Below are 49042 nucleotides of genomic sequence, written 5' to 3' on the forward strand. Positions count from 1 at the left end.
AGACGCTGTTTGAACTTGTCCACGCGGCCGCCAGTTTCTGCATCTCTTTGTTTACCTGTATAGAACGGGTGCGATGCGGAACTTGCGTCCACACGAATCACCGGATACGTGTTGCCATCTTCCCATTCCATTGTTTCACCGGATGACTTAGTAGAAGCGCTCAGGAATTTAAAGCCTACGCTGGCATCCAGAAAGATAACCTGGTTGTATTTCGGGTGTATGCCTTCTCTCATTGCAATAACCTCCTTCCCGGGTAAATAATGCTCTATGGTAACATGAAGCCATCTCTAGGTCTATTTAAGCAAAGATACTTAGACGAAGGGAAATGCGTAATTTCTACGATCAAATTACGCCACTCCATCATACGCGATCCCGCTCCCGGAGTCAACCTTTGTCCCGTTTTTATTCCTATTCTCTTCCGGTAAATGGCATTCTATTCCTTCCGTTTCTACGGATTCTACAGCGACTTTACCATGCCGCCGTCAACCAGAAGACATTGTCCGGTAATGTAAGTATTCGCGAAGGACCCCAGGAATACGGCGGCCTTTGCGAACTCCTCCGGAGTGCCTGTTCTCCCAAGCGGAATCTGGCTAAGGGCCTCCTGCTGAACTTGCTCCAGCGGGACAGCCCGGGCTTCGGCGCGTTTGCCGTCAAGCTGCATGATCCGGTCAGTTCCGATGCGCCCAGGTGCAACTGAGTTAATCAGAATCCCCTCCGGGGCAAGCTCGGTCGCCAGACTTTTGGTCAGCGCGTTTACACCAGCCCTGAACACATTGGACAAAATCAGCCCCTGGATCGGTTGTTTAATTGAAACGGAACTTATGCCAACGATACGTCCGCCACCCGCTGCGCGCAAATATGGCAGTGCTTCCCGGATCAGGCGCACCGTACTCATCAGCGTAAGCTCAAAGCCGCTGTTCCAGTCGGCATCCGCCATATCAGCAAACCCTCCACCAGGCGGCCCCCCGGCGTTGGTGACAAGCACATCAAGGCCCCCGGCCTCCTCAGCCGCAGCCTGAACCGCCCGCCGGATATCCTCCGGGCTCGTCACATCCATTTCCAGTATAGCAACCTGCTGACCGGTCGCCTCCTCAATTTTGTCCCGGGCCGCAAGAAGCTGCTGGCGGTTTCGGCTGGAAATGGTCACCTTTGCTCCCTCACGCGCAAATTCCAGAGCAGTTGCCAGTCCCAGTCCCTTGCTCGCCGCCGCCACAAATACCGATTTTCCGTTCAGACCCAAATCCATGCTTCTTCCTCCCTACAATATAGATTGAATTTAAGATTTCTCCATTTAGGCGAGGACGTAACTACGGTGAATATTTGGACTATTATTAGCTTGTCCTGGATTTCCATATTAAACGTCATATTCGAGCTGCTTCTTGGCCTGAACAATGAAATCAAACGGATTCTCGATGGTTTCGGCCTCATATTCCACAGCACCAATCTTCAATCCCAGATTTACCTTGTATTTGGTGGAGAACTCCGTATCGTTTAATTCCTGAAGCTTAAATTTGATCCGTTCAATGACAATCTTAGCGCCTTCCCGGTCGGTAAACAACAGCAGCCCCCAGGTAGCATCGTCCTTATCCAGTAAATACAGCGCATCATTGGTACGGATGCTGGACTGGCTGAGCTGGGATACATCATAGATGGCCTCGGACAATTGGTCATCCGGAATCAGCCGGCGGATCTCGCTCCAATATTTCACCTTGATCACAAGCAGCGTAAGCGGGATCTTGTAACGGGTGGAGATGCCTGTAAAGAGGCTGGCATCCTTCTGGAAAGACACGCTGTTCCGCAAATCGGTATTCTCGTCAACCGTGGCCAAATTGGCGGATTTCTTCATCAGCCGCTCGTTCTCTGCCTGCAGCTCGCGGCTGCTTGTAGTGAACACCCATAACACTACGGTAAGCAGCGGTGTCATGATCAGCCAGAAATAGGTGTCTACACCGATCGTTTCCCCCTGCGATACCGTCTGGTAGACGATAAAGAAACCATAGCCGAAGATAAAGGCGAGATTCAGCGTGAGCCCGGCGGTTACCGTGGTGAAATAGGTGACCAGCGCCAGCAGAAACGCAAGATTCAGAATGATGATATTCTGGATATAGTGATCCGGCGAACCGGAGATAAATACAATACATATGAATATCAGTACCAGAAAGGCCAGAAAGCCCAGGTCGGATACCAGTCCGCTGCGGTTACGTCTCACGCTGATCACCACGTTTCTTGAAATGTTTGCGAAGCAGCAGAAGCAGCGCCACAAGCACCAATGTGACCACAAGCACGACTGCCACCACAAAGCCCAGCACATCGCTGCGGGCTGTAATTTGCTTTAACACCGAATCCTTGGCCGCACCGGTAATCGTCTTGAAGCGGTAAGCGCCGACGTTGCCGTCCTTATCAAGGAGGACCCCGTCGCCATACACCTTCCACTTATCCTTCTCGGTAGAAATCAGCTTGGAGGCCAGGTAATAATCCTCTGAGTTAACCCCGGTTACTGCCAGCAGCCCGCGCCCATTCTCATATGGGGAGTCGACAAGCTGCAAGGTTCCGATTTCTGCACCATACTTCTCTTCAATACTCATCTTCTCATTCGAGAGGAGCGTTGAACCGTCCGTGTTGTAGCGGAAATAGAGCTTGTCGTTATTGTCCCGGATAACCTTATTATTCTTGTAGGATCCTATGGCAATGATATTGTTATTCTTCAGATTATCGGCACTTACATCATCCCTATAGTAGTGGATATCTCCTGTATTGCCGCCGGCATACCGCCCAAGCAGATTGAAGACATTGCCCAGACTTTGATAGGAGTAATCATCCATCTCAGCAGGCAGCACAACGGCAACATGGTTATAAATTTCATCGCGCAGGAATGGATACGGATAGTTATTGAACAGCAGTTCCGTGCGGTCCTTTGTATTTAAATGCATCGCTGATTCCTTGCCGATATAGGCCCAAGGCATTTGCTCCGTATTCGGCGTACAGACGGCACTTGCCATTTCCAGATCAAAAGCGACCGTGACAGAGAAGTTTCCGGAAATATTCAGGCTTTGCGGCACCGATACATTCAGCGTATCGCCGTTAGCCAGCTCCTTCGTCAGCTTCTTGCTGCCAATTGGCGTATTATTAATGCTCACTGTAACCAGGGACCGCTCAAAATCAAGATTCTGGGCATAGCGGAAATCCAGACTGATTTTACCGGAATCGGCAATGGAACGGTTAGAGGGCAAGGAAACAAAATAAGTCCGTTCCTGATGATTAGGTCCGGTCAGCTTGTCCCCCGCTTCGGCAAAGGTTACATTCGAACTGATGGAATAGGCCGGATCGGCAACTTCGGTGGCAGCATCAACTGCCTTCACATCACTGCTGATCTGGCTGAGCAGCTCCTGGCTTGCGAGCAGCCGTCCGGCTTTGATCAGCAGGCTTTCGTCCTTCGAGGTTACCACCAGCGTTGGCCGGGTATCCTTCTGGACCAGCTGAATCAGGGCATGGGTGCTGAGATCCTCAGTGGAGCTTAAGAGCTTCTTCAGTCCGGCGGGAACATGGTCGTACATCGCCACCACGACCACGAAGCCCTTATCCTTGATTGTATCCTCCCGGTAGGGCAGCAGCGGAATCGTCCGGTCTTCCAGCATGTTCCCCTTTACCAATCCCGACAAAGCATAGGTGGCAGACTCCAACTCGGAGCCGCTGGCATTCTCCGGTATGGCAATAAGACTCTTATTGCTGTTTAACGTATCAATCCCGGAGAACCTTTCCGTGAAGTCACTAATGCCTCCGGTTAGTGCTTTCGGGGTGTACACCACTGCAATACTGGAGGTGTTGAACAGATGCAGCCAGCTGCCCTGCTTGTTGTCAACATAGCATATTTGGTCATCTGCTGTCGTAGTCCGCAGATTCCCTTGAATGCTCAGTACGTTGCTGCCCTCTCTCAGGAACCCTTTAGGTGCACTAAGGCTTAGTCTCTGCTCCCCGTTATTCTGCAGTGACGGCCTGAACGAGTAGAATGGACTGCCGTTAAGCGACAGGGTGACACTTGAAATCTGCTCCTCTGTAATTTGCGAAACTTGAAAATGCAGATTGATCTTAAGCTCATCTACATTCCAATAATCCATTATTGTGAAGTTCTGCTGCATGGAGCTGGATCCCGAAAGGGCAGTATCCGTTGCGGTAAAGGATGTCTCATAAGTCAGCCTGCCATCTCCGGGAAGTGCCGGCGCGGCAGAAGCCGCAGGGAGCTGAATCAGGAGCAGGGAGAAGCAGAGCACCCATAACAACATCTGTTTTTTTATCATATTCCGTATCTCCTGTGCATCTTATTTCTCTTGCTCCGGCGCTTTAATAGCGTTCGGTTTTGTACCATTTGGCTTCCCGTTTGAAAATGACGTCCTTAAGATAGTTGTATAAACCGTAAGCGGCGACAACCATCCAGAGCTGGCAGTACGAAACATACATCAGCAGAATGATCCATAGATTAGACAGGCTCATCTCGCCCTTCTCCGTCGTCAGCGTGATGAAGATTCCGACCACGAACAGGATGATGGCAAGCAGCCACAAGAAACTGCTGAGTCCGGCAATCGTAGTGTGAACATAACCCATCGCATGGAGAACCAGCAAGATATCCGATGTCACAAGCGAGATCAGGAGCAGGAAGTAGATCGACAAGTAATACAGGATATCGAAGCGTATTTTGGCAGCCGACTTATTGAAGAGCAGCGGAATGTTCTTGACGATTACATAGATGTTGCCTTTCGCCCAGCGTGTCCGCTGCTTGAACCAGACCTTCACCGTCTGCGGCTCCTGCTCCCAGGTCACCGATTTCGGCTGAAACTTGATCCGGTAGCCCATCATGTAAATCCGGAAGCTGATCTCGGTATCCTCAGCGATTGCTTTGACATCCCAGCCGCCGATGCTCTCCACAATAGACCTGCGCATAATAAAGTTGGTGCCGGGAATAGTGCAAAGCTTGAACAGCTTCCACCGTCCCGCCTGGGCCATCCACTGAAAAGACAACGTCTCAATATTAATAAACCGGGTGAGCAGGCTCGCATCACGGTTGCGGGTTCTGAATTTTCCGATTACCGCACCAAGTGTGGAGTCGTTAATAATCTCCGCCACCAGATAACGCAGCGCCGTCCTTTCCGGTGTATTGTCAGCATCATAAATGGCGATCAATTCGCCCTTGCTGCGGGCAAAGCCTATATTTAGCGCATTGGATTTGCCTTTACCTCCCGTGACCGCATCCGTATTAATGATCATCAGATTGCGCTGCGGATGTCTTTTCTGAATGTTCCCCAGCAGCAATGCACTATTATCCGAGGAGTTATCATTAATGACGATAATCTCGTAACGGTCATGCGGGTAATCGAGGGCCAGGAGCGACTCTACGGTCTTGCTGATGACCACTCCCTCATTGTGTGCAGGAACCATGATGCTGACAAAGGGATACTCGCCCTTAATCTCGGGGACATCTTCGTTTTCCGTTGTGATGTAATATAAATATCCCGCGATGATTAAAGCCACATTCACAAGCAGCAGCGACCAGATGCAGATCACCGCGATCACCATCAGCACATCCGATATCGTCATATTGTTCTCCTACTATTGATAAATTTTCTTTATTTCAAATATTTTCTCCGGTACATCCTGTAACCGATTATCAACAGGCTGCCGAACACGAGCAGAGAGATGATGATGACCACAATAAAAAACTGATTTTGCGCACTGAACAGCCGGGTGAAGCTTTTGACCTGCTCCTTCTGATACTGGTAATCGCTGTCCACCACTTCCGGGGCATACCCGACATTAAGTGCCTTGCCGCCCATTCTGATGACCCCGTCTACGGAGGCAATAGTGTTCGTATCGGTAACTACCTTATGGGCTCCCTGCTTATAATCGGCAAAAGAGATCCAGCTCTGCTCCACCGTATGCAGCATGGATTCCAGTCCTTCGTTGTCCTCCGGAAGATCGACAACAACTGCGGTATCCAGCGGTAACTGGGGCATAGCCTTTCCGGTATGCCGCAAACTCAGGAGGAACTCCGGCGTCACACTGTACAGGCTGGAGGCAAAAACCGCCGAGGTGTCGGTCTGCTCCATATACCGGGCTTCTTCATCCGGATACAGCACAGCTGAGTCGAAAAAGCCCATTCCTGCCCCCGCATACTCTTTGTCGTAGGTCCAGTATCCTTCCGCTCCAATGCCCAGCGGTGCTATACCGCCCGCCACCAGCACATTGATGAACCCGTTCATCTTGCCCTTCAGTGAGCGGTCGCTCAAGCTGATAGGCGGTCTTACCGCAGGCGCATTCACCACAATACTGCCGTTGCGGGATTGCACAATTCTCAGCGCCTCCAAATAACGCTCCATCGCCGGGAAGTCGGTGTTGCCGAACACCGGCCGGACACTGGCAATGAACGGAATTCCGTTCTGATAGAGCCGGTCTGCTGTCTTCTCCAGCAGCTCAAAATCCGAGAACGGGTAAATCTCCTTCAGTACCAGATAGGTTTGAGGTGCTGCTGAAGACGGAAGCCAATCCTTCAGTACATAAGCCATTGCGACAGTACTGAAATTGCCTTTCTCCAAATAGGGTACATAAGTGTATTGTCCCCGGCTCACGGCATAAGGCGCCTGCAGACTGCCGCCCTGAAATGAAAAACTGCCGTAGGCGTGTGTTGCCTTGCTCGCCGCAATATAGGGCATGTCAGGCACATTCAGGCTGACTCCGGAGAACTCTCCAATAGAAAGGCTGGCATATTGCCCGTGAAATACAGCCGTGGATAGCTGCAGCGACTGCTTCATCTTCACTGGGATGTTATAACCAACATGCAGAACCTTCCCCGGATAATTATCCGCATCTTCTAAGTACGCCTTATTCGTAATGGCAAGATCTTCACTGTTTATGACTGTTATCACGCTGGAGTACGATGCCAGTGTGCCTTGCTTGTATTCATCCAGACTCAGTAGTGTAACTTTGGTGCTGTAGGCGGCCAGCAGCCGCTGAAGCTCCGTGATATTGCCATCCCGGGGCGTTCCTTTCGCCAAGCTGTCGTACAGCAGCAGGGTCTGCTGCGGAGCGGGAGCGGAATGTACGGGAACCGGAGCCGGAAGCAGCAGTGCGAATATAACCAGCAGCAAGCCTATGATCCTCTTGCGGTTCAAGCACTCACACCCTTTTCGGCTACGGGATATTCGCCTGCAGGGGCGGCAGGGCTCGCGGGAGTCGCGGTTGAGATTTTCTTTTTCAAGAAGAGCCCCCGTCCAATGACACTTGATACGGTAAAGAAGGTCACCAAGTCAAACGACAACGTAAACAGGAATTCATGCTTGGCAATGTCGGCATCGCCCGCTCCGATAATAGATACAAAGATACCGGACAGCCCCACCAGCATCGTCGCTATAATCAGCAGCAGTCTCTGCAGGCCTCTGAAATTCCCGGCTTTCGCTGCCGTCACAAAGGACGGCGTAAAAATCCCTATAATAACCGCCATCCATAAGAGAATAAAGGCGAAGGTTCGCGGGGCCAGCTTTTCTTTAAGCATACTGTAAAGGGTGAAGAAATGGCTTTGCGCGCGAAATTCCTTACCTACTGATTTCTCGTAGTTGCCCATCGCCGCAGGCTTGATGGTATAGGCGCTTTTCGCGGCAGTATCCAGTATAGAGCCCATCTGGGCAGGATTGGCCAGATAATATTTCAGGACCGAGACAAAGCCGTACTGGCTGTAGAAGTCCTTCTCCAGAATGTCCGATTTCACATCAACTGTGCCGTATTGGTCGTAATACGTATTTTCCCTCAGAATCGCGTATTGCTCGTTGATGCCAAAGGACTTCAGAGCCGTTTCCGGATTGTCGGATTGCATCATCACCCCGCGGGTCATGGCATGATATTGGTTAATATTCACGAACTCCTTGGAGATGTTCAAATAGGTTGCAACACCCGTGATCATCATCAGCGCCGCAGCAGCAATAGTAAGCCAGCGGAAGAGTCGTTCCTTCCGAATCCAGATAAGCGAAAGCGCGAACAGGGAAATCACCATGCCCACCGGAGCATTCTGCTGCTTGGAGGTCGTCAGGATCAGCGTACTGATCAGAAACACCGCCAGCATGGCATAATCATTATATCTTCCGCGGTAGAGAAGCAGCCATGACGCGAACATGAACAGCATAGTAATCATCACAATGCTCTCGCCAAAGAAGGAATTGAAATACGCCGTATAGCCGGTATCTCCGAAGATAACAATCGCAATGACCGCGGTGATCATCCCCCGTCTGCGGGACATGCGGCAAGTAACAGCCTCTATTAACAGATAAACAGCTGCGACATAAAGAATCAGATAAATGGCCGCCTGAAAGCGGATATCAAAGACCTCTTTGCTGAAGAACAGCTTATTGACGCCGATCGCCAGCTTAATAAAGAGGGATTGGGAGGAGACCAGCATGGAGCTGTTCTCATTATAATATTGATAGATTCCGAACTGTTTAACAAAATAGCCAAAATACTGGCTGTCATAATCCGGCAAGTTGAAATAGAGGCCGTTGCTGTAGATGATGCGGAAAAAGTCGCCGTTATCGGCCATCCCCACATAGGGAGCCGTAAACAAGGCGAAGACTGTAATGAACAGTACGCCAATGGCCGCTGTCAAAGCAGGGGTTACCGTTAAATTAACAGGGATTAAACCTCTGCGCAAAGGTATTTTCATTGTGTTGTCATCCATGCGGGTTCACCTTCGTTACTATTAGATTAAATTAGTAGGAATAAGCGAGTAAGGCCATAAGATTGTCAAAAGAATAGGCTTGTCCCGTCTCAGGATTTCCGAACCCGCCGTATAGGACACTCCCTGTATCCGTAACTCTAAATTCGTTCATTCTTTCTATACTTCTGCTATAAAGAGAGTCGTCGCCGATCTCCGCGCCAATCATTGCCGTAAGGGCATAAATTGCCGTGGAGCGGATATCATTGGCCGGCTGGCCGTCCCTGGTGTATTGCCCGTACAGCGTTCCCGCCTCAACCTGCTCCTTGATATAGCGGATACTCTGTGGTTTCTGCCGGTCCACCTCAGCCAAATTCAGAATACTCAGCAGCGATTCCACCGTATTGATCTTTTCCGAGCTATAGTTACCTGTCTTATAATTAAATCTCGTTTCATAGAACGGGAACTCATCTGACAGATACCCGTCCTCGAGAATTGTGTTCATGTTGTGTAATAAAATTCCGCGAATTTCGTCATTTATCGACAAATTTTGCAAGACATCCAGATTAATATAACATAAAGTAACAAAGTCATTGGTCACCCGGAAATCATTGTCATAGAAATCATACATATATCCATCTTTTACATTATTGCGGTAAAAAGTCTTAGAATATTCGGCTGCTTCGTTCGTGTATTCCTTGTTGTCAAAGGTGTCTCCTGCTGCATATAGCGCGCCGATCAAGCGTAAATCATCAACGGCGGCATTAAGGGGGTAGTGTTTTTGGAGTTTCGGACTATAACGATAGCTGAAACCGCCCTCTGTACTGAACGTTTGCTTCGCCTTTGCCCATTCTGAGGAGAACATCTCCTTATTGCCGCTCAGTACGGCGATCCTCATCATGAGTGAAGCAGACTCGCTTAGTACTTCGTGGCCAGTGGCTGCTTCTGCCGTCTGGTCGGTGTCCTGCAAATTTGTATAGACGCCATAAGGACCCGTAAGCTGTTTTGCAATGAATGTGTACAACTCCTGTTCTTCTTTATCTATATGGACGGCTGGTTGGCTCTTCAAGGGAGTAGGGGATGAAGGTAAAGAACCCGCGCTAGTCTCCGGGGAAGATATCGGCTGCTCCCCATTGCTCTTGCAGGAGGCCAATAAACATAGAGACAGCATAATAGCCGCAACTTGAATGCTTTTATTTCCCAATCTATCACTTCCTTTAGAGATAGCATTAAGGTTTCGATACTATTATAACGGTAATATAAGTCACCAAATGTAGATTAATGTTGATCATTATGTGTCAAACCAATAAAAAATATCTAAATATTTACATTTTATGCGCCGAATAGACAAAAGCCGCCCTACAGGGCATTTACCGGCCCGGGCAGCTTCATTTTTATGCATATAATGGCTCTATCCTTTAATTCTCCGGTACGTCTCCTCATCCGACACAATATATAATCTGGCATCTTGCGGAATGGGCTGATTAAGCTTGCGGTTGATGCTTAGGTCGCTGTGGTCGGACAACAGGGTTGCCCCCCGCGAAAGCAGATCCTGAAAGGCATCTCCATAGGTTTGCCAAGCGGGATTCCGCGGGATCTCATAAATGTCGTCGCCATGCTGGCGGCTGAGCAGCTGGGTGATGACTTCCGAATTCCCCTCCTGCAGGGCGGAACGCACAGCCAATCTGGAGATGGCATCATGCGACAGCACGAACTCATTCACCTGAACATGCCGGAAATTCTGAATATTCTTCTCCTGCATAATCTCTACAGTAGTATGTACCTGCGGCGCGAGCCGCTCAATGCTCGAAGCGATCAGCAGCGACTTGCCGTCAATCAGCGAAGCTTCGTCGATCCGGTTGTCACCGAACACAATGGCTGCCCTTGCTTCATGAATGTTAGCCTTCTGCAGAATTTCATCACTGGATGCATCGCCGCTGATAAAATGAACCTGTTCCATATGCTCCAGCGGATGACGCCCCGATTCGTCAATAATGACGATCTTGCATTTCGGTGTGTAGCATAGGATCTCTTCGACGGCTGCCTGCGTTTTGCGGCTCCAATTAATCAATACAATATGATCTGCGGCGTGAAAGCTCAAGGTTCCCGCTCCTCTCCTTCTCTGCACCTCTCCCATGGCCTCAACAATCTTTCCGATGACCAAGCTGAGCAGGCCTATGCCGAACACGTACAAAAATATGGTGAACAGCTTCCCCATTACCGAAGTCGCAAAAAAGTCGCCGTATCCAACGGTGGCCATCGTAGTCATGACCCAATAGAAGGCGTTGAACCAGTTATGAAACGTACCCGGCTCCAGAACAAACGCGATGGTTGCGCTCAGAACAATAAAAAAAAGGATTATCAGCCCAATCGACTTCTTCTTTAGACGCATCAGCTTTCCGGATATTCTGAGTAAAAAATGCACCCTTCCGCCCCGCTTCCGATGTTAAATAGGGCTGCCGCACCGTGACCCGGCACGCGCAGCCTTAGTCTGCCGGCCCCTGGAGGGAGCCTGCTGAATTAAATGATCAGACTGCTGACGGCAAAGGCAGTTCCGATGAATACCAGGCAGAGCATTGTGCCTACGGCCACATTCCCTTGCTCCAGCTGTTCGGAAATCCTGAAATTGGGAGTGAACAGTTCAAAGATCCAGTAAGCGGCGATCAGGCAGACGTAACCTACCGCAAACCATAACATCATGTGCCAGATAGAAGTATTCGTATATGCCGCTACGCCCAGTACGATCGCTGTGGCCAGAAATTTGCCTCCCAGCGCCAGAGCTACAGCCACATTGCCTTTCTTTAATTCCTCCATATCCTTGAACGGAGTCATCAAGCCGAATACAACCATGCCAAGCACCTGAAGCAGAATGATAGTCAGAACGCTGACTATCAAATTAATAACAATCGTCAATTGGCCCACCCCCGAAATTTCGCATAAGCCGAATCATAATCGGCAAAATCATGCACTTCCTCCAGCACCACGGAGGCTGTCTTCTCTTTCTCCAGCGCTGTATAACGCTTGTCGTCAATCGGCTGCTTGATCCGGTTGCCGGAAGGCAGCTCAAGCACGGCGAAGTTTCTTGTCTTCTCCTTGAACTTGGTCTTATAGACTCCGACAAGATCCACATCGGTGGTAATGGATACCTTTAGATTCTTCAGATCCTCTGCAGCCGTCTTCTGGTCTCCATACGATTTAAGCGTGGACCAGGCGGACAGGCGGATCTCATTCTTCTGGTCAGCATCCGTAACCAGCTCGGCATCCATGAACTGCAATGTCCAGATCTTATCCCCGGTGGCATAGTTGCCATCGTTCGGGAGCAGCTCGTTATCCGGCAAAACCGTCATGTCGCTGCCGATCAAATCCCCCACTGTGCTCTCCACTACCCGGTAATCCCACGGTACACGGGATACACTGTCCGTTGTTTCCGCTGCAGGAGTACCTGCATGAAACACACTGTCCTCATTGCTTGAGCATGCGCTCAGCAGCACCGACAACAGCAGTATTCCAAGGACCGCGCCCAGCCGAATTACCCCGAAGCGCCCGGTCCGCACCTTTCTACTCTTACTCATCTCCAAGTTCCCTCACTCCTAGCGCGATAAAATGACTGGCATTGCCTGTAATCGGTCCGCCTGCCCGCCCGAGCAGGCCACAAGGTTTCCCGTTAATGACGAACATGCCGGTGAGCAGATGAAACTCCCCTTCCGCTGTCTGAATCCGGGCCAATTCGGCTCTTTTTTGATAGACGGTGGGGAATAGTGTACTGCTGTCAAAGCCTTCCTCGTCCTGCAGCTCAAGTGTCCCGTTGTCATCGAAGAGACGTACAGAACCACCTTCACGGCCGAATACAGACTTCGAGACAAAGCTCCCGGAGAATACCGGCTTATTGTAGGTCGGCAAAATATAGCGGGAGATCGCCTCGCGCTCTTCCTCACTAAACAGCAGTCCCAGCTCATACATCCCCCATACCGCCGCAATCAATCCCTTGGACTGCAGCAGGATGCTGTGCGGTCCGTTGAATAACTCCAGCTGTCCACTCTCTACGGCGTAGGCGAGCGCATCGCCGCCTTCGTCTACCGCCATCCATTCCTTGGGATAGAGGGCGAACATCCGCTGAATAACCCGGTCCTCTCCATCCCGTACAGTCCCTTCATCAATCCATAGTTCAAGACAATCCACGCACTTGATATCCAGGCCGCTGTGCTTCACAAGGGCCTCAATCGTGCCGGAGTCTTCCTGATGGGAACCGTAGGCGACACAAGCTGCCGTGTCCGGCCGTTCTGTGCCCCAAGCCGCCGCAAGAAGTCCCTTCATCGCTCCATTGGGGCTGGCGATTCCCGCCTGCTCGCAGATCCAGGGTGTAGCGATGGAGGCCTCCACATAACCGGTAGGCGTATCGGCATTCAATTCAAGCAGCTTAATCGCCCCGTTGTCCGCCACGGCGAAATCGAACCGGGCATAGAGGCTGATGCGGCCCGGCTCCGGCAGCGGGCATTCATCAAGCATCTGCCACAGGACGGGGGGAATGCCGAGCAAATCATATAGATCATGTCTACGGTGGACATAGCGGACTGTTTTGTCCAGTATAGCCCACAGCTTGACCGAGGCTTCTTCAAGTTCCTGGTAAGTCTCGCCGCGCATCACCGCAACGGCATCAAGCCAATATTCTTCATCCTCCAGATCTGCCCAGGTGAAGCCAAGCTCATGCAGCTTCTCCACTCTTGGCGCCCGTTCCAGACCCGATTGATCCACAAATTGAAAGACACTCTCTGCAGAACTCATCCGCCGAAACCGCTCTTGCTGCTGGAGCTTCTGCCGGCGCTTGATTTTGACGATGAGGAGCTTGATTTACTGCTGGAGCTTGAACCGCTGGAGCCTAAACCGCTGGATGTGCCCCCAATGCCGCCTTTCTTCGAGGATGTCCCTCTTCTCGTGATGGAGCCGGTGGAGGAAGTAGAGGTTTTCGGTTTTGCCACAGATCCGGCTACCTTTTTGTTCTGGAAGCTGCCACTGCTGTAGGTCGGCGGCTTGTAGGTAGTCCGGGTTCCTCCGTAATAGGTCGGCCGGTCATTGTACCAGCCTCTGGAGGAGTAGAACGAGCCGCTGTTAAACAGCATGTGGTACAGCAGCATATCATCCCAGCCGAAACCCGAGCTGTAGCCGCCGTAATTGTTAATGACGGTTGTCCCGCCGGAGGTTACTACCCCGCTGCCCTCCTGCACGGTCTCTTCCACATTTTCTTCCGGGTACGGAATATTCCAGTCTACATTTTTATCAAAATAAGCTTTAACCTCTTCGGTGGACCAGGAGACAAGCTTCGGCTCTTCGCCCGGGCTGCCGCTGGCACCCGCCCCGCCCGGTACAAACAGTGCATTGGCCAGCAGCGCAATCCCTAGCGAGGTGGACAATACACGCAGCGGCTTGCCTTCTGCATTGAACAATTTGGACACGGCGGGTTCTTTAGTATTTTCATCTTTTCCCAACATGGGCCCCTCCTTTCCTGACAATTTATCCTTCAGCACGCATCGGAACCAGCAAAAGCTCCAGCTTTCCCTCGTCCACGTTCAGCCGTCCTTCCACTGCCTCATACTCCCGGCTGCCCACAACAATATAATTGACATGTTCCAGGGCAGTAATCATATTCATGCTCCAGGTACGTTCCTCGATGACACGCAGATCGCCTTCCGGCATTTTTTCAAACAGGATGACCTTCATTCCATTATCCACTTATTACCCTTCTTTCCTGATAACTGTTATGCTTCTGATACGCTGTAAGCACAATTTCGTTTCATGAGCCGCAGTCCATCCCTATCTATTTTATCTGTTACGGTCCAAGTAAATTCTAGGGTATTGGAATAATCTTGGCAATCGGAAATACGTTAATGGAAGTCTGTTCACAATATGTTCCGAACCCGGCTATTCATTGGCTTTCCGGATGAATGCTATTTTGCTCTGTCTATGGATGGATTTCCTCTGGGAATGGTGTAAGAGATCGTAGTCCCCCTGCCCGGCGTACTCACAATCATCAGACCGGTTCCGTATATTTTGAGCAGCCGCCTCTGGATATTCCTCAGGCCGATGCCTCCTTCGGAGTGTGTTTCGGACAACACTTGTTCAATCCGTTCCGGAGTGATGCCTACCCCATTGTCAGATACTGCAACAACGAGCTGCCCGGACAGCAGCTTAACGGACAGATTGACGGTTCCTCCGGCCATTTTCCGCATCAGGCCGTGGTTGATCGCATTCTCCACCAGCGGCTGGATGCTGAGCGGAGGGACCAGTTCGCGCAGGCCTTCCGGCACATCCAACTCGATATTCAGCCGCTCATCGAATCTCGCCTTCTCCAGCGCAAGATAGGACCTCACCAGCTCCAGTTCCTTTCCGATCGGCACCGTTTGCCCGCGGTTCTGGAAATCAAAGCTGCTGCGCAAGTATTGGCTGAGATCAAGCAGCAGATCGGTCGCCTTATCCGGATCATCGGAACAAACTGAGATAATGGCATTAAGCGCATTATACAGAAAATGAGGTTTGATCTGGGCCTGCAGGAAAGCAATTTCCGTCTGTACCGACGTACGGATGGACTTACGCATATCCAGCAGCGTCTTCACGCGTGCCCTGAATTCCCGCAGCTCTACCGGCTTGCTTAAGTAATCATTGGCCCCCGCCTCAAAAACAGCCTGAATATCTTCCGGGCGGCTGCTGCCTGTCAGTACTAGGATCGGCAGTTCAGATAAAACAAACCGCTCGCGAATCGCCTTGCATAACACCAGCCCCGGCATTTCAGGCATTACCCAATCCATAATGATCAAGTCCAGTTCGGGATGATTCTGCATTTGTATAATCGCATCAGGTCCGCTGCCTGCGGTAATCACTTTATGCTGCTCCAGCTGCAGCGCATTGGCCAGCACCTGGAGATTGACAGGATCATTGTCGACAACAAGGATGTAGCAGCATTCCCCTTCAAGGGGAAGCGCAGGCTCTTCTCCTGGAGACTCCAAAGCCGCTGCCGACTCCCAGCCGGTAATCTCCAGATAGTCCTGATCCAGAAACGCTGTTCGTTTCTGCAGTATCGGCATCGTGAAGCGGAATACCGAGCCTTGACCCGGTTCAGACTCGGCTTCGATTCTCCCTCCGTTCAACTCTACCAGCTTTTGGGTGATGCTGAGGCCAAGGCCGTTTTCCCGGTAGGTTTTTTGGGCGTCCGCCCCTTGCGGATCGTACGCGTCAAAAATGGTACGCAGGCGCTCCGGAGCGACCCCTAAGCCAGTATCCGCTACAAGGATAGCAACATACTCTTCTTTAACCTCAGCAGACAGGGTTATCACACCCTGAGGGGTATTATTCACAGCATTTGACAACAGGTTGAATAAGATTTGCGACAGCCGCTGCTCATCTGTTTCTAGCAGCGGGAGAGACTCCGGCAGGTTCAGTTTGAAGACCAGACGGGAATTGCCCGATACATGGCGGGTAACCTCCATTACGGAAGAAGCTACTCTCCGCAGGTCCACCGCCTGCCGCCGCAGAAAGAAATCCCCGTGATTCAGCCTGGCGAAATCCGACATATCATTAATTAATGCAGACAGCCGCCTGCCCGTAGAGACTATCATGGACAATTGACCGGTTTGCTCAGGAGTTAAAGCTCCGGCTGCACCCTCGGCCAGCGTCTGTGCAATGTTTACAATGCCCTGCAGCGGCTTCCGCAGCTCCTGCGAGGTATCTGCCATAAAGTCGTCCTTCAGCCCGTCGAGCGTCAGCAGCCTGCGTGACAGCTGCTCCACTTCCAGGAAGGAGGCAGCGTATTTGCGGGTCATTAGCGCAGCTTGAAAGAATCCGAACAGAATGATCTCGTAGGAGGTAATAACATAGCTGAGGGCAAGGCCGGTAAACGTAAGCAGGTAGCATAAAATGACGATGCTTAAGCTCTCAATACTGACCATCATGAAGAACATGTTTTGCGTGTTTTGTTTCGTACCTTTAACCATGGAATAGAGGACAAAGCTCAAGCTTATGGAGCCCCAGGTCAAGAGCAGCCCCTCAAGATAGCTGAACCAGTAAGCAGGCACAAATATAGCGATAAGCAGCAGGGCGACAGTGATCATCTTAGAGGTCTTGATGACCGCCGGAGGCATTGGATAGTTTACCGAGTGGGCAACATATCTGAGCAGATAAAAATAAACCAGCGTGGATGAAGCCAGCTGCAGCTTGAGTACAATATCATAAGGCAGGCCCGGAAGCGCGAAGGAGATCAGCTTCTCCCCGTGGGTCAGTACATAGACAAAGGCCGCTGTGCAAAATAATCCCAAATTTAAAGTGATGCCCCGGCTTTCCTTTACTCTGGAGAACATCAGCAGAAATAAGGAGAGGGCAAAAAAACCGAACAGCGTTGCACCATCCACAAAAAGAGCGAATTCCCGGTGCTTCAGAATGTCGGCCTGATAGCCAATCACGATCGGCAGAACAATTCCGCCGGAAGAGTAGCTGTAATTGGCCACCTGGACAATAATCTCCAGCTTGTCGCCGGACACGGCAGCGAATCCCATGTAGGGGTAGTTTTCTTGCCGCCCCTCAGAAGAGGAGGCAGACGGACTTCCACTGCTGCCGATCTCCTGTCCGTTCACAAACACCTTGCTTGCCGTGCGTATATTAGCCGTCCGAAGGCCGTAAATAACATCCTCTCCATAGGGAATCATGGCCTGCAGCCGATAGGTGGCATAACCTCTGGCTTCTGGGCTGCCGGTATCCGACAGATAACGGTTCCATTTATCCGGCACCTCGATTATGGTAGAAGCCGGCACTCCCTCCCCGCCCGGATCAGCTTGGCTGAAATCCCCCGGCGTTAGCAGCGCATCGCGGTATAATTCCCATTCCCCGTTCAGCTTCACCACGCCGTCATGGCGGAAATCCCAAGCCCGAAGATCCATGACCCCCTGGCGGGAGACCGGCATATCTTGCTGGCCCGTAAAAAGATGAAGGACCGAAAGCAGCGGCAATAGGGATACCAGCAGCAGACTCCCGAGAATACGCTGCCAATATTTCAGCATATTTCCTCCCCCTTTCTAAAAAAAGCCGATTCCATTTATTTCGGAACCGGCGGTAATTCTTATTAGAGGTGCATATTGGAATTACTGTGCATCCTGCACGGCGGCAGGAGCTGTATTATCCTGTGTTTTGGATAAGAACAGATTCAGAATGATCGCAGTGAGCGACCCGGAAACAATACCATTCTGCAGCAGCATTCTGGCAAACTCCGGCAGTTGGTCGAACATGGAGGGCAATACCGCCGAGCCCAGGCCGACAGCGATGCTGCAGGCGGCAATCAGCAGGTTGCCATCCTTGCGCAGATCGACCTCGGAGAGGATCGACATTCCGGAAGCCGCGACCGAACCGAACATTACGATCATTGCCCCGCCGAGTACCGCATTCGGCACGATTGTGGTTAACGCAGCCAATTTAGGCAGCAATCCCAGCACAACCATGATACCGCCGGCGGCAAAAATCACATTCCGCGTCTTGACACGGGTCAGTGACAGCAGTCCGACGTTCTGTGAGAATGCGGTATACGGGAAGGCATTAAACAGCCCTCCAAGCATTATGGCGAGACCTTCAGAGCGGAGGCCGTTGACAATCTGCTTCTGCTCGACCTTCTGGTCTGTAGCCTTGCCTACGGCAAAGTATACGCCGGTCGATTCCACCATGGATACGATATTTACGATAATCATCGTGAAAATGGCCGTAACGTTAAACTCGGGCCAGCCAAAGTAGAACGGCTGGGCCACGCTGATCCAAGAGGCAGAACCGACAGTGGAGAAATGTACAATGCCCATAAAATAGCCGATAGCCGTCCCGACAACCAGACCTACCAGTACGGAAACGGAACGCAGGAACCCGGTTGTCAGCCGGTTCACAGCGAGAATCACCAGCAGTGTAATCAAGGCCAGCAGCAAATTGCGGGGTTCTCCGAAATCAGGTTGTCCCTGCCCGCCGGCCACATTATTCATAGCAACCGGAATGAGCGACAGCCCGATGATGGTCACCACGGAGCCGGTTACCACGGTCGGGAAGAACTTCAGCAGCTTCCCATAGATCGGGGCGGCAAACACAACGAACAATCCCGATATAATAATCGCACCATAGGCTGTTGCCAGATTGGAATCCAAGGCAATGGCAATAATGGGACTGACCGCAGTGAAGGTGCAGCCCAGCACCACCGGCAGGCCGCTGCCGAAATATTTACTGCCCATGACCTGCAGCAGCGTGGCCAGTCCGCAAGTGAACAAATCCGCAGCAATGAGGTAGGCCATTTGTGTTCCATTCAGGTTCAGCGCCCCTCCGACAACAAGTGGCACAATGACCGCGCCGGCATACATGGCCAGCACATGCTGGAGTCCTAATGCGAAGACCTTTTGTTTGCTTAACATCCTGCACTCTCCTTGATCATTTCTTTAATATCAGCAGTATTGTCTATAAAATGAACTTCTCCCGGCGCCATGGAAGCGATTCGTGCCAAGGCATGCACGGGGATTCCTCTTTTCTCCAGCAAACTGCGTCCTTCCTGAAAGCTCTTCTCGATCACGCAGCCCACACCTAGCAGCTCTGCGCCGGATTCCTCCACGATATCAGCCAGTCCCACCAAAGCAGCGCCCGTAGCCAGGAAATCATCGACGATCAGCACTTTGTCGCCCGGGCCCAGATATTTCTGCGAGATGCTGATCCGGTAATGCTCTTGACGGGTAAAGGAATGTACCGGGGCCGAATAGACGTCCTCCGACTGCGTGATGGCTTTCTTCTTCTTGGCATAGATGAATGGCACCTTTAAGGCAATGCCTGCCGCCATCGCAAACTGAATTCCGCTGGCCTCAACCGTCAACACCTTCGTAACCGGCAGATGCCCGAAGATCGTCTTGAATTCCTGCCCGATCTGCAGCGCAAGCTCCGTATCCACCTGATGGTTCAGAAACGAGTCCACTTTCAGCACCGTATCCGACAGAATCAAGCCCTCTTCTCTGATGCGTTCCTCTAATATTTTCATTACTGCGGGTGATCGCTCCTTTGATATGATCTGATGAATTCTTTAAATCGTGACAAGTGGAAACGATAAATTCTTATCTTTAAATAAAAAAGACAGACCCCCTTGAGTGTTTCTCAAGTGAATCTGTCCCTCTGGGTTTTTGTCCCTAAGTGGTGTAACACATAATCAGTGTCCGCATCGCTTGGACCAGTCTTTCTTATGCCGATGCACAAGAAACGGAACCCTAGATGCGCTATTTCACTCATAGTCGGATAATTACAGTGGTTATCCGGTAGAAACTTATGGGCCATATTCCCAAGATTATATGAGTTGTTTATGAAAAGTCGTAGTAAATACCTTGTATATCTTACACGCTCTGTCCGAACCTTACAAGCAAAATTTTAAGCATTATTTCATCCATTTATGACATATTTTCATGAAATACATATGTTTTCAATCGGCCTATTAGGCAAGCGTTTGTTTCTAAGCACACTCCGCCCGTATTGCTCACGATTTCCGCCCCCATGCATTTATGATAAGGAAAACTACTCAGAGAGGAACGATACGGGTGGCCAAACAAAAGGACCGGATTGTCGTTATTATTCAAAAAGGAAAACGGCGGATTGTTACACGGACGCCGCTGGCGGGAGTAGACCGGCTCGTATTTGTCATCAATAATCAATACACCAACGCAGCCAATACCACCCAAATTGCCAGCGGTGCGGGACGAAGCAGCGCAGCCGGAAGCAATGCGGCCATTGCTTCCCCTTATACACGCCAGCAGCAGAGCGTCGGCGCCGGAGGAGATGCCGCTAACCTGGGGAGCAAAGGACGAAACGGAGGCAAACATCCTCTCCCTTTGATCTGTCCGCGCGGCAAGGAGATCGTCGTTGTCATCAACAACCAGACGGTCAAGCTCCCTAAAGGCAGCATGAGTTCATCGGCGACACAGGTAGGCAGCGGCGGCGGAACATACAGTACAGGCGGAACCAACTCTGCCATCGACAGCCCCTATACACGCCAGCAGCAGGCGGTCGGCGGTGGCGCAGGAGGCCATGCCTTGAACAGAGGTTCAGCCAAGCACCGCCAGAGAAGAAGACGGTCCCGTTAACTTTTGTCCGCAATTCATAGAGTAATCTGAGAATAACGCCAGTAAATCCTGTTTTTTTGCGGATTTGCCGGCGTTTTCTCTCGCCTTCCCCTATCGCCTCCTCTCTATTAAAAGTATAATTAAAGGTGATTCGTGATACTAACTAGACAAAGGACGGGCGAGCATGACAATAAAACAACGGGTTTGGTTAGCATCATCTGCCTTTATCCTTTTTCTCAGCAGCATGATTGCTGTATCTATAATTTATCTTGAAGGAGTTCCTCTACTCCTGTCTTTAGCATTCGGTGCAGCCGGCATTATTCTTGGAAGTGGACTCATGATGAGTATCCAGCGGAACATCCGCCGCGGTCTGGATAGAATTATGAAGATATCCGGAGATATTGCGCAAGGCACCCTCGATTCCTCCGCAATCAGCCCTGAAACTGGAGATGATTTCGGGGAGTTGGTATATTCCTTTCACGCTTTAGCCGTTAATCTGGAGCACAAAAGTACAGAAGAACGCAGCCTGCGGCTTCAAGCCGAAGAGCAGGCCTGGATTAATACCCAAGTTACAGAAATGGCCCTGATGCTTCAGGGATCGGTACATTTAGAGACCGCAGCCCGGGTTTTTATCGGCAAGCTGAGCGGCGCTGTCGGCGGAACCTACGGAGCGGTCTATCTGAAGCAAGGGGACAAGCTGCACTTCACCGCCGGTTATGCCTTCGATGAAGCCGCTAGCCGCCGCGAACCCTTTGCGCTTGGCAGCGGGCTGGTTGGACAATGCGCACTGGATCAGAAGATGGTCGTGCTGCATGATCTGCCGGAGCATTACATCCGCGTGCAATCCGGACTGGGTGAAGCTGCCCCCACTACGCTGATCCTGGTTCCTGTCATTTATGAGCAGGATGTTGTCGCTGTGGTCGAGCTGGCTACCCTGAACACATTGGCTGACAAAGAATACGAATTGATTAAACGGACCGGCCAGAACATGGGCGTGCTGATCAATACTTTGGCAGACGTGGCCAGAATCGAAGAGTTGCTGGGTGAAACCCAGCTGCAGAAGGAAGAGCTGGAAGCCCAGACGGAGGAACTGCAGGCCCAGACGCAGGAGCTCGAAGCGCAAACCGAAGAGCTCCTGGCACAGACCGATGAGCTGCGTTCACAGACCGAGCAATTGCAGGCGCAGGGAGAAGAACTGCAGATGCAGGCAGACAGCCTGCTGACCTCGAATGAGCAGCTGCAGCGGCAGATGGAATTGACGGAAGAGCAAAAATCCGAAATTGAAGCCCAAGCCGATGAATTAAAGCTGCAGACGGAAGAACTTTTTGCCTCTAACCAGGATTTGCAGAAGCAGATGGAGATTTCTGAACAGCAAAAGGAAGAAATACAGGCACAAGCCGACGAGCTGCTGGCTCAAACCGAAGAACTTCAAGCGCAGACAGAAGAGCTTCAGGCGCAGACAGAAGAGATCTCTGCCGCAAATATTCACCTGCAGCAGCAAATCGAACTGACCGAGCAGCAAAAAGAGGAAATCAAAACCCAGGCGGAAGAAATCTTCATGGCCGCCCAGTACAAATCAGAATTTCTGGCCAATGTATCGCATGAGCTGCGCACTCCGCTGAACAGCCTGCTGATTCTGTCGCAGATTCTTGCCGAGAACAAAGAAGGCAATCTTGGCCCTAAGCAGCTTGAATATGTGCATACCATTTTCTCGGCAGGCAAAGATCTGCTGCAGCTGATCGACGAAATTCTCGATTTGGCCAAGCTTGAGGTAGGCAAGATGACCGCTGTCCTTGAACCGGTATCCTTGCATGATCTAAGCAACCACCTGTTCCGCCACTTTGAGCAGCAGGCCAAGAAAAAGAATATCCGCTTTGATGTCCATTGTGACAGCAGGCTGCCTGATCATCTTATGACCGACAGCCACAGGCTGCAGCAAATCATCAACAACCTGTTATCGAATGCCGTTAAATTCACTCCGGAGCAGGGCTCCGTCTCTCTATCTATCCGCATGAGCGGAAATGAGGCGGTCTTCTCCGTCAGCGATACCGGTATCGGGATTCCCGAATCCAAGCTGGAGAGCATCTTTGAGGCCTTTCAGCAGGCGGACGGCACAACCAGCCGCAAATATGGGGGAACCGGTCTTGGCCTGACCATCTGCCGCGAGCTTTCCACCATGCTGGGTGGAAGAATTGAGGTTGAATCCACAGAAGGCAAAGGCAGCACCTTCTCCCTGGCTATTCCTGCTGTTGAGCCGGAGGGTGACGCTCTTGCGCAGGCAGCTGCAACGTTCGCAGCTGCCGCCAGCAGTGAGCTTCTCAATCCGGACACCAGCAGCCGGGAGAATACCGCCTTCCGTGAATCCTTCGTGCCCGATATTTCCATATCCAATCCGAAGCTGCTGCAGTTCGCAGAAATGGAGGATGACCGGGGAAATCTGCTCAGCGATGACACGCTGCTCCTGATCATTGAAGAAGATGCCGAGTTCGCGGCCATTCTGCTGCAGCTCGCTCGCAGCAGAGGCTTCAAGGCGATCGTCGCCTTTCAGGGCGATCAGGGCCTGGCTCTGGCACATGCCTACAAGCCGGATGCCATCCTGCTCGACCTGCATCTTCCCGTCCTTGACGGCTGGTCAATCATCAGCCGCCTGAAGAGCCGGCCGGAGCTGCGTCATATTCCGGTGCATGTGATCTCGACCGCGGAAGAGAATCAGCAGAGCCTGGCCATGGGCGCACTCTCCTTCTGGAAGAAACCCAGTGATCAGGCCGAGCTGGAGGCTGCCTTCCTGCAGATTGAAACCTATATCAGAAGGCCGGTAAAAAGCCTGCTAATTGTCGAGGACAACAAGGATCTGCGCAGCAGCCTTGTAGAGTTCATCGGGCATCCCGATGTACGCATTGTCGCAGTGGGGACAGGACGGGAAGCATTGGAGCAGCTGGTGAGCCATCATTTTGACTGCATGGTCCTTGATCTGGGCCTGTCGGATATCAGCGGCTTCGATTTACTGGAGCAGGTCAAAACCAACCGCAAACTGCAAACCCTGCCGGTTATCATCTATACGGGCAAGGACCTCAGCAAGGGCGATGAACAACGTCTGAAGCATTATGCCGAGAGCATTGTCATCAAGAACGTGCGCTCCATGGAGCGGCTGTACGACGAAACCGCGCTGTACCTGCACCGCAAGCATGCCGATCTGCCGCCGGACAAGCAGCGCCTGATCGAGAAGCTGCATAATCCGGAAGCGGCTTTTGCCGGGAAGAGCATCCTGCTCGTGGATGATGATATGCGCAATATCTTTGCGTTATCAAGTGTCCTGGAAGGTTATAATATGGATATCAGTTTTGCGCAGAACGGCAAAGAGGCGTTACAGCATCTGGAGCAGCATCCCGAGACCCAGCTTGTATTTATGGATATTATGATGCCGGAGATGGACGGGTACGAGACGATGAAGCATATCCGTGCCATGCCGGAGTATGACCAGCTTGTGATTATTGCCCTGACCGCCCGGGCTCTGGAAGAAGACAGGCTTAAATGTCTGCAGGCCGGCGCTTCTGATTATATTTCTAAACCGATTAATACCACCCAGCTGGTTACTGTACTGAAGGTGTGGTTAATTCAATAATTACCAGACAGACTTCACATTTTAGAAATTTTAACTCGCTGTGGGAGGAAATATGGATTATCCTGTGAATATTTTACTTGTTGATGACCGTCCGGATGAATTTCTGTCCGTTCAGGCGCTGCTTGCAGACACTCCTTATCGCCTGATTGGCGCCAGCTCCGGTATGGATGCCTTGAAATGCCTGCTGGAGCAGGAATTCGCCCTGATAATTATGGATGTGCTGATGCCGGACATGGATGGTTTCGAAACGGCGAAGCGGATTAAAATGCGCCAGAAATCGCGGGATATCCCCATTATATTTCTAACCGCACTAACCTCCGAGCTGGAGAATTATATGATGGCGTACACGGCGGGAGCGATTGATTTTCTGACCAAGCCCTTCCATCCCATTGTCCTGAAAAGCAAAATAGACGGTTTTGTCCGCCTGTATCAGACCCATAAGGAACTGCAGATCAAATCGCAGGAGCTGGAAGCGGCAAATGTCGTCCTTACTGAACTGAAGGAGACTGCCGAGGTTGCCCTGAGGATCAAGAGCGGGTTTCTGGCCATGATGAGCCATGAAATCCGCACCCCCTTGAATGGAATTATCGCAATGTCGGATGTGCTCAGAACTTCAGAGCTGGAGACAGACGATCTGGAAATGGCAGAAATCATTCATACCAGCGGTCACGCACTCCTGTCCGTAATTAATCACATTCTCGATTTTACAAAGATTGAATCGGGCAAAATGGAGCTGGACTACGAGCTGTTCAACCTGCATGCCTGCCTGAAAGAAACGATGGATCTGTTCAGGGCACTTGCCAAAGAACGCAATTTAAGTATGGAAATGGATATCGACCCGGCGATTCCCGCGCTGCTGGTTGGTGATCCGAACCGTCTTAGACAGGTCCTGAACAATCTGATTGGCAATGCCATCAAGTTCACGGCAAGCGGCGGTGTAAAGGTACATACCCGTCTCAGACAATCGCTGGATGGGGTCCTGCAGCTGGAGTTTGTGGTTGAAGATACGGGCATCGGCATTCCGGCGGATAAAATGGGTTATTTATTTCAGCCCTTCACACAGATCGGCGCGACCATCAACCGCAAGTTCGGCGGAACCGGCCTCGGGCTGTCCATCTGCAAAATGCTGGTTGAACTCATGGGCGGCACTATCTACGCCAAACCGGGCAGCGAACAGGGCGCCGTATTCATTTTCACCATTCAGGTTACCGAAGGCCAGCCGGATTAGTCTGCTTATGGGAACACACAAAAAACCGCAATCGCTCCATTCCTTGGAGGCTTGCGGTTTTTTTGTGTCAGTCTGGCAGGCTCTATGGTTGTAAAAGAGAGTGCGATCCCGTTATCCTGCGCTTACTTATTCACCGTATCCACCGGCAGGAGCCGGATGGGCAGCGATATATTCCAGGGCATTGTAGATCAGCTCCGCTGCTTCTGCGCGGGTAATCTCCTTGGCCGGATGGAATTTGCCCGCGGTGTCCAGACTGGCGATTCCAAGGGTAAGCGCCCGCTGAATGGAGCCGTCGTAACCGCTTGTAAAATCAGCTTCGTCGGCAATATCCACCGGCATGAGCTTGATCATCGGAAGGTTGCTGTGCTTCTCAATCGCCAGCATCAGCTGATGGGTGAATTCTTCCCGCGTCCAGTTCTCCGCAGGGTCCAAATCTGCCGGCAGGCCAATATTGTTATTGGCAGCGATAATCAGCGCATCCGCATACCAGGCTGTATTGCTGGCATTCGGGAAATAGTCCGTCGCCTGCGGGGCTTTGATGAAGCGAACCATGTCGATATTCAGATCCAGGGCGTTGACGATTAGTTGAATGCCTTGGGCAGCGGTAACCGGAGCATTCGGCAGGAATTTACTATCAGTGACCCCGTGAATGATCCCCTTTTGCTGCAGCTCTTCAATTTTTGCTTTAGCCGGGATACCGGCCAGATCCTGAAAAGAAGCGGCGGCGGCAAAGCTCTGCCCGGCAAAAGTCAACGTCAGCACTGCCGCTGCGGACAGCACAAGCTGTTTGAATGTATGATTATTCATGTCTACTCACCTCGCGGTAGTTTTACTTGCTTGATTGTGCCTTCTTTCTACCAGACGAAGCCGATTATTAAAAGTTGCAGTTCATCCGCTGCTATTGGAACGTAGGAAAGCCCCGGCACAATGCGTCATTTCCGCACAGAGCCGGGGCTGTTCAGTCTGCCTTTTTGTGGTTCAGCACATTGTCCTCCAGAACGGCAAATTTATCGCCATATTCCCTGATGATATGCTGTTCCCCCCAAGCGCAGAGGGAATCCAGAATCGACCGCAGCGACAAGCCGTATTCACTGAGCTCATATTCCACTTTAGGCGGCACCTGGTTGTAGCTGATCCGGTTGACGATGCCGTCCTGCTCCAGCTCCCGGAGCTGCTGGGTAAGCATTTTCTGTGTAATATTCGGCATATGGCGCTTCAAATCACTTGTCCGCATCTTGCCGTGGGTCAGGTGGCAGAGAATAACGCATTTCCACTTGCCGCCGATCACCTCCAGCGTCGCTTCCACAGATATATTATATTTTTTAGCCATGAGGATTCCTCCTGAAAAGTTTGGTGGGCTTTGTCTTCAAACACTCCTGCGGGTACTTTTTAGTACCTATAGCACTAAAAAGTACGTACTATCATTTAACGTCCTGGTAATCCATAATAGCACTTACCGGCCGGTGATTACCATACTGTAGGAGTGGAAAACATGTCCTTAGATAAAAGAAGAAGCACCCTGGCGCTGCTGGCTTTGGCGATCAGCGCCTTTGCGATAGGAACAACCGAGTTTGTCAGTGTCGGCCTGCTGCCGCTAATTGCTGATGACCTGCATATATCCGTAACCACAGCGGGATTGACTGTCACTCTATATGCGCTGGGCGTTACCTTCGGCGCACCTGTGTTAACGTCGCTGACCACGGCGGTCTCGCGCAAAACCCTGCTGCTGGCGCTGATGGTTCTGTTCATCGCCGGCAACAGTCTGGCCGCTGCCGCTGACGGAATTGCCATGCTGCTGACTGCACGGGTCATTTCGGCCCTCTCACATGGCCTGTTTATGTCCATTGCCTCAACCATTGCTGCCGATCTCGTGCCCGAGGACCGCAGGGCCAGCGCCATTTCGGTGATGTTCACCGGACTTACGGTTGCTACCGTAACCGGAGTGCCGCTCGGTACATTCCTCGGGCAGCAGCTTGGCTGGCGGGCTGCCTTTATCGCCATAGTCATTACCGGCATCATAGCGCTGATCGGGAACCTGGTTCTCGTTCCCTCCGGTCTGCGAAAAGGCACGAAGACGCTTTTGCGCGACCAGGTCAAGCTGGTGACGAATGGCCGCTTGCTGCTCGCTTTTGCAATTACAGCTTTGGGATACGGCGGCACCTTTGTCGTCTTCACCTATTTATCGCCTCTGCTGCATGATATCAGCGGCTTCAAGGAAAAGACGGTTGCCGTCATTCTGCTGGTGTACGGCATCGCCATCGCTATCGGCAATGTGATTGGCGGCAAGGCAGCCAACCGCAAGCCGATGAACGCCTTGTTCTATATGTTCGCCCTGCAGGCTGTCGTTCTGCTGGTCTTGGCCTTCACGGCACCCTTTAAGGCCGCAGCACTGGTCACCATCTTCTTCATGGGGCTGCTCGCATTCATGAACGTACCGGGCCTGCAGGTTTTTGTCGTAATGCTCGCCGACCGGTATGCGCCAAGCGCCAGAGATATCGCCTCTGCTGTCAATATTGCCGCCTTTAACGCCGGCATTGCCATCGGAGCATACCTTGGAGGGCTTGTCACCGATCATATGGGACTGATTCATACCACATGGGTAGGATCAATCATGGTATTCGGGGCTGTAATCCTTACCGCCTGGAGCCGTGCGCTGGAACGAAAAGATGAGCTTACACTTCAGACTGAAGCCGCCTGATCACCTGCCGCTCCATTCAATCCTGTTTCGAATACACAAAGTACAAACTGCAAATCACTAATCACATTACATTCTGGAGGTTATTATATGATGGCACAGCATTTACAGGATACAACTACACTGCAGAACGGCGTGAAGATGCCCTGGCTAGGATTGGGAGTCTTTAAGGTCGCCGACGGGGAGGAACTGGTACTGTCCGTGAAGCAGGCCATTGCCCATGGCTACCGCAGCATTGATACCGCTGCTGCTTATCAGAACGAACGGGGCGTTGGCCAGGCGATAGCCGAGGCTATGAAGGATAACGGACTGAACCGTGAAGATCTGTTCATCACCTCCAAGGTCTGGAACGCTGATCTCGGCTACGATGCGACACTTGCCGGCTATGAGGCCAGTCTGGAGAAGCTGGGCCTGGAATATCTGGATTTGTATCTCATCCATTGGCCGGTAGAGGGCAAATACAAAGAGTCCTGGCGGGCGCTGGAAACGTTGTACACAGCGGGCCGGGTCAAAGCGATCGGCGTCAGCAACTTCCAGATTCATCATCTGGAGGATGTGATGAAGGATGCCGTAATAAAGCCGATGGTCAATCAGGTGGAGCTGCATCCTTACTTGTCCCAGCAGCCCCTGAGAACCTTCAGCAAGGAGCAGGGCATCCAGATCGAAGCCTGGTCGCCACTCATGCAGGGACAGCTGCTGGAGCAGCCTGTGCTGAAGGAAATCGCTGCCGCATACGGCAAATCCGTAGCACAGGTTATCCTGCGCTGGGATCTGCAGCATGGCATTATCACGATTCCGAAGTCAACGAAGGAACAGCGGATTATCGAGAATGCCGCTTTGTTCGACTTCCAGCTCAGCGATGAAGACATGAGCCGGATTGACGGGCTGAACCGCGATGAGCGGGTCGGTCCGGATCCCGATAACTTTGATTTCTAAGCAGACACCACGCTAGAATCACTACAATAAAATAACGACGGCAGCCATGGACAAGAATAAAGTCCTAGACTGCCGTCGTTTTATATTTCTCCTTCAGATACCGGAAATAATCCGCCAAATAATGTCTAACGAATGGGGGCGGACCATGAAGCATTTACCCGTCTTTTCAGGCAACTGGAATCAAAAAACCCGGGTCATGAGGTATTCATCGGCAGGGTTTCACTGGAGGAATTTCACTTTCATAAACAATTGACAAAAATTCGGATATTAGTTATATTTAATTTCGTAATATTATATTTTGCAAAATATAATTTAGATAACTACTAATTAAAATGGAATGGAGAGATTGTAATGATGATTTTGAGTACGATACTCGTAGCACTGGTTGCGCTTGAGCATGTATATATTTTGGTTTTGGAAATGTTTATGTGGACTACTCCAAGAGCGCAGAAAGCGTTTGGAACCAGCAAGCAGTTTGCGCAGGATACAAAGTCACTAGCCGCTAACCAAGGACTGTATAATGGCTTCCTGGCCGCTGGTTTATTATGGGGATTGCTTCATCCGAATGAAACGACCGGATTTCAGCTTCAACTATTTTTTCTGATCTGTGTCGGTGTGGCAGCGATTTATGGCGGCGTCACTGCCAAGAAGTCGATTTTATGGGTTCAGGGCCTCCCGGCCTTTCTGGCTATTCTGGCTGTTCTTGTAGCGAATCTGTAGGTCAATTTCCCCATAGTGAGCCATCCTTTGTGGATGGCTCTTTTTGTGCCCTCTTCTCCAGAACATTAACCGGCATCAGACTTAAGCGCACTAAAGTCCAAATTCTTAAGCCGTTCTGTTTCTATAAATATCATCAAATTGTCGCCATCATGCCAACACCATTCAAGATCATCATCGGAGGCAATGGTTAACAGAGAGATCCACCCTGCTCCAGGCGATGGATCATATGCCAGTGTACAATGAGAAGGATAACCTAGAAGGTAGTCTGAGCTTTTATGCAAAGAATCTCGTATTTCAGTGTATATGTCGTTCTCTTCTTCCCCGAAAGGCCAATCCTTCACCTGGTATTCGTCATAAGGAATATCCATCGCCGGGATAAATTCAATCACAGTGGTCTTGCCATTATCGGAATTGGGCGGCGATATCTCCTCCAGATCTATGGATTCAGGAATATATACAGCATGAACATACCCGTCCTCAAAAGCCTCCAGGCAACCCTCACCCTCGGGATCATCCGCTACAAAAAGACTTAGGAGTCCTGTGGATGGCAAGTCTGCTCCAGTTAATGAGATTTCCGCAAAATTGATTTGGCCCAGGAAACGATATGGATTGCCTTCATATGTAGGCCATTCGCTGCCAACTGGTAAATCAGGCGCTCCTCCAAAACGGCTACAGCCCAATCGTGGTTCAACATCGTTATTCTTAACTATATCAATTGCTGGTCTCACAACTTGGAGCAGATACTCTTTATGGCGTGCTATCTCTGACTGTTCTATCGTCTCTAAAAATTGGTTTTTATTCATTTGCATCTCCTTCTCCTTGAAAAACTTTACGATTTCAAGCGGCAAGTTTTGTTTAATATGTTCTCTGCATAGATTATAAAAAAATCTCATGATACCTTATTTCATATAACGACGGAGGAGGTCATAACATGAAGATTACGTTAAGAAGGTATAGATTACTTTCCGATTTCGAAAGAGTCTCTCAGTTCATGAGATTAAACTTCAAGAAGTATCAGTTGGGTGGTAATGTCCCGCAGCCTTTTTGGGAGTATGCGCATACACACCCTTATTTTAATCATTCTCTAACACATCGATTCGGTATTTGGGAGGAGAACGAAGAAGTTGTAGGTGTAGCTTGCTATGAAATGGACGTTGGCGAATGCTACTTTTCAACCAAAGAAGGATATGATTTTTTAAAACATGAAATGGTTGAATATGCAGAGACAGAGCTGTCTAAGAGATCAGCTGACCAATACAGCCTCGATATTAGGGTATACGATTATGAAGAACATCTTATGAAATTACTTGTCCAAAAAGGATATCACAAGGTATACAGTGAGCCAATCCGAGTTTACAATTACGTTTCGGGTTTTTCCACGCGCACATTACCCGAGGGATTCACTTTCATAACTTTAGAAAATGAAAATGACCTGCGTAAAATTAACGATGTATTGTGGCGGGGATTCAACCATGGAGACGAGCCTGACGATGACCTTGATTCCAGATTGCTCATGCAGAGTGGTCCACATTTCAGAAAGGACCTTACCGCAATAATAAAAGCCCCCAATGGAGAGTACGCCTGTTTTGCCGGAATGTGGGTTGATGGTGTGAACGATTTTGCATATCTTGAACCACTCGCTACAGATCCGCGATATCGCAGTTTAGGGCTTGCAACTGTAGCAGTAACCGAGCTAATGAAACGCACTGAACAACTGGGGGCTACATATTGTTTCGGAGGTGCCCCCGACTTTTATCCCAAAATTGGGTTTGAAACCGCCTGCCACCGGGAAATGTGGTCAAAAGCATGGTAACCAAACGGCAGACAGAAGCGGATATTATCTGACCCTATTCCCGCTTCTGTCTGCCGGAATTAACCGTTAACTTCTCATCTAGACTCATCAAGTCCTTTTACTTCTATTACCTTTTTACTAAACTGATACGCTACAGTAACATTTTCTATAATCGCAGTATCCTGATATGCAAGAGAGCCCTCAAACTCTAAAGTATCATTGTCTTTCCACACTATTTTATCTGCATAGCTATAATTCTCATAATCTGTGCGAATCCATGTATCTAATTCTTTTTGTGCACCATATTTGACTCTTGCAGATTCTACTAACTCTGGACTTGTCATTCCCTCTTCAATATTAATAATTTGAACGAATTCACTTTTATTAGAGCATGTCACTATCGCAACTAACTTCTTATTGGGTGAAGGAATAATATCTGTAATATACATAGACGGTGCAGAAAAACTTGAATATTCTTTAAGCACATTGTCTTTTATCCTCCAGAGGACATTTTGACTCCCATAATCCGAATAATTATTAAATAATGTAAACAATATACTTCCGTCTGCCAACTTAAAAACATAAGGGCTCCGGTAACTTTTTGACAAAATATCTATAGCGAAAGCAGCCGAATCGGCGATTTTTTGATTATCATTTTCTAAAAATGGCTGGAGTTCCTTTAACGCTTTTTCTCTCAACTTTTGATTATTAAAGCATTCTACTAGCCTATTAATAGCAATATATACATGTTCCTCATTATCACTTTTTAAAGCGTGCAGAAATTTTTCCGCATCATATTGAGTAGCAGGTGCTAACTCCATGTCTTCAGCTCTTAAGTAACGTATATAAGGCTCTGAATTTTGATTTTTATAATATTCTGTTGCCAATAGAGCTGAAGCGGTTGAACTATAAAGGATAAGACAGGCAACCAAAACAACCCACTTTTTAGAAATACTTTTTTTCCTTTTCTCTGTTCCACTGTGCTCTGCCGCTTCAATTAAGTTTTCATCAATTAATCCAATCTCTCTATATAACTCTTCTCTTTTCATAGGTTAACCCCCTCTTTCTCCAGATGAACTTTAAGTTTATTTCTTAACCTAAATAAAATGGACTTTACTTTACTACCACTCATATTAAATCTCATAGAAAGATCCTTTATTGAATAGGAGTACCAGTACCTCCCAATAAATAAATTTCTTGCTTGCTCATCTAAGTCATATAAAAATTGATTGATTAAATTGGCTATCTCACCTGCTTCATACTCTGTTTCTACAGTCTCAGGGGAAGCTAAACATTCTTCTAATTCAGTTAAAATAACTTCAAACTCACGATTACGCTTTTTCGCTGTATTATAACCATGTTTATCAAGAGCAATATTACGTGTGATCCTCCCTAGAAATACAGGGAACTTCCTAGGCATATTAGGGGGTATTGCATTCCATGCTCCTAAGTATGTATCGTTCTCACACTCTTCAATATCCGAATAACTGGAAAGTGTGTTTCTTGCAATCACTCTGCAGTATGCCCCATATTTATTCTTAGTCTCTATAATGGCTTGCTGCGAACGCTGTAAGTACAGGCGAACTATTCCCTGATCTTCCATCCGGTATTCTCCTTTACAAATCTTATCCCTCTTATCTATATAGTAGAAAGTTCGTAGGATTGGTTGCACTTTTCTCGACTCTTTCCTATTAATTAGAGCGTGTCCTCAAACTGGAAGAGCTCTGGGGAAGCAGGGTTTAGTATTGAATGAAGATAGGGTCCCTAAAAGCACACAGCGGATTCGTTCACTCGGACTCAGGAGACGCTATCGAGAGTAAAACCCCTGTTTATTCTCTTTTGCGGACCCAGATGCACTTATCTGCTCTGGATTCTATCTAAAAACGGTCTTCAGGGAGAAATAACTGCGCTGGAGTCCGTTTCCTTACTGTAACAGGCTAAAAGCCCCAAATAGGTGCAACTCGGTCCGTTTGTGCTCAGAGCCAGGAATACACTTTCCGGACGCACACGCCCTTGTTCAAAAATGTTTTTTTATTATTCCTTATTCTCGTCCAAACAGCAAGAAAGGCCCCTCCCTTTCAGGACGACCTTTTCCTTGAGAGATTGAACCAATGTTCTCTTCGCGCCAAGCCTCTCTATTTCGATATGGATTACGATTCTCACAATTCGTCTTTGTCGAAGTAATCATCTGGAAAATGCAGTTCCCGCAAACAACCGATAAATTTCTCTCTGTAATTCGGATTGCTTTTATACTCCGGCCATACCGCCTTATAGTAAGGCAGCAACCTCTCATGTGGAATAATGCCCCAGTATAAAATCGAGTTATTCAGAACCTGCGGGCCGCCCCCCATCAACATCTGTTCAATGATCTGCCAGCTTCCCTGCTTGTTCTCGCAACTGCGCGCGGCATAGATGGCAGTGGTTTGCATCTTCGGGTCGGCGTGACACAAGAAAGGCGCAAAGTTCAGGAGAGTAATCGCACCGTAATCTTCCAGGATATACCCTGCATAACGCAACGTTTCCGGGTCGTGAATCCTGTCAAACCTTTGCAAGATCACTGGAATAAATTCCGTTAAATCCACAGTTTTACTGGAAGCATGCAGAATCTCTAAAGCTTGCAGAAAACCCTCATGCCTATCCGATTGCAACAGCTCCAGAAGATATTTCCTACCCGCATCAAAAGAAGTTTTGCAGATTAGCCAAATTGCTGTGGTCCGATTTTTTGGGCTTTGCTCCGCAATATTTTTCAAAAAACCAAGGGTTGGCTGAGAGATTTTCTTAAACTTGAACATTCCATCAAGCGCTTTTGCCTGGATTTCTTCGTTTGGAGCGCTCTGATAAATCTGGATCAGCGCATTCTCATCACCCGGCATACGACTGCCAAACCACCCGTTATCATAATCCAGAATAATTTCATCCAGCCAACGCTCATACCAGTCCAGAAAGTTGTCTTCATAGACAAAGAAAAAGGGATGATCGGGATGAAAATCAGAGGTGTACACAATTCTCCCCCTGTGTTTCCCTTCAAGCACGAGATACATATCGTATTCGCAGCCTTGGGTGCCTATGCACAACATGCCACCCAGCACCTTATTACGGGCGTCGTCGTATTCCTCATCGGGGATGTCCTCGTCGTTGGTCAAGGTCTCCGTCAGATGGTTCCATTCCTCTTTGGTCATCCCGGGATGCAGAACGGATTCTGCAAGGAGTGCCTGGCGCTCGGTATAGGAAGCTGCCTTTTCGATCGAATAAATTCCATAATAGGGTCCGGCGCCTCCGTTGCCGACCTTCGTTAAAAACTGCGCGAAAGGCTCAGGAAGTGTGACTTGATTGTGGGCTTGCCAGTCCGCCAGCTCTTTTGCTGTAAGCTTCCCATTAACCCTGTATTGATGTGAGGATGATCCAAACTCCGAGAAAGCCGTGTCTTTGCGCATGGCTTGATTCAATTTGTTTTTAATTCGATCCAGTTGCGTTTCTTTCTTCCCAAACCACATATTTGAACCCTCCTGTTGACTATAGCCAGGTTTTCTTTGTTTGCCACAACGATAGTATGTATATAATTTATATCCGTAAGGTACAACAGTTCCTGTATGCAAGGCAGTTTTGAAAAGGGCCACCCTTCACAGGATGACCCTTTCTTTTGTAGATCAAGCTTCCGCCTGACGGGTGCTCATTTAATCACTCATAATTATACGTTTATACGATAAGGGCAACAATCTTTCACTTCAACTTTTACACCGGATAATACCGCTCCTCTCCCAAAATGGTTCCGATCGCATTCTGCCGCCCGCTGCCGTGTTGGTTACAGTGCCTTTTGGTGGTACCCTTGATTACTCTTTCTGCATGCCTGGCCAATTCAATTGCCGGGACCATCGCGGAGAATAGTAACCGCTTTCATTTTCTTTCAAACGGAGTTACGCTTTACTATAATCTTTGTTCAAAAAGAAAGGAGCGGGGTAAGCCCACTCTCCAGGGATAAAATTGTACTGTTCTAACGGATACCAGCCATTACTCTGTAGCACAAATAAAACTCTCAGAAGTCTGTTTAGCACCGTTCCGACTAGAGTGTTACCCACCCTGCTCCTTTGGTCCGCATGATGCTAATACTGGCTCCTGCGAGCTTTTCTTCAAAAAACTTGCCCCTACTTGTGATAAGGTTCACCGCGCTGTCTGTAACGGCAAGTATCTTATATATAATGAAGACCGCCATAATGGCGGCCTAAACTTAAATTACGACTTTCTTCTAACCGGGATCCATACTTCGCAAATCGATTCGGTGTGATCATCATTTGCCCAATAGTACTTCTCCATACATGGTCCTTCAACTTGTTCAAAATTCGAGGATGGGAACCACTCCGAATAAATTCGTTTCCAGACGTTTAGGATTTCTAACCCGATCTCCATGTCGTCTGGAATCGATTCTCGACTATCGAACACCGCGTAGCTTTGATTAGGAATCTGAAGGATGTTCAGCCCATCCGGTACTCCTCTTCCTTCTGGCAACTCGACACCCGTCATATAGCTCTTAGTACCATCCTCGCTGAAATCAAAGTAATATCCGTTTAACAGAGAACCTGCAGGCCTGCCAACAGTCTCGTTAATCTGGTCATGCGTGCCATTCTTCCAAATTACCTCTACGAAAGCCGGTATCTCCGTGAAAGGGTCTTTCTTGATGATGACGACCTTGCCGATTGCTGTTGAAGCCTTTTCCTCGACAATACGATAGTTCATTTCTGTTTCTCCTTTAATCTGAATTTGAAAGGAGATTCGAGAAAACGCTTTGAGCTTCACATTCTTTTTCTTTGCCGCAAGTGGTGTTACGCCATGCATCCGTTGAAATGCTTTGGCAAATGCTTCAGGACTCTCGTAACCATATTTCAGCGCAATATCAATGACCTTACTATCCGATCCTGCCAGATCTTCCGCCGCAAGCGTGAGCCTTCGGTTACGCATATACTCGGTCACCGTAAAGCCCGTCAAGGCATGGAATATCCGCTGAAAATGGTACTTCGAAGACATCGCGGACCTTGCGATATCGTCGATCTCAATATTCGATTGCAAATTCTCTTCTACGTAATCAATCGCCTGCCGAAGCAACCGAAGCGTTTCCACTCGCTCTCATCTCCTTTCATTATTCAGTCTAGAAGAACGGCTGAAAGAATTCCTGTTCGAAAGTGCTTCGTTTTGTCTGAAAAACTTGCCCCTACTTGTGATACGGTTCACCGCGATTGTGAAACATCCTTATCTTTTTTGCAAAAAGATCCACCATTGCCGGTCAAAACCGGGAATAAAAATCTCTTCGCAACCCTGAATCCCGTTCAGCCAGCGTCTGGTCAGGGGGATGATATTCTCAAACAAATCTAATGGGTAGCCCCAGTCAAGGTCTAATTGGAACATATAATGATTCATAGCGATAATGCCATCTGTTCGCAAAAAAATCAATAAAGTGTGGATCAAGGTGATAAAAGGCTGCATGGCATGAACTTCGAGTGTACCTGAGGCAACCTCCTGCTGAAGAAGTTTGATCATGGCCGGCAGAGTTTCCATCCAATCTGTATGTATGGTGTCGATTCCAGCCTGTCCACACAATATCGCCTGGATGATATCATTGACCGCATGCTGAAAAACGATAAGATCCACTGACCCGGAAGACAGATGTTGTTCGAGATAAGCTGCATCGTCCTCTATGACTTTCATATGCAGGGGAAGGCCCAGCGTTTTCTGAAGCAAACTGGTGGTGAGGCTTTTATTCATATTGGCCGTTATGTATGTACTGTTCGGATGGGTTCGTGCCATGACCTGGGGAACCATATCTGCATCGCCGGAAGCCACCTCCAATAATGTCAGTTCATCTCCCAACTGCAGTGCTTCAAAAACCTCCGCCCAACGTGCTCTGAAGTAGACTTCATTTACAACGGTAAATTGGGCAATCGGACTTTCCAGCAATAGTTTAAGCTGGTGTTCCACCTCGTTTTGCGGGAGGGAGAGATATTGTTTCAGTTCTTGCTCACTCAAAAAACGTTGTGCCCGCTCATTTATTAATGGGTAGCATTTGTCTACGTCATCTAATGGAATCATTTAAGCTTCCCCTTCCTGGCTATAACTATATTTGCTACTATTATATTTATTAATGGATTTTCCAACAATCGGAATTATTAAAGATATATAGGTTAAAATAAAGTTTTTTGGGAATCCATAGTTACTCCAATTATAGAATCGGCTTTCATGTACCTTATCTAGCTAAATATATACAAATCAATGTAGCAAAGGAGCGGCAGAAGCGCAGGCTCGTTACACGCCGCCGACCACCACAATAAGCACCGGCAGCACCAGGAAAGAAGCCAGCGTTGTCCATACAATGCAGCGGGATACCAGGGAGGGAGAACTGCTGAACCGTTCGGCCAGCACGACGGAATTGACGGCGACAGGCATGGACGCCAGAATGAGCAGCACCGAAAATAAGGTGCCGGTAATATTCAGCAGGAGCAAAACGAGTGCGGCAAGCAGCGGAGCCAGCAGAAGGCGGACCGTGATCCCGGTCCAGAAGGCAAGCTGCACATTGCGCTCTGTCTGGGCTGCTTTGACCTTGACCATCTGCGCGCCCAGAATCGCAAGCACCACGGGCGAATACGCCCCGGCCACCATCGAGACCCCGGATGCCAGTTCATCCGGCATATGCAGGCCGAGCGCCCGCAGCATCAAGGCCAGAATTGCCGCATAGATGGCCGGCAGCGAAAACACGGATTTAACGGCGCTGCGCACTGAGAACTGTGATCTCGCAGCGAAATAAACGCCGATGGTATTAACGATTACCATCTGGCCAATGACATAGACCGATGCTTTATCGAGGCCAAGCTGGCCGAAGGCCAGCAGCACCAGCGGAAGCCCGTAATTGACGCTGTTCGTAAACGTGGAGACCAGTGTCAGTCCGGCGGCTTCCGCCGGAGCCAGCTTCAGTATTCGCCCGAGCACATTGGCCAGGCCCCATAAGAGAAACAGATTCAGCAAGGAGAACGACAGTGTCTTATAGACGTCGTCGAAGGAAATTTCTGCAGTAGCCAGCGTATCGAGAATGATCGCCGGACTCAAAAAGTACAAATAGAGCGTTAACAGCGGTTTCGTATCTAGGTTCTTGAACCGGCCCAGCAGCGTTCCGGCGATGACCGGAATGGACAGCGGCACTATGACCTTAAATAACGTCGACAACACAGTCTCAATCACGGGCCAGGACTCCTCTGTTCTATAGTTACTCCCTACTATACCTGCTGAAGCAAGGCCCGTCTAAGATATGGAAACAATATGCTTAATAGAAACTGCCTATGGCTGCACATAACTTCCCAAAAGATAGTATTGTGATATGATTAAGAAAACTCGCTATTTACTCAGGAGGCTAGTTGAATATGAACCTTTCAGAGCCTGTCATTATAACCAAGGGCACTCCCGGCGAACCCTGTCCCATTGCCAAAACACTCGATATTATTGGAACCAAATGGACCTTTCTCATTATCCGCGATCTGCTGATCGAAGGCACGATGCGCTTCAGCGATCTGCTGAAATCCCTGGAGGGAATCAGCCCGAAGACGCTCTCGCTGCGGCTCCGTGAGCTGGAGAACCATGGCATTCTGGAACGTACAGTATATCCGGAGGTGCCGCCGCGTGTAGAATATACCCTGACCGCGAAGGGGGAACAGCTGGAAGGAATTTTTATCGAGTTAAAACGATACGGACTCACGCTCTAAAAAACTTTAATCCGGCAACCCTTCCACCGCACAAAACTATACTTTTGGAAACTGTATAACAATAAGGTAACTACTTTCCAAAAGGAAGTTATAGACATATACTCTCCTCACAGAGCACAACATGCTTAGCGATGCTTCCGAAGCGAGTTTTATTGCGGCGGATGTCTGAAAGTAATGCTCCATAAACCTTTGAGGAGGAAAAGAGATGTTAACAGGACAAAAAGTAGTTATTGTCGGCGGAAGCTCGGGAATCGGTTTGGAAACGGCCAGACGGGCCGCCGCGGAAGGTGCGGAGATTGTAATTGCCAGCCGTTCCCGGCATAAGCTGGAACAGGCCAAGTCTGCCATCGGTACAGGGGCGAAAGTAACTTCACACATACTGGATGTGACAGATGAGGAGCAGATGCGGCTGTTCTTCGAGCAGACCGGGACTTTTGATCATCTGGTTGTCAGTGCGGCCGAAACAAGCGGCGGGCCTTTCCTGGCAACGCCGACAAGCACTGCCCGCTCGCTGTTCGAGAATAAATTCTGGGGCCAATATTATGCCGCCAAATATGCGGCTCCGATGCTGAACCCCAATGGCTCCATTACCCTCTTCTCGGGGGTTGTAGCGTTCAAATCCATGGTCGGCTCCTCCATGCTGGGCGCAGTGAATGCTGCTGTCGCAAATCTTGGCCGGACCTTGGCCCTGGAGCTGGCCCCGCTGCGGGTGAACATCGTCTCCCCAGGTATTATTGACACGCCTTCCCGGGCAGGGATGGCGGAGGATTCCCGGAATGCCTTTTACAGCAGCACAGCTGCCAAGCTGCCGGTACAGCGTGTAGGCACCGCGGCGGACGTGGCTGAAGGCGTGCTCTACCTGATCCATAACGGATTCACCACAGGCACGGTACTTCATATCGACGGCGGCCATAGCCTGATCTGAAAGCGGCAGGGCCGCAGTCCCGGAAGCTGCGTTCCGTCATTCCCCCGGGCCGCCGTTACGCCGTAATGCCGTTATTCCGGAGATGCGCTCACCTGTCTACAACAAAAATCCTCATCCCCAGCGAAATGACAAGGGGATGAGGATTTTGTTTGTTACAGCATTTTGATTTCAAGCAGCTCATATTTTATGATGCCCATCGGGGCATTGACGCTGATGATGTCGCCCACTTTTTTGCCGATCAGCTCTTTGCCCAGCGGACTTTCATAAGAAATCTTGTTGTCGAGCACATCAGCCTCAGCCGGGCCCACCACTCTATATTCGATTTTTTCGGAGTATTCCACATCATTCAGGATCACGATGCAACCTACACTGACTGCACTCAGATCCATTTTGCTCGAATCAACGATCTGGGCTTTCGTCAGCATTTTCTCCAGGATCATAATCCGGGTTTCCATGAACGATTGATCTTCCTTGGCCGAGTGGTACTCACTGTTCTCCTTCAAGTCCCCGTAGCTGATCGCCAGCTTAAGGCGGGCTGCCAGTTCCTTACGTTTTACTGTCTTCAGATCCCTAAGCTCTTCCTCTAACTTAGCCAATCCTTCTTTAGTCAAGAATACTTCTTCATTGGACTTAGACATGTTCTACAACTCCTATTTTTGCCTGCTTTATTGTATTTTACCCCATATTGCGTAAACATGCGAAGAAGAAAAGAAAATTACCTCCTCCTCCTTTACCGGCACAAATGCGAAGATGCCAAGGCCGAAGAAGTATGAATCCCCCTTAACTCTCCAAAAACATTGACGGATAGGGATGGACCTGATAAATTAAATTAAATTAATCATACAATTTAACTCGGAATTATATTCCAGCCAAAGGGGTTGATCGCCGTGAACTTTATTTTCTTTTCCCCTCATTTCCCGAGGAACAGCGCCGATTTCTGTACTCAGCTGCAGCGTCAGGGTGTGCTGGTGCTCGGGATTGGTGATGCCGAATATGCACACTTGGAGGACAAGCTGCAGCTCGCGCTGACGGAGTATTACAAAGTGAATGATCTGGAAAATTACGAGGAGATCTTGCGGGCGGTAGGCTATTTCACACATAAATACGGCAAGATTGACCGGTTCGAGTCACTGAACGAATATTGGCTGGAGCAGGATGCCGCCATCCGCAGTGACTTCAACATTTACGGCACCAAGACCGATTTCGTCTACAATCTGAAGCAGAAGTCCAAGATGAAGGAATTTTTCCGCAAAAGCGGCGTCAACACCGTGCAGTTCTCCACTGGAACCACCCGGGAGAGCGTCGATGCGTTCATCCGTGAAGCCGGCTTTCCGCTTGTTGTGAAGCCCGATCTCGGCTCCGGGGCCAGCATGACTTACAAGATCAATAACGAGGATGAGCTGCAGCAGTTTTTTGACACCAAACCCGCTGAGGTCCCCTTTATTATCGAAGAGTTCATTGACGGGGTCATTCTGACCTATGACGGACTGGTCGATATCCATGGTGAAGTGCGCTTTGCCGTAAGCCATCTGTTCGAGAACAGCGTGATGGAGGTCGTCAACACCGATAACCATCTGTATTATTTCTGTCTGCGGGAGATTAGTCCGGAGGTTGAGGCGGCGGGCAGAAGCATTCTGAAGGCTTTTGACATCAAGGAGCGTTTCTTCCATATCGAGCTGTTCAAGTCGAATAAAGATGGCCGGATTATTGCTCTAGAAGTGAATATGCGCCCGCCCGGCGCCTGGATGACCGATGCCATAAACTTCTCGTACGACGTGGACATCTATAAGGAATGGGCCAGCATGATCGCACATAACGAGGTTGGCGGACCCTATGAAGGCAAATATTATACCGGCTATGCCAGCCGCAAGAAGCATAAGCATTACACCCACAGCCATGAAGACATCTACCGCACCTATGGCGACAAGATCGTGAATTATGCCGAGATCGAAGAGGTATTCAGCAGAGCCATGGGGAACAGCGCCTATCAATTCCGTTCCGCCGCATTAGAGGATGTCAGAGACATCGTGAACTATATTCAACAAGAAGAGGGATAGGATGTGTTAACGGATGAGGACAAGCTACCATAAGGAGTACAGCCATAACTTGCACAGGGAAATGGAGTATAAAATATACGGCCACGCCGGCAAACCGATGCTGGTCTTCCCTACGTCACTCGGCAGATTCTATCAATACGAGGATTCGGGCATGATCCAGACGCTCTCTGAATTCATTGAGGCCGGCAAGCTGCAGATTTGGGCCTGCGACAGCATTGATGAGGAGACCTTCTTCTCTGCCCACTGGAATCACGAGGACAAAGTGCAACGGCATGAGCAGTATGACAAATACATCACGCAGGAGCTGATCCCCGGCATTCTCGACCAGAGCAAATGGAACAATGGCGGCAGTGACCAGCGCATTCTCATCTCCGGCTGCTCCATGGGCGCTTACTACAGTGCCAGCTTCTTTTTCCGTTATCCGCAATATTTCGATACCTTGATCGCCCTGAGCGGCGTCTATTCCACCTATTATTTCTTTGGCGACTATATGAGCGACAACGTCTATCTCAACTCTCCGCTCCACTATTTGCCGGGACTTCAGGATGATTATTATCTGCAGCAATACCGTGACAGCAACATCATCATTTGCGTCGGCCAGGGCGATTATGAGGACGAAATGCTTCATGAGACCCGCCTGTTGCAGGAACTGCTGCAGCGCAAGGAGATCCCTGCCCGGTTCGACTATTGGGGCCACGATGTGAACCATGACTGGCCTTGGTGGAACAAACAGATTCATTATTATGTCAGCGGCTGCCTATAGTCGTTATAATGCTGCAAAAAGGGGAGCTGCCATAGCTGGCAGCCCCCCTTTTTTATGCAGAACCCGTCTTACTGCCTCACATAGCCACCGGGGTTCTCGTGCATACTTCCTTACTCCGGCAGATGTTCTGTACAGAACAAGGCCAGTGCTGCTTCCTCGTCCTCTTCCATATCGAAATCCAAAACGCGGCCTGTCGTCGTTTCCAGCAGATCGTAACTGACGATGGCGCTCTTCTCTTCCTCAACTTTGAAAATCACGCGGGCCGATACCCCGTTCTCTTCGTACAGTTCATCTTCTTCCGGCACATCCAGGTTAATCATGAACTCATATCGCTTGCCGCTTAAAATACCGAATGGGTCTCTTAAATTTTCCACGGTGTAGCTTGTAAATGTCAGCACAACGCATACCTTCTTTCCTAATCACTGCCAAGCTATTGTATCACAAAAATCCTTAGCAGGTGATGGAAGGGATTACGTCCTGCTAACCAGGCCGTCCGCAAACCGCTGAAATGGTCTCCAGCCTTACCCGGCAACTACCCCGTTCTTATCCGCGCTGCTGTCTTTGGTCTTCTTAATCTGCTTGCTGCGCAGCTGGCCACAGGCGGCATCAATATCCGTGCCATGCTCCAGCCGGGTGCTGACGCTGACTCCCTGCTTCTTCAGCGTGTCAAAAAAGGCCCGTACCGACTCCCGCTCGCTCCGCTGGTACTGACTGTGTTCATCCACCGGGTTGTATGGGATCAGGTTGACGTTGGCCAGCTGACGCCGGTCGCCGATCAGTTCTGCCAGCTCCAGCGCATGCTCCTCGCGGTCATTGATGTCCTTCAGCAGAATGTACTCCAGCGTAATTCTCCGGTTCGTCTTCTCCAGATAATAATCAATCGCCGGCATTAATTTCTCTATAGGAATCGCACGGTTGATCTTCATAATCCGTGTCCGCAGCTCATTATTCGGCGCATGTAAAGAAATCGCCAGGTTGACCTGCATATTGGCATCGGCAAATTCTCTGATCTTGTCGGCCAGACCGCTTGTCGAGACGGTAATGCCCTTGCCGGCAATCGCCAGCCCTTTGTGGTCCTTGATGATCGTCAGGAAATTCAGTAGATGTTCAAAGTTATCGAACGGCTCGCCGATCCCCATCACTACTACATGGCTGACCCTCTGTCCCAGTCCGGCCTGATCGAGATGCTGCTGCACCTTCATAATCTGCTCCACAATCTCGCCGCTGGACAGATCACGGCTCTTCGCCAGCAGTCCGCTCGCGCAGAAGCTGCAGCCGATATTGCAGCCGACCTGAGTGGTGACGCAGACGGACAAGCCGTATTTCTGCCGCATCAGCACCGTTTCGATCAGATTGCCGTCCTTTAGACGGAACAGGAACTTGATCGTACCGTCAGCCGATTCCTGCTTCACATGCTCATCCATCGTTTGAAATACATAATGCTCGGACAGCAGCTGCACACAATCCTTATTCAGATCGGACATCTCCGTGAAATCCGTAATCCGCTTGCGGTAAATCCAGTCCCAGACCCGGGCTGCACGGGACTTTTTATGACCGCGCTCCGATAGCCATGACGCCAGTTGATCCAATGTTAATCCATAAATGGATTCTTTATTCATTTCATATCCTCTTTTCAAAACTTTAAAGTTCAATCTATTCTACCTTGACAGGACTCTTCCAACAACATCTACTTATTGTCTCAAATTTCGTATATTAAAACAAGGGAAATCCCTGCCTGCAGCCCCGTATCCGTGAAGTTACCGATACACAGCTGGAGCAGCATGCAGCCGGCTATGCACATTATATCCAGACAGCCTTGCCGGTCGTTGCCCTCCAGTAATTTTCCGGAGTCTAGAACAGCGAGTCTCTTCGCTTCTTCTAACAACATATTAAGTTAGTTGTAGGGCATTTAAAAAGCGTATCCATGTGCGATGGATACGCTCAAACCCTGCAAATTATTTAAAGATGGCGAATTTCAAGCCTTTGCTCTTAAGATATTGGATGATTTCAGGGAGAATCTTTACGGTTATGTTTTTTTCATGCAAAAGATAGATGCCGCCCGACGGATCGGTTGCGCGGAAATAATGAAGAATCTCCTCCGGGCTGTCGGCCTTCCAATCCTCAGGGTCACGGTTCCAGAGCAGCACCTTCATATGCTGTCTGCCGACTTCAGCCGCCAGCTCTTCATTTACCGCTCCATACGGAGGACGGAAGACCGTTACCGGAGACTGGATGAGCTGTGCCAGCGCATGGTTAACTTGACTTAGATTGTTCCGGTTCTCTTCACCGCTGTTCCTGGTCATGACGCTGTGATCCCACGAATGATTGCCGACCGCCATGCCCTGCGCATCCGCATAGATTACTGCCTCAGGGTAGTGGAGCACATTCTGTCCAATAAATAAAAAATTGGCCGCAATGCCTTCCGCCTGCAGAATATCCACGATCTCCTTGGTATACTTCGAGGGGCCATCATCGAAGGAGAGCGCCACATATCCCTTGGGCAAGGCGTATTCATAGCTGTCTCCGCCAAGCTCAATCTCCTCGTACAGCAGCTTCTGCACTTCTTTCTCATCCACTACTGGTACCGTGGCTGCCTCGGCTATACTGCTCTCAAGTGAAGTCAGCCGCACCACAGGGGCATAAGGAGCGGACAAGGTATCATCTCGCTCGGAACTATGAGCACCAGCCTCAGACTGGGTGACTTCCACCTTCGCTGCGGCACTGTCCGAGAACAGTCCATCGTCCATACGCAGCAAGAATACGATCAGCAGAAGGCTCAACACAAGTCCCCGCAGGGCAATCGACCGGGCCCCAGCCCTGGAACTGCTGCGCTTAACCGGTTTCGGTACTGCCGCTACCGCCGGGGAAGGAATCACTGCTGCCTCTTCCTTCTCCTTGTCCTTTACCTGTTCAGCACCCGCCCATTCCGGCTGCTTCAAACGATGAAGTAAGGAGATATATTCTTCGGAGCAGGCGAAATACAGCGTTTCGCTGAAGGTCCGGTTCATTTTGATAAGCGAGCTGAAATGTGTCTGGCGGAAGGGATCCCACTTCGCATACAGTGACAGCCGAATCCGCTGTCCTTCAAAAGGGGGGAGTGCGTTCATTTGCAAATATGTAAGTTCATCTATGTGGACCATATGTCTGGTAAAGGCACCGCTGCGGGTTAGACCTACCTCCATCCGATAACCGTCCTGCCCGTGCTCAAGCGACAGCAACTCTATCATCAGAGCGGCGCTTTTTTCCTCAACTGGCATAAATATTATGTATCCCCATTCTCATCACTGCGCTCTGCAGGCAGGCTACTGCCGCCAAAAGGTGCTGTCATCCGGTTGGTGAAATCGCTGATCATGCTGGAGAGGTAGGCTTTCTCCTGCCGGACCGTTTCGTATTTCTGTCGAAGATGGCCATTTTCCGTCTCCAGGCGTCCGATCTTTTCTTCCAGCTCATTCATTTTCTTGAGCTTCTCCGCATGGACCTCATTGTGCTTCTGCACAAGGTTAACGTATTTCTGCTGCTCCAGATCAATGGTGCTCTTGAGTTCGTCCATCTCTGCAGAAAAAGTGATATGAAGCTCGCGGTAATCCTCCAGCACCTGATCCACCTTCAGATTACGCTCTACCAGCTTCTGCTCCAGCTCCATAATGTTCTTCTCCCGGTCTTCAATCACCTTGTTGAGGTTCTTGAGATCCTTGTTCAACCGCTCCACATGTCCGCTGGAATGCGCAAGCCGGTCCTGAAGCTCACGGTTATTCGTCTCGGCATGCGTCCGGTCCTGAATCATCTGTTCAACCGCAAAAATTAAATCCAGTGATTTCTTGTCCAGCTGTGCTTTGCCTGTCGAAATCAGGCTGTTCTGGCTGTCACTCTTTTCATAGCTTTCCGAATCTTCAGGAGGACTTTCCGCCAATTGTACCTTTTGAACCATGCCCGGCTTCGGCGTCTTGTCCACCGCGTCTCTTTTCTTAAAAAAAGGAGCAGCCATCTATATATCACCTCATTATAAATGTCAAAAAATGTCGAGCATATACGAGTTTATTATAGATGATTTGTCCTGGATGTAAGTGAGCCTTAATATCTAACTTTCCTAAATACATCTAAAGACCCAATTTGCTGCCACAGAAGGGATTATCCACGCCAATAGGCCGGATTTCCACGGTTGCCGAACTTTTCGCACAAAAAAAACGCAGCCCCATTGGACCACGCCTTTTGCCCTACATTTGCTATTTATACAGGACTTTCTCCACATTGTACTTGGCCTTCAGCTTGTTCACAATGTAAGTTTCGTAAATCTCTCTGTCGACCGGATCCTCAACGAGGCATACCTCAATCTTGGTGACTTCGTCGCGATGGGGCTTCATTACGGATACGTTATCTTCAAAATGCTTTTTGATTCTGGGTCTCAGCTTTCTGGCCTTGCCTACAAACAACAGCTCGTCGTTGTCGTTATAGAACATAAAGATGCCGCCGGCTTCACGCGTAATCAGGTGGAAATCCGTAAAACCGTAAATATGACTCAGCACAGGATTCTCCTGCTTGGTAATCGTAACATCCGGTGCCGGGATGGTAATGCTGATCATTCGTGCTCACTTCCCTCTTGTATATAGAAATAAATAGTATCACAGATCAAGTGGCCTGACTATTTCTATCTTCTGCGGCTTTGATGTATTTTATAAGCGTGTTCACAAAGATTTATCCTGCCGGGCCTTAAGCACACGGATCGTTTCCGTAATTCCCTGTTCAAACGGTGTGGCCGGAATCGGCCCGACGGTACGTTCATATTTGCTGCCGCTTAAAATAAGGGGCTCCTTCGTTAAATAGAGCATCTCGACAATCTCCTTCATGACCGGGACGATCAGTCCCAGCAGCGACAAGCCGGCGGCACCGACGGGTATAACCGGTTTTGATGATCCGCTAGCCGCCCGGGCTATCCGGACGATCTCTTTACCCGAGATGATGCCCGCACCTGGAATGTTCCAATTCTGTCCGTACGCTTCCTCCCTGCCCGCCAGCTCCACCATCATCACTGCGGCATCCGGGAGGTAGACGTATTCACGCGGAATGCTCATATTTCCGATGAACATCGCCGGTTTCCCGGCGGCAATCGCCTCCAGCGTAGAGCCCAGATACGATGCCTCATTGGCGGTAGGACCGTAATAATCGGGCAAGCGGACGATCATTCTTTTGGCCCGATTCCAGCGCGGGCTGAAGAACATCCGCTCAAATTCAAGCTTGACTTTTCCCTTTTTGGTATGCGGATTCTTCGGATAATCCTCACTGATCGGCTGCTCATTCCGTCTTTTGCCGTACGGATAAATGCCGTCCACCGCAACAACTCGGGTTCCTAGCTTGCTTGCCGCCTCCAAGACCGCTTCCCCCATCGGCAGCAACTTGGTGCTCATCTCGTGATAAGGCACCGAAGCACAGTGGAAAATAACATCAACCCCCTGCGCGGCCTCCTGTACATCGCCCGCCTTAAATACGTCGCCGGTCTTCAAGCGGAGTCCTGTTGGGTTCGTCAGCTTCGCAGCAAGCTGCTCCAGCTTTGGCAGGGATCGCCCAAAGGCGACCGTTTCCACCCCTCTTTTCAGCAGCTCGGCAATAATGACCATTCCTGTTCCTCCGGTTGCACCTAACACGACAGCTTTGTTTAACATTTTAATTACCTCCTGATTAGTGGGTTTGGGTTTGGGTTTGGGTTTGGGTTTGGGTTTGGGTTTGGGTTTGGGTTTGGGTTTGGGTTTGGGTTTGGGTTTGGGTTTGGGTTTGGGTTTGGGT

The 49042-nt window shown here is 49.8% G+C and carries 44 protein-coding genes and 1 riboswitch (1 of these 45 running past the window's edge); of the genes, 11 read left to right on the forward strand and 33 right to left on the reverse strand.

Going from position 1 to position 49042, the window contains the following annotated elements; genetic code table 11:
- From ACAN56_RS30710 to ACAN56_RS30790, 17 genes are all read right to left on the reverse strand, one after another.
- Positions 1-233: the 5' portion of a type B 50S ribosomal protein L31 gene (locus tag ACAN56_RS30710; RefSeq protein WP_038597814.1), read on the reverse strand. It extends 16 nt beyond the left edge of the window; only the first 233 of its 249 coding nucleotides appear in the window; its start codon is at positions 231-233; its stop codon lies beyond the left edge, outside the window.
- Between the two features lie 224 nt (positions 234-457).
- Positions 458-1246, reverse strand: coding sequence for an SDR family oxidoreductase (locus ACAN56_RS30715; protein WP_038597815.1), 789 nt, complete (start codon positions 1244-1246; stop codon positions 458-460).
- Between the two features lie 108 nt (positions 1247-1354).
- A complete protein-coding gene (locus ACAN56_RS30720; protein ID WP_038597817.1) occupies positions 1355-2209 on the reverse strand; it encodes a diguanylate cyclase domain-containing protein in 855 nt (284 codons plus the stop codon).
- Positions 2199-4295, reverse strand: a complete 2097-nt coding sequence (locus ACAN56_RS30725) for a cellulose biosynthesis cyclic di-GMP-binding regulatory protein BcsB (protein WP_038597818.1) — start codon at positions 4293-4295, stop codon at positions 2199-2201. Before ACAN56_RS30725 ends, ACAN56_RS30720 begins: the two co-directional genes overlap by 11 nt.
- Before the next feature lie 43 nt (positions 4296-4338).
- A complete protein-coding gene (locus tag ACAN56_RS30730; protein ID WP_038597820.1) occupies positions 4339-5589 on the reverse strand; it encodes a glycosyltransferase family 2 protein in 1251 nt (416 codons plus the stop codon).
- Between the two features lie 29 nt (positions 5590-5618).
- Positions 5619-7160 (reverse strand): hypothetical protein, encoded by a 1542-nt coding sequence (locus ACAN56_RS30735; RefSeq protein WP_379147612.1) that lies wholly within the window; start codon positions 7158-7160, stop codon positions 5619-5621.
- Positions 7157-8698: a glycan biosynthesis hexose transferase WsfD gene (wsfD, locus tag ACAN56_RS30740; protein WP_038601102.1), complete on the reverse strand. Its 1542-nt coding sequence runs from the start codon at positions 8696-8698 to the stop codon at positions 7157-7159. The genes ACAN56_RS30735 and wsfD overlap by 4 nt, the downstream gene beginning before the upstream one ends.
- A gap of 46 nt (positions 8699-8744) precedes the next feature.
- Positions 8745-9713 carry a hypothetical protein gene (locus tag ACAN56_RS30745; RefSeq protein ID WP_379147614.1) on the reverse strand — a complete coding sequence of 323 codons (969 nt, stop codon included), beginning with the start codon at positions 9711-9713 and terminating at the stop codon, positions 8745-8747.
- Positions 9714-10100: 387 nt separating this feature from the next.
- Positions 10101-11114 carry a potassium channel family protein gene (locus ACAN56_RS30750; RefSeq protein WP_038597823.1) on the reverse strand — a complete coding sequence of 338 codons (1014 nt, stop codon included), beginning with the start codon at positions 11112-11114 and terminating at the stop codon, positions 10101-10103.
- Positions 11115-11209: 95 nt separating this feature from the next.
- The gene (locus tag ACAN56_RS30755; protein ID WP_038597825.1) at positions 11210-11602 is read right to left on the reverse strand and encodes a DUF350 domain-containing protein; all 393 of its coding nucleotides are present in this window, start codon (positions 11600-11602) and stop codon (positions 11210-11212) included.
- Positions 11599-12261: a signal peptide protein gene (locus ACAN56_RS30760; protein ID WP_379147616.1), complete on the reverse strand. Its 663-nt coding sequence runs from the start codon at positions 12259-12261 to the stop codon at positions 11599-11601. The genes ACAN56_RS30755 and ACAN56_RS30760 overlap by 4 nt, the downstream gene beginning before the upstream one ends.
- The gene (locus tag ACAN56_RS30765) at positions 12254-13471 is read right to left on the reverse strand and encodes a glutathionylspermidine synthase family protein (protein ID WP_038597830.1); all 1218 of its coding nucleotides are present in this window, start codon (positions 13469-13471) and stop codon (positions 12254-12256) included. Before ACAN56_RS30765 ends, ACAN56_RS30760 begins: the two co-directional genes overlap by 8 nt.
- Positions 13468-14172, reverse strand: a complete 705-nt coding sequence (locus ACAN56_RS30770; RefSeq protein WP_379147653.1) for a hypothetical protein — start codon at positions 14170-14172, stop codon at positions 13468-13470. Before ACAN56_RS30770 ends, ACAN56_RS30765 begins: the two co-directional genes overlap by 4 nt.
- Before the next feature lie 25 nt (positions 14173-14197).
- Complete coding sequence (locus tag ACAN56_RS30775) at positions 14198-14404, reverse strand: hypothetical protein (protein ID WP_038601107.1); 207 nt, start codon at positions 14402-14404, stop codon at positions 14198-14200.
- Between the two features lie 227 nt (positions 14405-14631).
- Complete coding sequence (locus tag ACAN56_RS30780) at positions 14632-17730, reverse strand: ATP-binding protein (protein WP_379147619.1); 3099 nt, start codon at positions 17728-17730, stop codon at positions 14632-14634.
- Positions 17731-17811: 81 nt separating this feature from the next.
- Positions 17812-19107 carry a nucleobase:cation symporter-2 family protein gene (locus ACAN56_RS30785; RefSeq protein WP_341097107.1) on the reverse strand — a complete coding sequence of 432 codons (1296 nt, stop codon included), beginning with the start codon at positions 19105-19107 and terminating at the stop codon, positions 17812-17814.
- Positions 19101-19718: a xanthine phosphoribosyltransferase gene (locus ACAN56_RS30790; protein ID WP_038597834.1), complete on the reverse strand. Its 618-nt coding sequence runs from the start codon at positions 19716-19718 to the stop codon at positions 19101-19103. Before ACAN56_RS30790 ends, ACAN56_RS30785 begins: the two co-directional genes overlap by 7 nt.
- Before the next feature lie 224 nt (positions 19719-19942).
- Positions 19943-20046: riboswitch (purine riboswitch) on the reverse strand.
- A gap of 219 nt (positions 20047-20265) precedes the next feature.
- Between ACAN56_RS30790 and ACAN56_RS30795 the strand changes: the two genes are divergently transcribed.
- The 3 genes from ACAN56_RS30795 to ACAN56_RS30805 all read left to right on the forward strand — a co-directional run bounded on the left by ACAN56_RS30795 (position 20266) and on the right by ACAN56_RS30805 (position 25637).
- Entirely contained in the window at positions 20266-20808 is a 543-nt protein-coding gene (locus tag ACAN56_RS30795; protein ID WP_231578353.1) for a hypothetical protein, read from the forward strand.
- Positions 20809-20971: 163 nt separating this feature from the next.
- Positions 20972-24409: a response regulator gene (locus ACAN56_RS30800; RefSeq protein ID WP_379147622.1), complete on the forward strand. Its 3438-nt coding sequence runs from the start codon at positions 20972-20974 to the stop codon at positions 24407-24409.
- Positions 24410-24461: 52 nt separating this feature from the next.
- On the forward strand, positions 24462-25637 hold the full coding sequence (locus ACAN56_RS30805; protein ID WP_379147624.1) for an ATP-binding response regulator: 1176 nt from the start codon (positions 24462-24464) through the stop codon (positions 25635-25637).
- A 126-nt stretch (positions 25638-25763) separates the two neighbouring features.
- Here ACAN56_RS30805 and ACAN56_RS30810 read toward each other — a convergent pair whose 3' ends face one another.
- Both ACAN56_RS30810 and ACAN56_RS30815 read right to left on the reverse strand, forming a co-directional pair.
- The gene (locus ACAN56_RS30810) at positions 25764-26444 is read right to left on the reverse strand and encodes an S-layer homology domain-containing protein (protein ID WP_379147626.1); all 681 of its coding nucleotides are present in this window, start codon (positions 26442-26444) and stop codon (positions 25764-25766) included.
- A 151-nt stretch (positions 26445-26595) separates the two neighbouring features.
- Positions 26596-26967: a winged helix-turn-helix transcriptional regulator gene (locus ACAN56_RS30815; RefSeq protein ID WP_341097114.1), complete on the reverse strand. Its 372-nt coding sequence runs from the start codon at positions 26965-26967 to the stop codon at positions 26596-26598.
- Between the two features lie 162 nt (positions 26968-27129).
- On the opposite strand from ACAN56_RS30815, the gene ACAN56_RS30820 reads away from it, so the two are divergent.
- From ACAN56_RS30820 to ACAN56_RS30830, 3 genes are all read left to right on the forward strand, one after another.
- On the forward strand, positions 27130-28335 hold the full coding sequence (locus ACAN56_RS30820; protein ID WP_379147628.1) for an MFS transporter: 1206 nt from the start codon (positions 27130-27132) through the stop codon (positions 28333-28335).
- A gap of 90 nt (positions 28336-28425) precedes the next feature.
- Positions 28426-29268, forward strand: a complete 843-nt coding sequence (locus tag ACAN56_RS30825) for an aldo/keto reductase (protein WP_379147656.1) — start codon at positions 28426-28428, stop codon at positions 29266-29268.
- A gap of 351 nt (positions 29269-29619) precedes the next feature.
- Positions 29620-29988 (forward strand): DUF1304 domain-containing protein, encoded by a 369-nt coding sequence (locus ACAN56_RS30830; RefSeq protein ID WP_038597846.1) that lies wholly within the window; start codon positions 29620-29622, stop codon positions 29986-29988.
- Between the two features lie 65 nt (positions 29989-30053).
- Here ACAN56_RS30830 and ACAN56_RS30835 read toward each other — a convergent pair whose 3' ends face one another.
- The gene (locus tag ACAN56_RS30835) at positions 30054-30791 is read right to left on the reverse strand and encodes a YwqG family protein (protein ID WP_379147631.1); all 738 of its coding nucleotides are present in this window, start codon (positions 30789-30791) and stop codon (positions 30054-30056) included.
- Between the two features lie 128 nt (positions 30792-30919).
- On the opposite strand from ACAN56_RS30835, the gene ACAN56_RS30840 reads away from it, so the two are divergent.
- Positions 30920-31801, forward strand: coding sequence for a GNAT family N-acetyltransferase (locus ACAN56_RS30840; protein WP_038597847.1), 882 nt, complete (start codon positions 30920-30922; stop codon positions 31799-31801).
- A gap of 74 nt (positions 31802-31875) precedes the next feature.
- On the opposite strand, the gene ACAN56_RS30845 is transcribed toward ACAN56_RS30840, so the two are convergent.
- The 6 genes from ACAN56_RS30845 to ACAN56_RS30870 form a co-directional block, all read right to left on the reverse strand.
- Positions 31876-32829 carry a hypothetical protein gene (locus ACAN56_RS30845; protein ID WP_379147633.1) on the reverse strand — a complete coding sequence of 318 codons (954 nt, stop codon included), beginning with the start codon at positions 32827-32829 and terminating at the stop codon, positions 31876-31878.
- Positions 32826-33383, reverse strand: a complete 558-nt coding sequence (locus tag ACAN56_RS30850; RefSeq protein WP_379147635.1) for an RNA polymerase sigma factor — start codon at positions 33381-33383, stop codon at positions 32826-32828. The genes ACAN56_RS30845 and ACAN56_RS30850 overlap by 4 nt, the downstream gene beginning before the upstream one ends.
- 556 nt (positions 33384-33939) lie before the next feature.
- Positions 33940-35274 carry an SMI1/KNR4 family protein gene (locus tag ACAN56_RS30855; protein WP_379147658.1) on the reverse strand — a complete coding sequence of 445 codons (1335 nt, stop codon included), beginning with the start codon at positions 35272-35274 and terminating at the stop codon, positions 33940-33942.
- A gap of 736 nt (positions 35275-36010) precedes the next feature.
- Positions 36011-36892 carry an AraC family transcriptional regulator gene (locus tag ACAN56_RS30860; protein ID WP_076110935.1) on the reverse strand — a complete coding sequence of 294 codons (882 nt, stop codon included), beginning with the start codon at positions 36890-36892 and terminating at the stop codon, positions 36011-36013.
- A gap of 129 nt (positions 36893-37021) precedes the next feature.
- Positions 37022-37858, reverse strand: coding sequence for a hypothetical protein (locus ACAN56_RS30865; protein WP_340896044.1), 837 nt, complete (start codon positions 37856-37858; stop codon positions 37022-37024).
- A gap of 213 nt (positions 37859-38071) precedes the next feature.
- Positions 38072-39001, reverse strand: coding sequence for an AEC family transporter (locus tag ACAN56_RS30870; protein ID WP_379147638.1), 930 nt, complete (start codon positions 38999-39001; stop codon positions 38072-38074).
- A 179-nt stretch (positions 39002-39180) separates the two neighbouring features.
- Between ACAN56_RS30870 and ACAN56_RS30875 the strand changes: the two genes are divergently transcribed.
- Together ACAN56_RS30875 and ACAN56_RS30880 are read left to right on the forward strand one after the other, a co-directional pair.
- A complete protein-coding gene (locus ACAN56_RS30875; protein ID WP_342437620.1) occupies positions 39181-39519 on the forward strand; it encodes a winged helix-turn-helix transcriptional regulator in 339 nt (112 codons plus the stop codon).
- A gap of 205 nt (positions 39520-39724) precedes the next feature.
- A complete protein-coding gene (locus tag ACAN56_RS30880) occupies positions 39725-40444 on the forward strand; it encodes an SDR family oxidoreductase (protein ID WP_379147640.1) in 720 nt (239 codons plus the stop codon).
- A gap of 152 nt (positions 40445-40596) precedes the next feature.
- Here the strand turns inward: ACAN56_RS30880 and greA are convergent, their stop codons facing one another.
- Positions 40597-41082 carry a transcription elongation factor GreA gene (greA, locus tag ACAN56_RS30885; RefSeq protein WP_038597863.1) on the reverse strand — a complete coding sequence of 162 codons (486 nt, stop codon included), beginning with the start codon at positions 41080-41082 and terminating at the stop codon, positions 40597-40599.
- A 249-nt stretch (positions 41083-41331) separates the two neighbouring features.
- Here greA and ACAN56_RS30890 point away from each other — a divergent pair, with 249 nt between their 5' ends.
- Together ACAN56_RS30890 and ACAN56_RS30895 are read left to right on the forward strand one after the other, a co-directional pair.
- Positions 41332-42501 carry an ATP-grasp domain-containing protein gene (locus ACAN56_RS30890; protein WP_342437622.1) on the forward strand — a complete coding sequence of 390 codons (1170 nt, stop codon included), beginning with the start codon at positions 41332-41334 and terminating at the stop codon, positions 42499-42501.
- 13 nt (positions 42502-42514) lie between these two features.
- Positions 42515-43264, forward strand: coding sequence for an esterase family protein (locus ACAN56_RS30895; protein WP_038597867.1), 750 nt, complete (start codon positions 42515-42517; stop codon positions 43262-43264).
- A 110-nt stretch (positions 43265-43374) separates the two neighbouring features.
- Here the strand turns inward: ACAN56_RS30895 and ACAN56_RS30900 are convergent, their stop codons facing one another.
- The 6 genes from ACAN56_RS30900 to ACAN56_RS30925 all read right to left on the reverse strand — a co-directional run bounded on the left by ACAN56_RS30900 (position 43375) and on the right by ACAN56_RS30925 (position 48921).
- A complete protein-coding gene (locus ACAN56_RS30900; RefSeq protein WP_038597869.1) occupies positions 43375-43662 on the reverse strand; it encodes a DUF6509 family protein in 288 nt (95 codons plus the stop codon).
- A gap of 123 nt (positions 43663-43785) precedes the next feature.
- Positions 43786-44883 (reverse strand): dual-specificity RNA methyltransferase RlmN, encoded by a 1098-nt coding sequence (gene rlmN, locus ACAN56_RS30905; protein WP_341097154.1) that lies wholly within the window; start codon positions 44881-44883, stop codon positions 43786-43788.
- A 336-nt stretch (positions 44884-45219) separates the two neighbouring features.
- A complete protein-coding gene (locus ACAN56_RS30910) occupies positions 45220-46521 on the reverse strand; it encodes a polysaccharide deacetylase family protein (protein WP_379147644.1) in 1302 nt (433 codons plus the stop codon).
- Positions 46522-46526: 5 nt separating this feature from the next.
- The gene (locus tag ACAN56_RS30915; protein ID WP_038597876.1) at positions 46527-47249 is read right to left on the reverse strand and encodes a hypothetical protein; all 723 of its coding nucleotides are present in this window, start codon (positions 47247-47249) and stop codon (positions 46527-46529) included.
- Between the two features lie 238 nt (positions 47250-47487).
- Positions 47488-47844, reverse strand: coding sequence for a nucleotide excision repair endonuclease (locus ACAN56_RS30920; RefSeq protein WP_038597878.1), 357 nt, complete (start codon positions 47842-47844; stop codon positions 47488-47490).
- Between the two features lie 102 nt (positions 47845-47946).
- On the reverse strand, positions 47947-48921 hold the full coding sequence (locus ACAN56_RS30925; RefSeq protein WP_379147647.1) for an NAD-dependent epimerase/dehydratase family protein: 975 nt from the start codon (positions 48919-48921) through the stop codon (positions 47947-47949).
- Between the last annotated feature and the right edge of the window lie 121 nt (positions 48922-49042).

It is taken from the genome of Paenibacillus paludis (genome assembly GCF_042610515.1).
Classification (GTDB): domain Bacteria; phylum Bacillota; class Bacilli; order Paenibacillales; family Paenibacillaceae; genus Paenibacillus_AQ.

Bases quoted from the DNA above. Each gene is read 5' to 3' on its own strand.
- ACAN56_RS30715 (WP_038597815.1), bottom strand. From the start codon at position 1,246: ATGGATTTGGGTCTGAACGGAAAATCGGTATTTGTGGCGGCGGCGAGC.
- ACAN56_RS30725 (WP_038597818.1), bottom strand. From the start codon at position 4,295: ATGATAAAAAAACAGATGTTGTTATGGGTGCTCTGCTTCTCCCTGCTC.
- ACAN56_RS30730 (WP_038597820.1), bottom strand. From the start codon at position 5,589: ATGACGATATCGGATGTGCTGATGGTGATCGCGGTGATCTGCATCTGG.
- wsfD (WP_038601102.1), bottom strand. From the start codon at position 8,698: ATGAAAATACCTTTGCGCAGAGGTTTAATCCCTGTTAATTTAACGGTA.
- ACAN56_RS30760 (WP_379147616.1), bottom strand. From the start codon at position 12,261: ATGAGTAAGAGTAGAAAGGTGCGGACCGGGCGCTTCGGGGTAATTCGG.
- ACAN56_RS30765 (WP_038597830.1), bottom strand. From the start codon at position 13,471: ATGAGTTCTGCAGAGAGTGTCTTTCAATTTGTGGATCAATCGGGTCTG.
- ACAN56_RS30775 (WP_038601107.1), bottom strand. From the start codon at position 14,404: ATGAAGGTCATCCTGTTTGAAAAAATGCCGGAAGGCGATCTGCGTGTC.
- ACAN56_RS30780 (WP_379147619.1), bottom strand. From the start codon at position 17,730: ATGCTGAAATATTGGCAGCGTATTCTCGGGAGTCTGCTGCTGGTATCC.
- ACAN56_RS30785 (WP_341097107.1), bottom strand. From the start codon at position 19,107: ATGTTAAGCAAACAAAAGGTCTTCGCATTAGGACTCCAGCATGTGCTG.
- ACAN56_RS30790 (WP_038597834.1), bottom strand. From the start codon at position 19,718: ATGAAAATATTAGAGGAACGCATCAGAGAAGAGGGCTTGATTCTGTCG.
- ACAN56_RS30800 (WP_379147622.1), top strand. From the start codon at position 20,972: ATGACAATAAAACAACGGGTTTGGTTAGCATCATCTGCCTTTATCCTT.
- ACAN56_RS30805 (WP_379147624.1), top strand. From the start codon at position 24,462: ATGGATTATCCTGTGAATATTTTACTTGTTGATGACCGTCCGGATGAA.
- ACAN56_RS30810 (WP_379147626.1), bottom strand. From the start codon at position 26,444: ATGAATAATCATACATTCAAACAGCTTGTGCTGTCCGCAGCGGCAGTG.
- ACAN56_RS30815 (WP_341097114.1), bottom strand. From the start codon at position 26,967: ATGGCTAAAAAATATAATATATCTGTGGAAGCGACGCTGGAGGTGATC.
- ACAN56_RS30820 (WP_379147628.1), top strand. From the start codon at position 27,130: ATGTCCTTAGATAAAAGAAGAAGCACCCTGGCGCTGCTGGCTTTGGCG.
- ACAN56_RS30825 (WP_379147656.1), top strand. From the start codon at position 28,426: ATGGCACAGCATTTACAGGATACAACTACACTGCAGAACGGCGTGAAG.
- ACAN56_RS30830 (WP_038597846.1), top strand. From the start codon at position 29,620: ATGATGATTTTGAGTACGATACTCGTAGCACTGGTTGCGCTTGAGCAT.
- ACAN56_RS30835 (WP_379147631.1), bottom strand. From the start codon at position 30,791: ATGAATAAAAACCAATTTTTAGAGACGATAGAACAGTCAGAGATAGCA.
- ACAN56_RS30840 (WP_038597847.1), top strand. From the start codon at position 30,920: ATGAAGATTACGTTAAGAAGGTATAGATTACTTTCCGATTTCGAAAGA.
- ACAN56_RS30845 (WP_379147633.1), bottom strand. From the start codon at position 32,829: ATGAAAAGAGAAGAGTTATATAGAGAGATTGGATTAATTGATGAAAAC.
- ACAN56_RS30850 (WP_379147635.1), bottom strand. From the start codon at position 33,383: ATGGAAGATCAGGGAATAGTTCGCCTGTACTTACAGCGTTCGCAGCAA.
- ACAN56_RS30855 (WP_379147658.1), bottom strand. From the start codon at position 35,274: ATGTGGTTTGGGAAGAAAGAAACGCAACTGGATCGAATTAAAAACAAA.
- ACAN56_RS30865 (WP_340896044.1), bottom strand. From the start codon at position 37,858: ATGATTCCATTAGATGACGTAGACAAATGCTACCCATTAATAAATGAG.
- ACAN56_RS30875 (WP_342437620.1), top strand. From the start codon at position 39,181: ATGAACCTTTCAGAGCCTGTCATTATAACCAAGGGCACTCCCGGCGAA.
- ACAN56_RS30880 (WP_379147640.1), top strand. From the start codon at position 39,725: ATGTTAACAGGACAAAAAGTAGTTATTGTCGGCGGAAGCTCGGGAATC.
- greA (WP_038597863.1), bottom strand. From the start codon at position 41,082: ATGTCTAAGTCCAATGAAGAAGTATTCTTGACTAAAGAAGGATTGGCT.
- ACAN56_RS30895 (WP_038597867.1), top strand. From the start codon at position 42,515: ATGAGGACAAGCTACCATAAGGAGTACAGCCATAACTTGCACAGGGAA.
- rlmN (WP_341097154.1), bottom strand. From the start codon at position 44,883: ATGAATAAAGAATCCATTTATGGATTAACATTGGATCAACTGGCGTCA.
- ACAN56_RS30910 (WP_379147644.1), bottom strand. From the start codon at position 46,521: ATGCCAGTTGAGGAAAAAAGCGCCGCTCTGATGATAGAGTTGCTGTCG.
- ACAN56_RS30915 (WP_038597876.1), bottom strand. From the start codon at position 47,249: ATGGCTGCTCCTTTTTTTAAGAAAAGAGACGCGGTGGACAAGACGCCG.
- ACAN56_RS30920 (WP_038597878.1), bottom strand. From the start codon at position 47,844: ATGATCAGCATTACCATCCCGGCACCGGATGTTACGATTACCAAGCAG.
- ACAN56_RS30925 (WP_379147647.1), bottom strand. From the start codon at position 48,921: ATGTTAAACAAAGCTGTCGTGTTAGGTGCAACCGGAGGAACAGGAATG.